The organism is Bacillota bacterium (assembly GCA_023511485.1).
Taxonomy (GTDB): Bacteria; Actinomycetota; Aquicultoria; order Aquicultorales; family Aquicultoraceae; genus CADDYS01.
This window is the reverse complement of the sequence record JAIMBH010000020.1, coordinates 1-41,737: the sequence shown is the minus strand read 5'-3', so window position 1 is coordinate 41,737 and position 41,737 is coordinate 1. Positions and strand designations below refer to the sequence as shown.

The following is a 41,737-nucleotide window of genomic DNA, read 5'->3' as shown; positions in this document are numbered from 1 at the left end:
GTATAGTCCTCGTTGACACAATTTTTCCACAACCATATAATTGAAACAACCACTTGTCAAGGAAAGCAGCAGGAGGTACCCCATGAAATCCACTGGTATAGTGAGACGAGTAGACGAATTAGGAAGAATTGTAATACCCATGGAACTTAGACGTACTTTTGGCATTGAAATTAAAGACCCTCTGGAAATTTTTGTGGATGGAGACTCCATCGTTCTCTCAAAATACCAGTCGGTCTGTGTGTTCTGCGGAAGCGGAACTCAAATCGAGAGTTTCAAGGGTAAAAACGTCTGTCAGGATTGCAAAAAAGAATTGCTAGGCGACAGAAGAGTTTAGACAAGATTAAAAAACTTAAGTTGTTACTTAAGTTTTTTAATTTATACGGTTTATACGGTTGGTTTCTAGATCGCCGGTTAGATCAAGCTTATGAATGCCCTTTGATATCTTTTTCGTGGATGTCAATGACGGCTTCGTAAACCAGGTGTTTGCTAATGCCGTATTTTTTGGCAACCTCAGAGATAGCCTGTTTTTTTCGGGTGCCTTTTTTGATTAAATCAACAACGGCTTCTCTAAGATCATCCGGCTTAAGTGCTTGTGCCATCTTTTTCGTGGGGCCAAAGAGCAAGACAATCTCGCCCTTAATTTCGGTGTCTCTTAATTTGTCCAGTAATTCTGAAACTGTCCCCCTGATTACTTCTTCAAATTTTTTTGTCAACTCCCGTGCAACCACCGCATCAACTGATGGATCGATTCCTGAAGCTTCTTCAAGCGTCCGTTTGAGTCTCTTTGGGGACTCAAATAGTACAACCGTGCGCCCGCTATTTAAGAGCTCATTTAAAAGTGCTATGCGCTCTCCTTTTTTCTTTGGTAAGAATCCCTGAAAGATAAAGCTATCGGTCGGTAGTCCAGATATAACTATCGCTGTGATTAAAGCTGAAGGGCCGGGAACCGGCTCAACGGGTATCCCCTCTTCTATGCACGCTTTAATTAAACGGTGGCCAGGGTCGGATATTCCCGGCATTCCGGCATCTGAGACCAGAGCAATTTTTTTACCAGCCTTCAACTCCCCAACCAGTTCTCTGCCTCTGGTCACCTCGTTATGCTCATGATAACTCGTCATTGGAGTAGATATCCCATAATGCGAGAGAAGTTTTATTGTCACGCGGGTATCCTCTGCAGCTATAAGGTCTACTTCCTTTAGCACCCGCAGGGCTCGAAGGGTAATGTCTTCAAGATTTCCAATTGGTGTTGCGCAGACGTAGAGTCTGCCTCTATTTTTAGACACGCCAACCCCTCATCTACTTGGTAGGCATCTTTTCCTGATTTTGCCTCCAGTGCTTCTCCGTGCTCTTCTTTGTTCTTAAGAGTTAAAAATAAATATGTCCAAAACACATTAAAGAACGCTTTAATAAATCCAGCGAACGCAAAGAGAGCCAATGAAGCCGCCAGGGCAACTAGCAAAGCCGCGGTTAAATTCACAGCGGTGATGCGCATCACTAAAATGCTTAACACAGCGATTATTACAAAATAAGCTATCAAAATCAAAATTCCTGCGGCGACCAGTAAAAGACATGCCGGTAAAACAAATTTGAGGTTCCTTCTGAACATTATAGTAGCCTTTTTAATGGAAGCTATGGCGCCAACGTCGTCAAGTATTATAAAGCGATGGGCAAAACTGTTTGTGATGACAGCAGTTATCCCACCCACAATAAGTATAATGCCCGCTAAAAGTGTAAATACAATCGCTAATATTAACCCTCTCTGTGTAAGCGGAGACATGGTTAAAAACTTCAGCGTAAGCATAATGATACTGGTTGTAGATATAACACATACTATAACAAAATAAGGAACGCCGATGGTAAGGGATTGGGTAATCATCGGCAAAGTTTTGTGCAGACCTGTATAAAGGCTGGTTCTCGCCCTGGGTTTGTTGTTCCCGCTAATTGCTTTAATATGGGCAATTATAGAGCCGGAGAACAGAAAATAAAAAACAACACTTACCAACACATAAGAGATGACGGCCATTGCCACAACAACCATATACTGTAAATTCCGCTGCCCGCTTCCTGAAATCATGGAGAGGAATCGCTCGGTGTACAAAGCTACACCCCAGAGCTGCTTATCAACGGCGTACGGAAGGTTAAGCATAATGCTAGCCGGGCCACTAGAAACAACAAGAAGGATTCCAAAAAGCCAGATTACTTTAAAATCCCATACCGTCTGAAGCGATTTACCTAAAAGCTCAGTATACCTCAAGATAATCGGCCCCTCCAGGATTAAAGGTTAGCTTTCCTTTAAAACTTTTGCTCATTAAAAGTATCGGGTGCTTTTTAGGAAAGTTAATACGGCACGGAGAACCGTGCCGCAATTTTTAAGATTTTTCGTGCAATTTACGGCTTTTAAGCCATCTATTTGCTCCGCAGGGTTATAAAAAAGTACGTCCAGTATGCACTTATAAACGCCTTAACAAAGCCAATTAGCGCCAGCATGCCAAACATCAAGGGAACTGCCATAACAAGAGCCAGGACCAGGTTATGCGTGCCAATTAAAACCAGAGGTATGCCTGCTGCAAGAAACAAAACGGCGATTAATAGATCAGCTGCTATACCTACCCCGAAAGCAATTAACCCCGCCAGGAAGACCTGCCCTAGGTTCTGCCTAAAAGTCAATGCGGCCGTTTTAATGGAGTCGACAATCCCCTTGCCTTCAATTACAATAAACCTTGCCGCAAGGGTGCCGATGAAGTCGACTAAAACTCCGATGACAAGCAACACTGGTAGCGAGATCAAAAAAATAACCACCGATAAAGCCACCCTTTCACCTGGTGGGTCCGACCCCTGCACTAACGGCAACACAACCAGTAAAGCAATAATTAATATGACAACTAAAGCCACGATTGAGAGAGGCAAGCTCACGAGTATAGACTGCCCAAGGATCTTATACATGTTTTGCCTACCGGTAGTTAAACCATCTTTAAATCCGGCACTCCTTCCTTGATAGGCATTACTAACCAGACCAATGAGAGTACCATTAAACAGGGGCCTTAAAAAAATGCCGGCGATTAAGTATACAACCAGAAGAGCTATACCGGCGATTATATAAGGTATAAGGTGATATCGATCGATAAAATATGCAACCTGTGCAGCCAATTCGTTAGGCGACATAGCCGCAGGCTCTTCCGGCCCTCCCAGAGGTATTATATTATAGTTGGCAAAATTAAATCCCGAGCCGCTGAAAAAGACCAGCAGCATACCAAACAACCAGATGACTTTGTTGCTCCAGACTGTTTTTAAGGAATTCTTTAATAATTTGCCGTACGGCACTGTAATCCCCTTTATATGCTTGATAATACAATAGGACAATCTTGCAATACTGCAATTAGATTTAAGTATTACTATTTTATTTAACTACTACTAATTCATAGTTACGACTGCCAAGTCCTATTTCTTCGCCATATGATAGTTGTGTGCGCCAATCCACTCCGGAGAGTGCCATAAACTTGTCTTTGTCGGGCACATTCCCAAGCCTGCCTCGATGCAGAGGCTGGGCTTTGTTTACTAAATCAACGCTTGCCTGGTCAATTGCAATAGGATCTATCGATGCCAGGATGCCTAGATCGGGAACAATCGGGGCTTCGTTCCAGCCCCAGCAATCACAATCCGGGCTTACATTTAAAACAAAGTTAAAGAATCCAACTTTTCCCGGTTTGTCTTTAATGACGGCCCACGCATATTCGACTATTTTTTCTTGCGTCACGGCGGGGTCGGTCTTCCAATTAACAGCTATGGCTTGAAACGTGCAAGTCACTGTGCACTCACCGCACCCGATACATCTTGAGTGATCAATAGAGGAACCGGCTTTGGTTACGGTTATTGCCTTTTCTGGACACCACCGGACGCACTTTGCGCAATTAGTACAAATATCCTGATCAATCTGCGGAAGCACATCCGAATGCATAACCTGCTTTGCACTGCGGCTGCCCAACCCCATCCCAATGTTCTTTAGCGCACCGCCAAAGCCCGTGAGCTCATGGCCCTTAAAATGGGTAAGGACTATCATTGCATCTGCATGGTAGGCAGTACTTCCGATCTTCGCCTCTTTTATGTGCTTGCCGTCGATATCGACGGTGATATAGTCCTTGCCGTTTAAACCATCAGCTATGATAAGCGGAGCACCTACGGTAGCGTAGCCAAACCCGTTTTCGACTGCGGCTATCAAATGGTCGACAGCATTGGAGCGTGAGCCAACATAAAGAGTATTTGCGTCCGTTAAAAACGGTTTTCCCCCTGCCTGTTTTACTTTGTCTACAATACGCCTCACAAAAATCGGCGAAAGGAAAGCCGTGTTGCCGGGCTCTCCAAAGTGGACCTTTATCGCAACTAAGTCTCCTGGCTCAATCAGTGATTTAAAGCCAGCTCTATCGAAAAGTTTGCCTGTCTTATCAAGCCAACTTTTTTTTCCATGAAAATCGCTGAAATATACTTTCGACATGAAAAACACCTCTGGGTTGTCAATTGTACGCTCATGATTGGCGAGCAATTAATTTGTGGCTCAAGCCTAGATTATAGCAAATTCCAGAAGTGCTATGCCAAAGTACCAAGGTTCCAAAGTGCCAAAGCCAAGAAATAACATTGCTATTTTGGCACATCAAGATATCCTGACCTTACCCAACCATCGTGATTTTTCTCTTAGCGTGGGTAGTAAAAAGAGAGATAAATTTTCTCTAAAAAGAAAGGAGTACCGATGGCTAGCGACCAGGAGATATTGTCAGATGTTCAGGATGCACTCACCTGGGATGTCAGGGTCAACTCAGCCAATATAGATGTAAGCGTCGTAAACGGAGTAGTAACATTAACCGGCACTGTTGATACCTACACGCAAAAGCTCGATGCATCTCAGATTGCAAGCCGGATCAAAGGGGTCGTCGATGTGGTAAATGAACTAGTTGTAAAACCGGTTTTTGTTAGGTCAGACCAGGAAATCGAAGACGACATATACGCCGCAATGCGAAGGGATGTTCTGGTTGATGAGACAAACATAATAGTGCGAGTTGCAAACGGCATTGTTGTGCTGAGTGGCTCAGTTGCGACTATGGCGGAAAAGAACGCTGCCGAAAGCGATGCCTGGCTAACGCCCGGCGTGACCGATGTTATCAATAATATTGTTGTTACGCCGGCTGTTGAGCGTATGGACCAGGACATACAGGAGGATGTCATTGCAAGCCTTGCAAGGGATACCAGAATCGACATTAAAAACATCGACATAGAGGTAACTGATGCGGTCGTTTATATAAGAGGAACAGTCAGTGATTTTACGCAAAAGTGGATCGCATCCGATGTCGCCTGGTGGACCCCAGGAGTCCGCGATGTTATCAACGAGCTAACGGTAAAAGCTACCGCATAAAGGAGTCTGCAGGCTCCTTTATGCGGCCTCTTCTTCAGGAAATTCATACTCCCTTAGTAAATCGGCCATCTCCTTTAGCCTCTGGTCGACCAAATAGTGTATAGTGCCTTCCGGGAAGGTGCCGTCCTCACGGCGGACTCCAGCTTCGACTCCAGTAAGTATTTCAATACCCTCATCAACTGTCTTTACGGGGTATATATGGAACATACCCTGCCTTACAGCATCTATTACTTCTTGCTTCAGCATTAGGTTTGTGACATTTTGGTGGGGAATCAGGACTCCCTGATCTCCGGTTAGACCTCTTGCTTTACATACATCAAAGAACCCCTCTATCTTACGGTTTACTCCACCAATCGGCTGTATTTCACCGCGTTGGTTGACGGAGCCGGTTACTGCAAAGCTCTGTTTAATCGGAACCCCAGATAGCGCTGAGAGAAGAACATAAAGCTCTGTACTCGAGGCGCTATCGCCTTCAACTCCTGAATAATTTTGCTCAAATGTAATGCTTGCCGAAACAGATAGCGGCTTATCCTGTGCATACATCCCAGCAAGATAATTAGCAAGTATAAGGACACCCTTGCTATGTGTTGGTCCGCTGAGCTTGATTTCGCGCTCGATGTTGATTACGCCTTTTCGGCCAAGATGAATTTTAGCGGTTATTCTTGACGGCTGTCCGAAATAATAATCGCCGAGACTTACGATCGATAAAGCGTTTATCTGCCCAACAACCGCACCCTCAGTTTGAAGCAAAATCATACCCCGATTGATCATTTCCTGGATCTTAGCCTCAATCATATTTGAACGATACTTCTTATGTTCTTCCGCCTGGTCGACATGCTTTGCCGATACCAGATCAGACGCATCGGTACTTGCCCAGTAACTGGCCTCACTTACCATGTCTCCAATATCCATAAATCTGGTCGAAAGCTTCTTCTGGTCCCCAGCTAACCAGGAGCCATACTCAACAATTCTCGCCACACCAGATGGGTCGAAGTGTTTAAGGTTAGATTCCCTAACCTGCTCGCTAACAAAGCTTGCATACCTCTGGACGTGCTCATCATCCCTATCCATCTCCGTGTTAAAATCAGCCTTAACCTTAAAGAGCTCCCGAAAATCTTCATCCAGATTATAAAGAAGCATGTAGATGTAAGGATTACCGATTAAAACGATTTTGACGTTAAGCGGTATCGGCTCTGGCCTGATGGCTGTCGCAGGTATCACTCTGTACTGCTCGCCCATTAACTCGATTCTAATCTCTTCGCTTCGAATCGCTCTCTTTAACGCATCCCATGCCAGTGGACTGGTTAGTATATCAAGCGCATGGATGATAAGATATCCGCCGTTTGCCCGGTGAAGAGCCCCAGCCTTTATCATAGTAAAGTCAGTACTCATCGCACCAAACTGGGCCCTATACTCTGTCTTACCGATCAGGTTATAGTAAGAAGGATTAAGTTCAATTACAACCGGTGCCCCTTTTAATTCGCTATTGTTAACGATCACGTTAACTTTATAGCGGTCGAAAGTCACCGGTCTCTGCAGCGCCTCCAGCCCGGGTATTGGAGATGCCGGCTTCTCAGTTACCCTAAAGTCTTCTAGATTTTCAATGATATCTTTTTCAACCTGATTAAGGTAATCCAATACCTTCGGAATATCACTGTATTTATCCCGTAAATCTTGCAAAAGGTGCCCAATAGCAAACAGGGCTACCTCTCTATCCAGCTGCTGCAGCTTCTCCTTCAACTCCTTTTCAAGCTTTCTAATCCGGGTGAGAACTTCGTTTATCTCCGATTGCAACTCCTCGCCCGCAGCTTGTATCTGCGCCTTTTGTTCTTCGGGGAGAAGATTGAACTCTTCTCTGCGTAGCGGCCTTCCCTTTATTAAAGGAATAGTTATTATGCCTGCAGTCGTAATCTCAACCGCAAATCCACGCTCATCGGCCTTCTTCTCGATCTCCGCAAAACCCTTCTCGCGAGCCTGCTCAAACTCGTTAGTAATCCGAGCTTTCCTCTCTTCATACTCCTTGCTCTCAAATGCACCTGGTATTTCCTCGCGCGTGTGCGCAATAAGCTCGTCCATATCTTTTGCAAAGACCCTGCCGCGCCCCGGTGGAAGCGATATTGCAAGAGGCTTATCCGGGTCATAGAAGTTATTTACATAACACCAGTCGTTCGGAACAGGTTCCTTTTCGGCCTTCATCTGGATATAAGCCTTAACCGTCGAAGTCTTCCCCGTTCCTGAGGGTCCTGCCGCATAGATATTAAATCCTTTGGTTTTTATCCCAAGGCCGAATTCAATTGCCTGCACGGCCCTCTCCTGCCCAATAGTACCTTTAAGCGGCTCAACCTCTTCTGTTGACTTAAACTGAAATATCGACTGGTCGCATTCACGGCGCAAATCCTCGATTGCAACCTCGGCGAAGTTATTGGTGCTTTTCCTTAAATTTACCAGTTCGCCCATTTGCGTCCTCCTTAAGCAAATTAATTCATTTGAGATGTACCCCCTTTTGACAAATTAAAAACAGGAGAACCATCTGTAAGCTGAACAAGTAAATCGGTCAATGAACAAATCAAATACAGCTTGAACAGGAGAAGGGAAGATAATCAGGCAAGAACTCTAATGCAGTGAGAGCCCATTGAATACTAGTGCTGCCGCACCAAGCATACCGGCTCGGTTCCCTAATTTGGATAGCACTATCCTGGCAACATCTTGATTTGGATGAAGCGTCCGTTCGGCAACAACATCTCTTGCAGGAGCAAGAAGAAGTTCGCCCGCCTCAGCCGCGCCTCCACCAATAACAACCAGCTCCGGATTGAATATGTTGATTATATTATTTAAACCGATACCCAGCCAAAAACCGGCTTCGCAAAAAACCTCTAGCGCAACTTTATCTTGCTTTTGCGCCGCCTCGGTGATCATAGGCCCAGTTATATTTTCAACTTTGCCTTTTGCTGACTCCAAAATGATGCTTTGTTTGTTTTGTTCTATTTTCTCTTTGGCTAACCTAACCAGAGCTCTTCCAGAGGCCATCTCTTCAAAACACCCGTAAGAGCCACAAGTACACCTGGGACCCGTTGCCTCAATAACCATATGGCCAATCTCGGCTGCACTCCCAGTTGCACCTCTATACAGGCAGCCGCCAATAACTATACCGCCGCCGATGCCAGTACCGATAGTCAGGCCAACAAAGTCCTGCGCATCCTTTGCTACCCCATAATATTTCTCGCCCCAAGCTGCAAGGTTTCCATCGTTATCCATAAAAGCTGTAAGCCCAAACCGTGCTTCGATGATATCTTTTAAGTGTAGTTCGCTAAAGGGTAGATTTGGGGATTGCACCACTATTCCATGTTTCCAGTCAATGGTGCCTGCAACTGCAAGACCGATTCCTGCTACCTCTCCTGCCTCTGCAGATAGCTCTATTAACCTTTCTATTTGATTGTTTATGGCGGCAATTACATTGTCGGCTGTTCCGTCCGGGGTATCTGTTTTGAGCATAGACAGAATATGGCCCTCGGCATCCACGATGGCGCCCGATAACTTAGTTCCACCAACATCTAAAGCAATCGCTATTTGCCTTGCCTTCATTTTCCACCTCGAAACCAGAGTTCTAAAACCAAGCTCAGGTAATAATATTTATCGGTCATTTTTTTTAGCACCATAGCTTGATTTACCCAACACTTATATTTTGACACCTTGGAACTCTTGCAACTTAAAAGATTGGCTTGCGTGCGAAAGAAAACTCCTCGGCAAAATCTACGCCAGGAGTCTTAGTAATCACGGTAATCTCTTCTGGCCTGATTTCTACAAGATTATATGACGGCGGAGTATAGCCACGGGTGCGCAGAGTTGCAACAGTCCCACTGTTTATTATAAGAGTGTTTGAAATACTCCAGGTGTATGGAACGTGCTTGTGACCGCACAGAACAAGATTTACTCCGGAACCGCGAAGAAGCGCGAGCACATCCCCTGCATCAAACACAATATTTCTCTCCCTACCGGTTCCCGGGACGCTCACCAGATGGTGGTGAAGCACAAAGACTTTAAAAGCATGCGGCGCGCTGAATTCTTCTCTCAGCCAATCGTAATGTTCACGTCCAATCTCGCCGTCGTTTAGATCCGGCTTGGTGGAATCGACTGCGACAAATTTTATGCGCTCCTCAAAGTTTTCTCTTGTGTGCATCCCAAACTGCAAATCTAGAGTGCTGTAGCGCGAACCAAAGATACCCTCAAAATAAAGGTAGCCAAGATTGCGGCTGTCATGGTTGCCTGGCAAGATAATCTTTAGCGGGCACTCAATCATATCCAGATATTCTTTGGCTTGCTCGAATTGATCTAAGTAACCGGCAGCTGTCAGATCGCCACAGACTACAACGACATGAGGCTCCAAAGAATTTATCTCCTGAATCGCATTCGACAGAAGCTCGTCGCTAAAACGCGGGTCTCCGCAATGAATGTCAGACATCTGCGCGATCTTATATAGATCTATCGCCATACAATCCTCCGGTTGACTTAGATAGGTTTTATTTTTCCTATTAGAGGTGGGTTTATGCACACCTGCAACCGATAGACAATAAAAAGGACGGAAACAAACTCCGTCCTTAAATATTTATTCAACCGGAAATCATAAATTGATAACCGAAAATTACTGTACTTGCGGCGCCTTAAAGCGTCTAAGCCTCAGCGAGTTCGAGACAACCGATACCGAGCTAAACGCCATCGCCGCTGCGGCATACATCGGGTCAAGCCGGATGCCCCAAATTGGATAGAGCACGCCGGCGGCAACTGGAATAAGTATGACGTTGTAGAAAAACGCCCAGAAGAGATTCTGGTATATCGTCTTTAAAGTCTTTCGCGATAGCGCGATTGCAGTCACCAGACCCTGTAAATCGCCACCCACTAGCGTGATATCAGATGCTTCGATAGCAACGTCGGTTCCTGTACCAATAGCGATACCGATATCAGCCTGAGCAAGAGCTGGCGCGTCATTTATTCCGTCGCCAACCATAGCTACAGTTTTACCTTCTTCCCGAAGCCGCTTCACTTCAATAGCCTTATCGGCCGGAAGCACTTCAGCCAAAACTCGATTTACGCCAGTTTGACTGGCTATTGCTATGGCTGTTCGCTTATTGTCGCCAGTTAACATAATGACCTCAAGTCCCAATTCTTGCAATCTCTTAACTGCAGAGGCTGAATTTGGCTTTAGCACATCAGCTACTGCAACAATGCCGGCAACCTGTGAGTCGACCGAGATAAACATCGGCGTTTTGCCTTCCTCAGACAGTTTTATTGCCTGGTCGGATAATCCATCCAGTGAAACGTTGTGCTCTTGCATAAGACGAAGATTTCCAAGCATTACCCGGCGCCCGTCGATTTTGGCACTGATTCCACGCCCAGTAAAAGACTCGAAATCATCAGGGCTTACAAGCACAACCCCTGCTTCTTTTGCTTTTGCAACAATTGCCTCACCTAACGGGTGCTCGGAAGCCCGTTCGGCAGATGCCGCAAAACGCAGGATGTCTGACTCGGAAAAACCATTTCTTGCCAGGATGTCGGTCACCACGGGTTTGCCTTGAGTAAGCGTGCCCGTCTTATCTAAGACAATGGTGTCTATCTTATGTGCGTTTTCCAACGCTTGCGCATCTTTAATCAAGATACCATTTTGTGCCCCCTGGCCGGTCCCAACCATGATCGCAGTCGGAGTCGCCAGACCAAGCGAGCACGGGCAGGCTATAATAAGAACTGCAATAAAGTTGAGTAAAGCTGTCGTAAAGGCTGGCTTAGGACCAAACAGGTACCAGACAGCAAAAGTAATGAGTGCGATTGCAATAACCGTTGGGACAAAATAACTCGCAACAACATCGGCAAGCCTCTGTATGGGGGCCTTTGAACCTTGCGCTTCCTCAACAAGGCGTATAATCTGAGCTAGAGCTGTCTCCGAGCCGACTTTTGTTGCCCTAAACTTAAAAGTGCCATTCTTATTAATCGTGGCGCCGATGACTGTATCGCCTTCGCGCTTCTCAAGCGGGATGCTCTCGCCGGTAATCATCGACTCGTCAACAGATGAATGGCCCTCGATAAGCGTGCCATCAACCGGCACCTTCTCACCCGGGCGAACAATAACAATGTCGCCCACCTGAATATCCTCAATCGGGATATCAATCTCATGCCCGTCTCGCACAACGCGACCTGTCTTAGCCTGCAAGCCTAAAAGTTTCTTTATGGCATCTGAGGCTCGACCCTTGGCCTTAGCCTCAAGATATCTCCCAAACAGAATTAAGGTGATAATAGTTGCCGCTGTGTCGTAGTAGACTCCATGCTGCAATCCCTGTGCAGCAAAAAACTTTGGAAAGAAAGTAACTGCAACACTGTATAGATATGCAACCGATGTACCCACAGCGACAAGCGTATTCATATCGGTGCTGCCATGTTTTGCGGTCAAATACGCCCCGCGATAGAACCGCCAACCTGCCCAGAATTGAACTGGGGTTGTAAGGACAAGTAATGCAATAAACCGGACCTGCATTGGGATAAGCTCAAGCGCCGGGATAAGCTCGTGCATACTTCCGACCATGATTACAGCGGTCAGTGCTGCGGCCACTACAAGCCGTTTTCTAAGACCCGCAATCTCGATCTGCTTCGGGTCTTTAATTTCTTCCTTATTTGGGGCACCTGCTTGATTCTCTTCCTTGACCTCGTAGCCTGCATCCTTTACCGCCTGCTTTAAATCGCGCGGGCCCGCCATCTCGGCAATATACCTTACGGTACCCTTCTCGGTTGCAAGGTTTACGTTGGCCTCGATAACACCGTCTATCTTTAACAAAGCCTGCTCTACTCTTCTTACGCAAGAGGCGCAAGTCATGCCGCCGATTGAAATAGTTATCTCATCAACCGGCACGTGATACCCAGAATCCTCAACAGCCCTGATCAAATCAGCAACATTGACATTAGGGCCATCGGCTTCGATAACCGCCTTTTGGTTCGCGAGGCTTACATTTACACTTTTTATGCCTTCAAGTCGACCGAGTGCCGTTTCCACACGACGTACGCATGATGCTCAGGTCATCCCTGTAATCGGTAAAATATATTTTTTTGTCACCGTTATACTACTACTCCTTCACGCACTATTGTCCTGCAGGTTTTAAGACTCGGTGTTTGGGGAAACAACCGGACTAAAAATACTTTTTTAAATTTTCCATCACTTTTCAAGCTTTGCCAATAATAATCCAACCGATTTTCTATTCGGCTGTTTTTATTCTTGAGTAAAGCTATACTCTTTTCAATTGATAAGCATTCTTTTCTGATAGCACCCTGAGCGGCGAACCCCCAATGTAGCTGTGATATACCCCTACCCCCTATCAATATAATTATACCACACGCCAATAATGTTGAAATTACAAGCTAATGATATGATACGCGTGTGAATATTGACACAATCGCTGTATTTCATAATAATAGGGGTATACGTATACAGGGGGATTTTATGGCGTCGTACTCGGCCGATAAAGAAAAAATCTTATCACGGCTAAAACGCATTGAAGGGCAGCTTCGCGGCATCCAGCGAATGGTTAAGGATGACAAGTATTGCGTCGATATCCTGGTGCAAATCTCTTCCGTATTAGGTGCCACACAAAGAGTCGGTTTCATTATCCTCGATGATCATATTAAGGGCTGTATTAGAAACGCCCTTGTAAATGGAGGCGAGGATGCTACCATCCAGGAGCTTATCGATGTAATCGAGCGTTTTGTAAAAGCTTAGACATCGGTAAAGATCGCACACTCGGTTAGCCGCATACCGTCAATATCGTTTGCCTTTATATCTTCCACTATGCGTCCGTCCCTTAGCGTAATAAGGCGGCCGGCATCGCGGATTGACTCTGGATTATGTGTGACCATAATTATCGTCTGGCCCTCTTCATGGAGTTTCTTAAAAAGCTCAAGGACTTCGTTCCCTGTTTTGGTGTCAAGACTCCCCACCGGTTCGTCGGCAAGAAGTATTGGAGGGTTGTTTACTACCGCACGGGCGATCGCAACCCTGCTCTGCTCGCCACCGGATAGCTCTGACGGAAGACGATTTACCTTATTTGCAAGTCCAACCTTTGCAAGCGTGTTTAGTGCAAGCTCTTTCTTATCTTTGTCTTTATGATTTGTGATAACCAGGGGAAGCATAACGTTCTCAAGCGCAGAAAGATACGGGATAAGCTGAAGCTGCTGGAAGACAAATCCCAGATACTCACGCCTAAAGTCTGCCCTCTTCTCCTGCGGAAGACCGTAGACTTCTATCTCATCTATGGTTAAGGCTCCGCTGCTTGGTGGGCTCATCGCCCCAAGTATCGCAAGCAGCGTGCTCTTTCCGCTGCCCGACGGACCCATAACCGCAACGTACTCGCCCTCCTCTATAGCAAAGCTGACGCCATCCAGTGCACAAACCCTCGTGCCCCCACCGCCCCCATAATATTTGCTTAAACTCTCTGCCAAAACCAAAGGCATTTACTCTCCTCCTTATAAACTTTTAAGCGCATCGGCCGGATCCATATTTGCAGCCCTTCTTGCCGGTATCAAGCTAGCCACTATGCCTATAAAGACTGCAAGACCAACAGCCATGGCCAAAACAAACAGATTAAGGTTGACGGAAAGGTCGATCTTTTTCAGGACAACCGGCAGTATATAAATCGGGGTAAATCCGGCAATGTATCCGGTAACGCCTCCAATAAGACTTAAAATAAAGGCTTCCGTAAATATAATTCTGGCGACGGTAGATTGCCGGTACCCTATCGCTCTAAATATACCGATCTCACGTTTGCGGTCACTTACCGAAGAGGCCATGGTAGTAAAAACTATCAAACCGCTGATCATGATGATTACCGCACTCACTGCCAAACCAAAATTAGCCAGCGAACCAACTGCTTTTTCTTTATACTGGACTGCCTGCTTTATAGAAGATACCGACGCCTCTGGAATCGCTCTCTCAAGGTCCTCTACAACCGTATCAATATCCCCGCCGCCCCTTGCAGAGACCTCGATTAGGCTCAAACTGCCAGCCTTATTAGCGATTGACTGGACCTGGTTTAAATCGGCAAAGATAAGACTGTCATCCTGGCTTCCTGTGCTATCCAGTATCGAAGAGACCTTAAATACCCTGCCACCATATTCAAACCTATCCCCTACAGAGAGCTTAAGCTCTCTGGCAGCATCAGCCCCGATGATGACTTCATCATCACTTCCCGGCTTTTCTCCGTTTAAGTGCCACCACCTCTTGACCGACAGTTCCTGGTTAAAATCTGTCCCGACAAGAAGTGCTCTTTTACCTTTAACTTCGGCGACTTCTAAAAGCTTAGGCGATACGGCAGCGATTTTGTCTGCGCTGGGTATTTTTTTGATCCGCTCGACATCTTCTAAACTAAGTGACTTTACGCTGTATGTATCAACGCCGGATATGTTCATGCCGCCGTAGGATAGGGACAGGTTTGAGAATGAAGGATAGATGATGATGTTAAATCCAAAGGCATCGAACTTTTTATCGATACTTCTCTGGAACCCAAGCATAGCCGTAACAATTGCAACCAGCGTGGCTACACCGACCGCCAGCCCAATCACGGTAAGGGCCATCTTTCCCTTGCGCCTTATTATATTTTTGATTGCTATGGTTTGTATGTTCATCCTTTACCTCCTTCGGAGGATTGAAAATCACAGCGCATTTATGGCCTCGGCCGGGTTAAGACGTGAGGCAAGTATTGCCGGGTACAGGCTTGCCAGAAGCGCGATGAGAACCGCTCCACCGACTGAGGCACCTGCAAGTACAGGGTCGAATTTAATTCCAACATCGATTCCGACCGCCAGCGGTGCGATTGCACTGGCACCGAAAAATCCAGCGAGGTAGCCAACCAATCCCGCCAATATACCTGCAACGCCGGTCTCTAGCAAAACAACCTTAAGGATATGGGATTTGCGATAACCAACCGCTCTGAATATCCCGATTTCCCGGCGCCTTTCTCTGACCGAGCTTAATACGTTCGTAAAAACTATTAATATAGCAACTGCGACCATCGTAGCTGATAGAATTGCCGAAAAGAGAATGAAATGGTTAATAACCAAATCCCTAGCTTCTGCGGCCTGTCTTACCGCAGATACATTAGCATTGGGCAATTTAGCACTGATTTGCTCTACGATGTCTGCTATCGGGCAATTCTTACACCAGGCGGAAACCTCAACCAGGCTTACCTCACCGGGTCTATTTAAAATTGTCTGAGCCTGTTTGAGATCAAGATAGATAAGCTCGTCCTCCTGCGTTCCAACCCGAGAGAGTACTCCGGCTACCTTAAAACTCTCACCCTGGATGTCTACACTATCTCCAACACCTAAACCTAATACCTGAGCAGCCTTTCCTCCCAACAGTAGCTCACGGTTACCACCCGGGCGGATGCCGGATTTTATATTCCACCACTTTTTAATCTTCAACTCATCGGCAAAATGTACACCGGCAATAACGCTCTTGTGTCCTTTGATGGAAACGATACCTAAAAGCTTTGGTGCAACCACGTTTATATTGGCCCGGTTCTCAATTGTGCGGATTTTAGCCACATCCGCTTCAGTAAGCGTCGCCGACTCGTATTGCAGGCCACCAACTGTAACCCCAGCATAGGTAAGCGGCAGGGTTTTGGAGTTTGGCACGACCACCATATTGGCGCCGTACTCGTCGATTTTGTCCTGCAAATCGATAAACATCGCTCTTGATATACTAAACAGGATTACGACTGTTGCCACCCCAATTGCCAACGAGACGATCAAAAGGGCGACCTTCGACGGGTGCTCTTTTATGTTCTTCCAGGTTATATGGCGCAATTTCATTTATAGCTCCTAGCTGACAGCTTTTACATCTCATGCTGATGGCTGATAGCTGACAGCTTCTATTAATTAATCGGCCTTAGTTGTCCGTTTCGGTATTCAAGTTCTTTTATAACCTTGCCATCCTTTAGGATATTTACCTGCTGGTGGCAGCCAAAGTCCTTGACTTCTGCCGTTACGTTTGAGTCGCCATAGGTTTTTGTATACCAGTCGATTGCAACCTTCTCAAGCTGTTTAAAATTGGTCTTTTCGCCGGTGGCCTGTGAGCTTGTACCACAGCAAGCCCCTCCGGCTCCGCAACTGCCAAATCCAGCCCCTGGAGCCAGATCTGCCTGAACTGCATAGTTGTTTGATGCCGGGATACTGCTTGTGTAATAGCCACCCTGGTTCTGGACATTTCCCGTGGCCACCACAGATTTTATGACCATGTTAACGATGAAAAAGGCGGCAACGAGTGCAACCCATACCGCTGCATACTTAATGATTTGCTGTTTCTTGCTGGAGGCGGTTTTGGCCGAGCTTTCCATGCTCTCCACCTCCGTGGCCCCAGTGGTAGGTCCATTAGTCTTACTTTTCTCCATTGACTTCCTCCTTAACGCTAAAAAATGCCTGACTTACTTTATTCTGAACCGACAGGCCGGTCGAGCGGCTGCGGTGTCCACTTTGCAAGGTCGGCTTCCGCGATCTCAATTTTGTCCCCAACCAGCTTATGCGGCATCTCATCAAGCGGATAGAGCTTGCAGGCACCCGAGATGCCTGCCTGGGTTTCCGGATCCCTCTTTGTGCCGCATGAATTGCACGTAAGCAGATTATCGGATTCAAAGTGCTGTTTCTTTGCCTGGCAGGGCGGGCACAGGCTTACCCCGGTAAAAAGCCTACCCGACGGCTTTATGTAAGCCAGCATGGGTATGACTTGATTATCGGAAGGTCTTGTATACTCGAAGTAGACCATCCTGCTGCTTATAACATCGCCAACGTTGATTAGAACCTTGCCATCTTTGACCTCTGGCTTGATATCAAGCGGCTCAATTGTTTTATCATACTTGATTGGCTCGGTTAGCTTGGCCGGCGCAAAGCCTTGGGTTAAGTACCGGCCTATATATTTAGCTTCCCTGGGATCTACCTGCCCAGTAGCAGCCTTATTCTTTGACCCAGCATAAAGAAAACCAGCTACTATAACCAAAAGAACAGCAGCTGCTACTGCTATATACATGGATTTGGAGCTTCCCCTTGAGCCTACAAACTGCTCTCTTTTATTCCTGGATCGGTCGTTTTTGAATTGGTCCTTTTTATCCATCCTTTTACCCACCTTCTTTGGTTTATCTTTTTAATCTCCCATACAGTGACACTAATAGGTGCCGCTGTGCTACTACAGCCAATAGTAGTTTAATTTAAAAATTTTTACTTTAAATTGCAACAGCTATAATTCTGCTCTACGCAAGCACTATCCATTCTGCACTGACTATAACTTCCAGCCTCACCAGATGGCTGGGCGTAAGCTATACCAAGCATACCGGCTACTATGACCAAGCTAAGCAGGGCACTTACTGCCAACTTATAAAAGGACGGCCTTACCTGGTCGCCAAATTCTAGAAGCCTCTGCACCCTGTGCTTGGCTGTGGCTTTATCAGAGAAAAAAGTCGCATAAGCAGGCAAAAGGTATCGCCTGCTATGAGCAGCTTTGGCCACACTTACTATTGCACTTGCCAACTCAACCGGTTTTCCAGTGACCTTTACTGCGAAATCGTCCGCCGCGTACTCCTTCTCATAAACAAAGACCCGGAACAGGTAGTGGCTAATTGGAAGCAACCACAGAAAATCCCGGATGAAGATAGCTAAGAGTATTGCCAAATTGTCACGTCGTTTGACATGTCCCACCTCATGGGCTATGAGCGATGACAACTCCGCATCGCCTAAGCTATCAATCAGTCCACTTGACAAACAGATTGTCGGCTTAAGCACACCATAGGTAAAAGCAATAGGATTTGGATTATTAGCTATCCTTACTCGTATATCTTCAAACCCCAGGTCTTTAAGAGCTGCTTGAACACGCGGGGATACAAAGTCAGAGTTTTTGAAACCTGCAGCTGCTCGCCGTGCGGAAATAATGACCGCAGCTGCTTTTAGCAAAGCAAAGGCAAGTGTTGCAAGAGCAGCACTTAAGAAAAGCTGCTGCGGATTGCCAACAACGTCGAAAATCGAGGATATTGCTCCGGTGCAGCCGCTACCCACAATATCGCAAGCCTGAGTAATCTTTTTTACCGCTATTCCTCCGGCAAACCACTTATCCATGTTGTAAGCAACCGCCAGAAGTGCAAATATACCAAGTGCACCCAGGCTTATTAAACTTATTTTTGTGTTTCTTGACGCAGTTTTAGTCATCTTAAGAGCGTTTCCTTTTTTCTTGTATCAGTCTCTCAAGCTCGTTTAACGTATCTTCGTCTTCGGTAAAATTATCAACAAAGAAGGCAAGTGCCTGCGCACCCAAATCAGATTTAAGCCCTCTTAGGACGGAGGAAAACATCGTCCGGCTGAACTCTTCCTTACTTGTTGCGGGTCTATACAGGTAGTGCTTGCCATCGCGCTCTTTATTAAGAATACCCTTATCAGCCAGGCGGCTCATTACTGTCATAACTGTCGTGTAGGCGATCTCGCGATTTCTTGCAAGCAATTCGTATATCTCGCGCACGCTAGATACACCTTTCTGCCACATAAGTTCCATTATGTCGGCTTCAAGGTCTCCAAGCACCTTTCTAATCCCCGATTCGCTTGGTCTGAAGCTACTTACCTTGAACCTTCTCACAGTTTACCCCTAGTGAACTGAATCCGGAGTTCGAAAGCCTAAAGCAGGAATACATATTAAAATCCGCCTGCGCTATCTTTTCCGGATAGCAACTAATTACTATGCTATGTAGTATATCACTTTATCTAGCAATCTGGCAAGGATATCCAGAAACTAACCGTCAAAACGTTTAAAAAATGTAAATTAAAAATCGAAAAGTAGTGCAAGCGGTAGTGCAGGGCAAGTCAGTATATGAATTTTCTGCTTCCTCCTTGGGATGGCCGCTTTAAAATGGCTAAAAGCGCCAAATGGAAAAGCTTGAAAATTGTCGTTAATTTCAAGTTTTTCAGAAAAACATCTTTTAATAAAGTAATCTTGTGATAGAATGAATCAAGAGCACATATACCGGTAGGGGGTATATATGAACGGTAGTCCAGACATTAGTATATATATGGCATTTTTCGTTGGGATTGCATCCTTTGCCTCACCATGCGTGCTGCCGCTCATTCCCGGCTACCTCTCCTTTATATCGGGCATCTCGGTCAATGACCTGGGTAGAACATCCACCCAGAACAGAGTAAGAGTCATTGCCGCAACGCTTCTTTTTGTCCTCGGGTTTACAATTATTTTTGTAGCGCTTGGAGCATCCGCTGGTTTCCTCGGTTCCTGGCTTATTTCCTACCGCGCGATTTTCATGAAAATCGCGGGTATCGTCATTATAATCTTTGCGCTGTTTTCGATGGAGCTAATAAAAATACCGAAACTCTACGAGACAAAGCGGCTAAACATGGGCAACCTTAAAATTGGCATTTGGGGAGCCCTCCCGCTGGGTGCTGCCTTTGGGTTTGCCTGGACGCCCTGTGTCGGGCCTTATTTAGGTACAATTCTTTCGATGGCGGCAACTACCAGCACCGTAAACCAAGGTACACTGCTTCTCAGCGTTTATGCGCTGGGGCTTGGAATTCCATTCATAGCAACAGCATTGTTTTTCAATACTGCTCTTGGGGCCTTCCAGTGGATTAAGAAAAACTTTAGAACAATAAACATTATAAGCGGCATACTTTTGCTTATAATGGGCATCCTTATCCTTACCGGATATTTAAATATAATTAACAACTATATCCAGGGAGTCGGAAGTTAAAGTAAACAAAGGTAAATTTTACTAAACTAAATAAAAAATACTTAAAATACCGCTAAATTACCCCATATTGGTAAAATTTGCTTGACAACTACCCTAGCATGCCAATTATAATATTCATGGCTTTGTAACTTTGTAATCGAACCATTTGCAGATTATTTTAAAATCTGCAAAATCCGGTTTGGATAATCGGTTAATACGGTTTAGTTTAAAGATTCATCCTGCAAAGCCATCCTGGTATACGAAGATACCTATTAGCATACACTTAGCAATACCTTTATGTGCACTTAAATATCCATTAAAGATCGTTCGCTTTAAAAAAAGTTAATGAATGCTAAAGTTGGCAAATGATTAGCCGATGACTTATAAAGGTATAAAGACCTTAAGAATACCTTAAATCAGTATTTAACATTCAGGACGGTTACTTAATGCAATTACCAAACTTAAAAGACATGGACCCTAAAAAGAAAAGACTGCTGTTGTATCAACTTGGAGCACTGGTTGTTCTAATCATCGCCGGTCTTTTCTTGGGTAACTCCATAGCCGCCCGATATCAAACCTGTGCGACCTGCCATGAGATGGGTGAAGCCATCAAATCTTGGCAGGGTTCATCCCATGAAAAGATTGGCTGCCCAAACTGCCACAATCCAGCTCCGGGCATAAAGGGCTTTATCCTGGGAATACCGCACAAGATTGAAAGTGTAGTGGCTCATGTTAGCGGTAATTACACCGAGCCAATTAAAGCCAAGACGCATATCAAGACCGAGGTCTGCCAGAACTGTCATGTTAGCTGGCGTGATGTTTCTCCCTCTGGTGATTTAATTATCCCACACCAGAAACACCTTGACAAAGGAATCCCTTGCGTGAAATGTCACTTTGCCGTAGTTCATGGAGCCAACCTTGAGGGCAAATTTATCAGAAGGCCGGCCATGGAGCTTTGCTTAAGCTGCCACGGCGGCGGTAACAAAAACGTTAGTGAGACATTTAATGCGCCTGTTTTAACATGTAAGAATTGCCATACTGAAAAGGCAATTCCAGAAAGTCACAAAGATGCAAAGTGGTTTGAGATACACAGCCTTGTGGCTAAAGACCCATCACATGAGGACAGTAACTGCAAGAGATGCCATGGTTGGACCCCATTCTTCTGCAGCCAGTGCCATCAGAGCAAACGCCCGTCCACCCATTATGGCGGCACTGAGTGGCGTACATACCATAGCATAAGAGCCCGTGTTAATTATAACGGTTGCCTTGTATGCCATAATAAAGAGACATTCTGCTTCAGGTGTCATGACGAAGGAACTTTCTCTGAGAAAAAGTAGGAAGGATATAAGAAGCGGTGAGCAGCTTGTTGGATAAAATAAAGGAATTCTATCAAAACCACACAAGAGTAGTAAACATAGCGGTAATAGCTGTAATCGCCCTCGTGGTTGTCAGTTACGCGGGGTTGGTCTTTACATCAACGCCAGGCTTCTGCTCTAACTGCCATGAGATGAAGCCGATGTATAAGACCTGGCAATCCTCTGTCCATGAAGAGGTAAATTGCATCCAGTGCCACGTACACCCAAGCTTGACAGCGCAGATGATTCACAAGATCGAGGCGATGAAAGAGCTCTACCTGCACTTTACTGTGTATAACAAGCCAAACCCGCCGAAGATTATCGCAAAGGATATGGAGCCAATCAATGAGGCGTGCCTGCAGTGTCACTCACTTAACAGGATGTATTCCTTCTCAGGCGACCTTAGGGTTCCACACGAGCTTCATATTAAGAAAGGGCTCACCTGCCCAACCTGCCATTCCAGAGTAGCGCACGGTGAAGCCGATCAGAGAAAGCCAAAGATGGAAACGTGCTTGACTTGCCACGATGGCAAGAAGGCTCCAAATAAATGTGGTGTTTGCCATACCAAAAAAGCGGTTCCGGAAAGCCATAAGCAAGCCAACTGGTTCCAGGTGCACGGGCAAATGTCAAAGATCGTAAACTGCGGTAAGTGCCATAACTGGAGGCCGGACTGGTGTATGCAATGCCATAAGCAAAAACCGCAGTCTCACCTAACGCTTTGGAGAAGCAAGCACGGTGACCGTGCCAAGACAGACCGTGCAGGATGCAACGCCTGCCACAAGAACGAGTTCTGTATGAGGTGCCACGGCGTACAGCCCTAGTTTAAAGACCCATCCCTGCTGGATAAATATAAATCATAAAGGCAGGAAATAAAAAGATCTAAAAAGGTAAAATGGGCTAAAATGGGCAAATCGGTTAAAACGGGCGATAAAAGAGCAAAAAGAGCGGTCAAATATTTAGTGGCCGCTTTTGTATTTCTGCTGGCCTTCTATGCGATTCCCTACATATATACGTCCAATGCTCAAAGCTGCACTAGCTGCCATTCCATGAAGCCTTATTACGACTCATGGAAAAAGTCTTCCCATGCAACTGCTGCAAACAACTGCTTCCACTGCCATGTGAAGCAAGGTACTCTGAATCTTTTCATATACAGGATAAGTTTTTACCGTGAGATATATGCAAGCATGGTAGGAGCAGATTTAAAGCCAATTGGTGCAAGCCTGCCGGGTGTAGCTTCTTGCCAGAGGAAGGGTTGCCATAGTTTAAATAGAGTTACATCAGAGTCTGGTGATATCAAGATTAACCATAAGCTTCATGTCTTAAAAGCAAATATTTCCTGCACAACGTGCCATCCAGGGGCAGCCCATCCGCGTGTTGGAAGCATAGGTGATCTGATCCCTAAAAGAAAACTTTGCTTTAAATGCCATGCCGAGCGCAGAAACGAATGCTCTTTCTGCCATAATAAGCGTTTTGCATTCTCTAGTCAGTTCTCCCACTAAACCTCTAAATGCTCATTAGAATCTCCCCTGCTTACCAACTCAGAGTTCTGTTATTTATATAATACAGGGTTCTTTTATTTACTGGTTTAAGTTATAATTGTGTTATGCATATAAGCGTAAATGCAGGAGGTAGTGTCCTGTTGCATGATTCAATAAATTTAAAGTCAGTTCCGGCCGAGTCACTGCACAGGCTGGCCCTGTATCATTGCAAATTAACCGATATGCTGCTGGCTAGGAAGAACGATACGATTACCTCCAAGGAGCTAGCCAATGCATTGGGTTTAAATGAATCGACCATACGGCGTGACCTCATGTTTATGGGAGAGACGCCGGGGAAACGCGGAAGCGGTTATAATATCAGTAGCTTAAGGCGCATGATTGGAGATTTTCTGTCGCTGCCGCAATTTGCTCCGGTTGCTTTTGTAGGCTCAACTTCCGTTGTAAGATCATTTTTCGACTACTTCCCAATTGAAAAGTTTGGCTTTACCCCTGCCGCGTTTTTTTCCGAAGACCCACGAGACCACGGCGCATGGATTTACGGTCATGAGGTTCAGGCGATTGAAGCAATATCCAAGACAATAGTCGACCTGGGAGTAAGAGTAGCTGTAGTTGCAACCCATCCTACCTGGTTGAACCACAGCATTGGCCTTCTTGTCCAGGCCGGGATCAAAAGTATCCTGGTGCTAACCCAATCGGAGGTTACAAACACGCCGCCTGGAGTCCATATCATGCAGCTTGGCATTGCTTGCGGACTGAAATCACTCTTCTATTACGCTAATTTACTGGAGCATCAGGAGCCCCCCGCAACAACCGTTGTGGACGATTAGAGCAGGATGCCTGCTGCAGCGCCCTCAGTTGACATCTTGGTTGATTCCGCTTGTTAATATAGTTATCAGGTGCTAAAATTTAGCAAAATGTTTAAATTTAATTTTCGATGGCTAAAACCTAAATCTAAGCCCCCGAAGTTCAAGCTAAAAGTCCCGGGACAAAAAACAAAACTCCCACGCTTTAGGCTAAATTTGCCCTGGCAAAAACCTAGAAAGACAGGCCCGAGCCCAAGCACATCAGAAGCGCTTGATAGCAAATACGGTGAAGCTGCAACGGAGTCGCAGGTACTTGGCCTCAAGCCGGAACCTAAATGGCCGGGATTTGGCCTTAGATCTAAGGCTCGCAGGTTTGGCGCAAAATCCGCAATGTCAGGCCCAAGACTGCCCGGCATAAAAGAGCTGCTCGGCAAATACCCGAAGGCACCCCTAATCCTGGGCGCAGTTGTGGCAATACTGGTTCTTATCGTGCTGGGATTTGCATCATCATACATCGCGCAACCAGATTTCTGTAAAAGCTGCCACGAGATGGAGCCCGCCTATGAGGCGTGGAAGGAGTCGATTCACGAGGAGGTAGATTGCAATACCTGCCATTATCCGGGATTCGTTGGCTTCTTTAAGCAAAAGGCGGCTTTGGTATCGCACATTTATTACCACTTTACCAAATCCTATGGGCAGACAGGCGGCAGCCCAACAATCAACGCTGATAGTTCGCTAAGTAAAGCAATAGATAACAATAGCTGTCTTAAATGCCATACCCCTAAAAGGGTGATCACGCCAAGAAGAACCCTGGTTATGAACCACAACATCCATATTGAAAAAGGGATCAACTGTACTACATGCCACAACCGGGCCGGGCATCCGGGAAGCGCCGGCTACAAGACTTTTATCAGCATGCAGGGCTGCTTCCGCTGCCACGGGCTTTCGAAATCGGCCATCGCACCGGGAAGGTGCACTGCCTGCCATCCAAAGAGCTTCAATATAATCCCATCAAGTGGCGAGCTGGACCATCAAACCGGAACCTGGCTGCATGGGGACCACGGCAAGAACGCTCTTAAAGATATCGGCCCGTGCATGATGTGTCATCAGAAATCGTTTTGCACAGGGTGCCATGGCGTTGAAGTTCCCCACCCGGAGAAATTTAAGAAAGAGAACCATGGCGAGATCGGCACAAAAAATCCAGAGGTTTGCCGGAAATGCCACAGGCAATCGGATTTTTGCAATTCATGTCATCACAAAGGGTATACGGGCCCTCCCGGGTCCTGGATACCAATGCATCAGCATGTCGTCAACAGAGTCGGACCTGCATACTGCTTTGACTGTCACGGACCGACATTTTGCGCTAAGTGCCATACAACTGGCCAGGTGCAGCCAAAGAACGGACCAGCAAAAAATACTTTGTCTCAGCCCAGCTGGCAACCCGATTGGGATTCCGGCAACGTAGAAATACCAAAGTGGCAAGGGCAGAATTTAATTTCACCTCCAACTAAGCCATCAGATAATCCTGAGGATGAATTACCGCTAGAAGAGTGAGAATGAATTACCGCTAGAAGAGTCGGGATATATATTAGCAAACTTACATCCAATTGTGATATTATTTACAAGTCAACGGTTGCTCGAATCTCACCTGCAAACACTGCAACTTTGTATCTGTAAATGGAGGTATTTCAGGACTTTGAGTACAGCATACTTCCACTTGCACTCTCTTGGTCCGGGCGAACCCAGGCCTAGGCAAAGTTGCGCCAGCCAAGAAAGCATGTGGGGGTGGTTGGGGAATTAAATAATGCCGATATTATAAATAAAGTCGATTGCATATCAGTTTTGGTATTGCATTCTGAGTTTTGTAAGGTAAGATATGGTTGGTAATGTTGTCAATTACTGACAGTAAATACTTGCAATCGGTGAGATTAGAGAATATTCCTTAAGGAGAGATTGCTTATATGAGCAGATGGACACCCTTTATATTAAAAGCATTAATAGTTGTCTTAGTACTAGCAGTTCTGGGTACAGGCATAGCCATAGCTCGCTACATGCTTCTCAGTGATGACTTAAACGCACCGCGCACAGAAGCCGAGCGGGCGCTCTTTTTAGCCGTTCAATCCGTAAAAGCCAACCCCAATGATGCGCAGGCAAGGATCAAGCTAGCCGCAGCCTATCTCGAGCTTGGCCGGGTAAATAATGCAGTAAAAGAGGCTAAAGTCGCAGCTCGTCTTGCACCGGATAATGGCCAGGCCCACTTTGTCTTAGGTTTGGCGCAAAAAGAGCAAAATAATCTTAAAGAGGCCGCCAAAAGTTTCGAGAAAGCAGCAAATTCAAAAGGCCAGCTCGCACCATTTTACCAGAACTGCTGGCTGGAGGCTGCCCAGGTCGACATGAATTTGAAGGACTATAAAAAGGCTGTTAAGGCTTATGAGAAAGCCCTGAGCTTTGGCCCAGAGTCATCTCCAATTCTTTACAGCCTTGGAGTGGCCTACGAAAAAAGCGGCGACAAAGTCACGGCTCTTGCATATTACAAAGAGGCGCTGGAGTATACGCCGGACTATAAGGAAGCGATAGATGCAGCTAAACGCCTAATCAAACAGGGCGTAACAACCGATAGTAAAAATACCGCCAATAATGCCGAGGGAAACAATACTCCGGCAAAAAATACGAATAAGTAGATTTCTAAGAAATAAATTGGAGGTTTGAGCATTGGCACAACTTGTAGCGACCGATGATACCTACAAAAAATACATAATGTTTATTGCCGTTCTACTGGCGGCATTAATAGCATTGCTATTTCTCTATTTTATGCTGACCAAGCCGCCGGTAGCCAAAGATGCCAGAAAGCAAGAAGATTTTACACCCCTGTTCTCCATATACGGCTTTGAGGGCGACCTTTTAAGAAGACCTTCTGGTGTTGCTATGGATGAACAGGGACGTATATATGTTGCCGATACTGGCAAGCAAAGGGTTGTTATCTTTGATGCAAACGGCAACTATGTAAACCAGTTTACTGATTACGGTGACGGAAAGTTTAAGTACAGAGACCCGATCGGTATCGCCGTTGCGCCAGACGGCCGCACGTTTGTCCTGTCCAAGACATCAAAGAAAATCGTTGTTTATAACGGGCAGTTTAAACCAATCCACGAGATAGTCTTCCCCGACCCTCCGCTGGCCCTGACAATCCACGATAGAAAATTGTATGTAACAACCGCACGGGGCATAATGATCGGTGACCTTGAAGGCAACTTGATAACCTCTTTCGGCAAAAGAGGAAAAGGTAAGGGTGAGTTCGACATGCCCGGCGGTATAACCGTCGGTCCAAACGGCGATATCTATGTCGCCGATAGCCTAAATTACCGCGTGCAGGCCTTTAATAAAAACGGAGATCCCCTATGGCAATACGGCTCCCCTATTCCGGCAGATCAAGCAGTTATGTACAGGGGCAGTGATCGCAAGTTCGGGCTTCCTTCCAGTATCACACTTGATGGTAACGGGCACCTTTACGTAGTAGATGGCTTAAGCAGTGAACTTATTGTCCTTGATACCAAGGGTAAGTTTCTGCAAAAAATCGGCGATGTAGGTCACGACGACGGTTTCTTCTATTACCCCGATGGAATCGCCTATGCCGGCCAGGGCAAGATTGTTCTGGCAGACAAATTCAATGACCGCGTACAGGTATTCCAGGTGCCTATCTCAACACCGGTAAGCGCCAAAATCTTTGACATGCTGCCATACCTGTTGCTGCTACTGCTGCCACTTGGCCTGCTATTGTTAAGAAGGTCAGGTCTGCAGGTCATCGCTTCGGAGGGTTTTATAAGTACAGCAGTCGACTCTGGCGATGGCGAGGCGCTCTCCAGAGCGTTTAAGAAACTAACAATTGTGCCAGAGGCTTTTGAAAATCTCAAACATAAGTTGCCTGAAGGGCTTAAGCTAATGGTAAAGCCGGCAAGCGAGGAGGCTCTGGCAAGCCTTTCTTCAATCAAAGGCCTCTCCAAAACCGACCTAGCAGCCTTAGCATTGGCTAGTAGCACAAAAGGCAAGAGAGTGCTTCTAACATCGTCTCAAAACCTTAAGGCCGAAGCCGAGCGGCTCAATCTAGCTACCATGAGCTACGACGAATTTAAAGAGGCCTACCATAAATCTAAGGCTGAAACCGAGGGGTCCAAGCCCAAACCGGCCAGTGAGGATGAGTAAAATATGAAGAAAATATTGCTTTTAATATCAGCGGCAGTTATGCTGGCCGCTGCCGTGATGGGATGCCAGGGGCAAACCGACGTGCCCGACCCAACGATCTCAATGCCGGAAAAAACCAGAACGGTATTAGTCTACTTTTCAACCGGCAACACGCTCGTTCAGGAAAAACACGTCGTAGCAGACAACAAGGACATCATAAAAACTGCGGTAGACGAAGTGCTTGCGGCCAAGCCGCAAGAAAACAAAGATATTGCAATTGTGCAGCCCGAGTGCAAGGTGCTTGATGTTAAAGTCGATAAGGCAGGCGTCGCAACGATTAATTTCAGTAAAGAAGTATTGGATTTCGAAGCCACGCCAAAAGAAAAGCTGTTGGCATTTGGTGCCGTGCAGGAGACCCTGAAGCAGTTTAAAGAACTTAAAGCGTTTAAGTTCCAGGTTCAAGGTAAAGAGAACGGAATAGTAAACGGCAAGGACGTAAAGAGGTTCTGGGAAGCCGTTTCTCTTAACGGGCAACCCTGGCCGCTTAAAAAATAAATCTATCACAAATGCAAGAGCTTGCTAAAAACCCCGCCAGCTTAATTGGCGGGGTTTTTCTTTATCAGCTTATCCCTCCATTAACCGCTTGCAATATCTGGCATACCGTTATAAAATAGTAGCGTAGGCTATGATGTTTAACAACAAAATATACAAAGTTATAAAATTTTTTCCCATAAAGTCTTTACCGTTATAGCGTTAACATGGTATCCTTAAGTTGACCCTTAATCGAGGCATAGATTATAGATTGAAATAGCCACACTACCTCTATCCAATAATTGGATCTTGAAAAGCCCATAAGAAACTAATCTTTCGATTATGACGTGCATGTGCGCACGTTCACGTACACATTTATTTCTTAAAAAGGAGGTGAAACAGGATAATGAAAACAAGTTCATCAATGACTTTACATAAAGGAGGTGAAAGAATGAAAAAGGCGTTAATTATTGCGGTAGCTACTCTGTTTGTTATTGCGTTAGCTGCTGGTACAGCACTTGCTGCTACCCCATCTGTCATCGGTAGTGACGGTGCTTCTGTTTGGACTTACAAAGACCTGCAGGATTCTACGGCCAAGACCGAGGGTGCATATAGGGCATTCGATGATCCGATCACCCAGAAGTACAGCAAAGACACCGGCGATGGTACTCCCGGCCAGACCGACACAAGCGGCCCGCACGGCGGATACGACACCACGACCAACAAGTGCAAAGTTTGCCACGCTGTCCACCGTGCTGAGGGTTCATACTACCTATTAAGAGCAGATTCACAGGATGATGCCTGCGATTACTGCCACATCGGGGGTTCCGCCCACTCAAACAACACTGTCTACGACCTGAACCCGAATGGCAAGCAGACCACCAACGGTCATACCATTGGTGCAAGCTCAACCATCCCAGATAGCTCGATCGATCAGTGGCTGGTAGACGTAACGCTTACTGCTTCTGATGCAGACGGCAACCCGGTTACAGAGACCGTTCAGGTCCGTGCTTACGATGCGAACAAAAACCAGATGTATCGTTTCGCTAGGCACCACGGCCAGGGAATTGCTGGAACCGGTAGAAGCGGCTACATGAGGATTGGCCCACTTGCACTTCGCTGCATGAACTGCCACCAGCCGCACAACGCGATCAACATGACCTGGAGACCTACCGACAAGAACAACATGACGCAAAAGGTCGGCTACAAACTCCTGAGGAAGTTCCCATCCGGCTCCGTCAAGCCGGGCTCGGCACCAAACACGTATGGCATGTATAATGCTCAGGACATCATTCAGGTACCAGAAGAGACCATGACTGCTGACAACACAGGTTACGATGCAGAGGGCGGTTCAACCAATCCAGCTGTTCCGAACACAATTTACACCGCCTTTGTTGGTGAGCCGAATAATACCGATCCACACCAGGCACCGCAGACTGTCAACCAGTTCACACTCTCGCCATGGTGCGCTGACTGCCACAACCTAAACATCGGTTACTGGAAACACCTGACAAACGAGGAGCTCGGCTACAAGAGCCACTCTGACAGGACCCACCCGGCACCATACACCGGTGCACACAACGGTCCGTCACAGTGCTACTCCTGCCACAGGAACGACCTGCCGACCAGAAGCACGGTTGATAGTGGATGCTCACGTTGCCACTTTGGTACTGATGCATACGAGGCAACTAACGACAACGTTAATGGCCTGTATCCAATTGGTACAAGTGCACCGGACGGCAAGTCAGACTTCCCGCACTCCGGTCAACCAAACGCGATCAAGCTGCTTGGTCCATGGCTTGCACAGTACAGTGCTAACAAGAGCGCAAGCGCAGTCCTCAATATGCCGATTTCGGCTGGAGGTGTAGATGCAACCGGTTCAGCTGTAACCGTTTCCGAGAACACCATCGACGGCGTTTGCTTGAGATGCCACATCGGTATCGGTACTAACCACTAATAGTGGTCCCTTTATAAGGGAAACATTCGTAAAACAAATAAGAGACCCGTTTTTAACGGGTCTCTTTCTTTTGCGCCAAAGCTACTATATTTTGCTTTCTACCTGCGTCTTGACTAGATTTCCATACGTGTTAGACTTATTAATAGCTAAATAATTTAGCAGGTAAGTTGGTAAATTAATGCTTAAACCAAGCGTAACAAACCAGAGTAGCACAGGTAGGTCAGATAATATTATCCCCGAGCGGCGAATCTTCCAATACGCACTAATTTTAGCGGTTGTGACAACGCTGCTTTCTTTGGGCAGCATTTGGATTGAAATCAACAAAACTCTAAGCCCAAAACAGAGTAAGACTAGTGGCCTTGAGCAAATCCTGCCAAAGAGATTAAAACCGCCGGTACCGGTTATTAATATGCTGCCCGATTTTATCCTGCAGTATGAAACCAAAGCCCGCCAGGATGTTGCCGGCTCCGAGTACCCTGCATCAGAGGCAATATATGAGAATTTGGACCCTAATTTAATGCTGAGGGCGCCCTGCAATTCTTACGCAAAGGTTACCTATTTCGCTTCTGAAGAGGATGCAAAAAAAGATGTCGCTGATACCTTGGCAAAGCGCTTCCCAAATGGCCATGAGAACTTGTTAATCGGAACAACTATTGTAAAAACGGGCTATACCGAGCGCGAGGACAGCTTTTTTATGGGCTGGACCAAACAGAACTATAGCATAAGAATAATTACTTCCTTTTTGGAACATGCCCCTGTGGAAAAAGGCAACATTCTCAAAAACCATGCTATGCCTATTGCCCAGGCTATAATAACAGGCGCCGGAACGAGCAATAAACCTCAGGCGAATAAACAACCGTCCGGAGGCCAACCGGAAGAAGGTAAGTCTAAATAAATGGGCGGTAGATTTAAAGAACGGATAACCGAAGAAAGGCTAAGCCTGATACTGCAAAGAACTTATTTTGCTGTGCTTTCCCTTGTACTTTTAGCAATCGTTTACTTTAACGTAGTTGGATTGCTGGGCACTTTGCCTGTCTCCTGTTCGCCCTGCCATAAGCAGTCTTACGATGCCTGGAAGGCATCGAGCCATAGCGGTACCGGGTGCAGCAGCTGCCATGGCGGAGCCGATGTGTTTAGCGCTGTGTCGAGCCGTCTTAGCCTTGCCCGGATGGTTCCAGCCCAGCTTACCATGATTTATAAGCGCCCTGTAACTGCAAAAGTACCAAGCATTAAGTGCCTTCAGTGCCATAGCGACGTAGCAATTAAAACAGTGCAAAACGGCCTGATGCGTGTCAGCCACAAGGAGATTATAAGCGCAGGATATGAATGCGACTACTGCCACAGCACGGTGGCCCACGGCAAAAGCACGGTTAGAAAAAACGTACCCGAGATGGAAAAATGCCTGGGCTGCCACAACGGCTCTGCGGCCTCTGGTGCTTGCGAAAAATGCCATATTAAAATCGACGTTGTTGGGCAAACCGACAGAATAGCCGGCAACTGGCAGACTACCCACGGGCCAAACTGGCGCAAACTTCACGGTATGGGCAATCTTGCCACCTGCCAGAGCTGCCATAGCAAACTTTTCTGCAACCGCTGCCATAAAACCGAGCTGCCGCACAGTGCCGGCTGGCTTGCTACCCATGGCAAGGAGATTGATGGTTCGGCAGAGGCACAAAAGAGCTGCCTGCAATGCCATAAAGGTGCGCTATGTAAAAACTGCCACACAATGGAGATGCCGCATCCAAAAACCTTCCTTTCGCAGCACAGTAAGATAGTCAAAAAAGAAGGCACTAAGGCCTGTTACGCATGCCACTTTAAGGAAGCTTGCATTAAATGTCACAGCTTTCATATCCATCCGGGAATACCGCAGGATAAACTAAAGCTTCTCAGGGAGTCGGTGAACCTTGACTAAGACAGTAAATATCTTTGGTTTCCTCCGCGGAATCTTAGAAAACATAAGACTGGTTTTAGACGACCCCTCGGCCGATGCCACGCTCACCCTGGTGGTTATCGCTATGCTACTCTTATCGCTGGTTTTATTGGGTATGATAGGCTACCTTATCTATTCCTATGCCACACGCGACCGGCTGCGTCTTAAGTTAAAAGTCCCAGTTTCCGAGAGCGCATACGATGTCTGGCTTCAGCGGCTGATTGTAGTAGCTGTAATTCTGATTATCTTATTCGCTGGAAGCTACTATACAGGCCAACCGAAATTTTGCGCAAATTGCCACAGCCTGAAAAAAGAAGCCAAGGCTTTGGAAAAGTCCGCCCACGCTGGAATTAAGTGTTTGAGCTGTCACCAGCCGCCCGGAATAACAGGTGCCATTGCACAAAAGGTAGATTATGCGCGCTGGTTTTGGGTCTATGCGATTACAAACAAAGCCAACCCAGGGAAAGCCCGTATTGAAGATGCAGCTTGTTTGAAATGCCATTCTGAAGTAAGGCAAAAAACATTAAGCCGCTATGGCATAAGGGTTAGCCACAAGGAATTTCTGGATGCTGGAGCAGACTGTATGGACTGCCACAACAGCGTTGCGCACGCAGGCCTTATTAAGCCTGAAACGGTGCCTAGTATGAGTGCCTGTGTTAAATGCCATAACGATAAAACAGCCAAAGCCGATTGCTCCCTCTGCCACGAAAAAGACATTGGAGAGAAGATTCGCACGCCAAAACGCGATCTTATCAAAACCGGCATATTTGTCAATTGGGATTTTTGCTACCGGTGCCATCAGCCGCAGAAATGCACTAATTGCCATGGACTGCAGATGCCGCATCCACCAAACTGGGTAAGCGAAGTTAAACATGCCTTACCGGCATTTACTAATCCAAATGTATGTTTTAGATGCCACGACATGCCGTACGCCCCGCTTCAAGCTTCCAGGCTGCAGGGCTGCACCTGCCATGGAACAATGGAGTACCACGGTACATTTGATGAGTGGCGCAAGCAGCACGGGCCGATTGCTACAGGCAAGATACCTGGAAACGGTGAAAACGAGAACTGCTATAGCTGCCATAGCGAAAAGCTATGCGACTACTGCCATCCAGTGGGCAAGTATAAGGTTGTGCCGCGGCAGCAGGATGGCAACATCACCGGTAGTCAAGGCTCGCCACATAGCGAAGAATAAGCAGCAAAAAGCGGCCCTGAAATCCTAGATAGACCTAGCTAGGGCCGCTTTCTAATTTCTGTTTATCTTAAGAGTCTTAAAGGGTTGCCTCGCCCGCACCAATCATAGCGTCAATCTTCCAGCGCCCGTCTTCTTTTACAACAACAATTTCAAACTGGCTTTGCCCACCCTGCGGAGCTTTCTCAACAAATTTAGTAATCTTTTTTGTTTTGATATCTACAAAATACGATTTTTCATCGAAGTAGTATTTTACGGCACCTGCCGTTGGGCTATCCAGCTCGACCACTTCCATATGGGCGTTCTCATGGACTCGTACCTTGTCCTGCCCACTCTGGTGAAGTTTATCCAGCTGTTCCCTGTAGATTTTAACAAGCTTTTTGGTAAAAGCCTTATCGTAGTTTTGCGTATCGCCCTTAAGCCAGATATCCATGTTTTCCTGCATATCGTTTAGGATCTGGCGCCTTACCTTGCCTCGCTCAAGCGGCGTTAAGCCATCTTTGCCCACCTCGCTATTGCTTTGGGCAGGTTGCTGTATTTGCATATCAACATTATCGTTGGTACATCCTGCAGCTATTGCAACGGCAATCATTAAAAAAGCCACTGCCAGCAAAACAGTAATCCGTTTAAACAATTCTCATATCACCTCTTCTGAAACCCGACTTCGGTGATCTTGCTTACAAGCTGCAGGCCTTCGATCTCTTCACCCGAGTTTACATCGTAAGTTTTAACCCCGCCAGGTGCAATATCCTTAACCGTTATGTTAAGGGTTTTAATTAACTTCTGCTCTTTGTTTCGAATCTCGATCTGAAACTTTACATAAGCACACGGGTCGGTGGATAAGTTTTTGACCGAACCGTAAACACGGGTAATGCCGTAGTCATCCTCGTAGAAATTTGGTTCTATCGCCTCCACCCTCTCGTAGATTTTTTTCTGATCTTTTATAACTAGATCGGCTTTGGCGCTCGAATTCTTTGCCTGGCTCGCTAAAGCCATCCAGCCAATAATAACCACCGCCACAATTACGACGAAGACCAAAAATTTTTTCAATACTTTTCTCCCCTTTTATTAAGGTTTCCTCAGTATTTAAATAAGCAGGTTCCTACTTAGAGTATAAAGATTCTCCTTCTTAATTTGTAGCAGGATATAATACCTAATTCAACAACTCGCGTGGGCTAGCTGCGGCTTAAATTCTATAAATCCTGGTAGCATACTATATTATACCACCGCTAATATCTAAACTAAAGACCTTTTTCACAAATGACAGTTCGCTTTTCACAAACTATGGCCGACTCTGTTTAGAGCTTAGAGCTTTATATCAAAAATATAAAAGCGCAAATAACCTTACCTGTAAAAACAGTCCGCTGTCGCCAGGAAGCCTCAGGATAAATTTGATTATATTGCAAATGGACCTGTAGCCTGTTAGAAGCAAAACAAGCATACGCCAACAAAAATTTATTTATCTTAGGGCCGCTGACCGAATCCGCAGATAACAGAGGCAAAGACGCTGTTGAGCGCTTGTAAAAAGCTTCACTTTGCTATATTTTTTTGTTAAGGTGCTTAGTATGACGTCAGAAATGGATTCGGGAATCACTAATAGTGATTCCATCGATTATGAAGCTGAAAAGCCTGCTGAAGAAATTAGTCTCTGGCTAGTTGGTGGAGTCGTACTCTTTCTAATCCTCATGTTTTTAATCACCGCTTTGATTGTGCAGAGGGTTTATTTTCAGCCGCCCGTTGCCCGCACAGCAATAGAGAAAGACCTTTTAAAGTATAAAGCGGCGATAAAAAAGAACCCCCGCAATGCCGAAGCCTATATCGGCCTTGCCGATGTTTATCTTGAAATGCAGGATCCGCAAAGTGCGCTTAAAAATCTGGAAAGGGCCGTCCGTCTGAAGCCCAACTCATGGAACGCACATTTCGAGATGGGCCGGGCTTACGATGCACTTGGCAAAGAAGGTGAAGCTATAAAGCACTTTACAAAAGCGGCAAACATTGACCCATACAACGAGCTTGGATTTTACCAATTAGGCAGGGTATACCAAAACCAGAAAAATTTTGGCCGGGCCATCGAAGCTTATAAAAAAACACTAAAAGTAAACCCAACGCTGGCCGATGCGCATTATTATTTAGGAAATTGCTACGAGAGGACCAATCAGATAGACCTTGCTAAGAAGGAGTATCAGGAAGCGTTAAAATACGTAACCGATTACACGGAAGCGAAAAAAGCTTTAGAAAGGTTAAAATAGGTTTTTTAGAAATGGCTATACGCAATATAAGTTTAAGAAGTTTTCTCGTGATACTTTTAGTAATACTAATAGCGATGACGCTTATCCTGCTCTACCTCTATTACATCATCTCCCGCCCGCCGGCCGTACCTGCTTATCAAACCCCGCAGTTCAGGCACATTCTCAGCATTTATGGTTATGGGACTAAAGAAGATGAGATGCTCTACCGCCCATCCGATGTCGCATTTGACGGGGATGGCAACATTTATGTCGCCGACACGGGGCACTCCAGGGTGTTGGTATTTCGCCCTGGCGGCCAGTACTTTAGGACACTCGGCAAGAAAGGCTTTGGTCCAGGCGAGCTTATGGAGCCTTTTGGTGTGGCCTCAACTATGGAAGGCCAGGTTTATGTGGCCGATAAAGCATTAAACAAGGTCGTGATATATGATAGAGACGGCAAGTTCGATAGCGAGTTTAAAGTTATGATGCCGATTAAGCCACAGGTAGCTGCCGGCAAGCTCTACGTCACCACCTACGGCCATATAATGGTCTATGACCTTAAAGGCCATGAGCTTGCCAAATGGGCGAAGAAGGGACGCCAAAAGGGTGACCTCGATACTCCTGCCGGAATTGCTGTCGATAGCGACGGCAAAGTGTATGTAGCCGACACCTTTAATTTAAGGCTGCAGGCTTTCTCAAGAAATGGCGAGGTGCTGTGGGCTAGAGGCAAACCGGCCCAGGATGTCATGGCGCGAGATAGAGAATTCAGCCTTCCCTGCGGGATTGCCATAGATGAAAAACACCTTCTTTACCTGGTGGATGCTTTTGCTAATTCGGTCAAGGTTCTGGACACAGAGGGTAATCTGAAGGCCGAGCTCAGTAAAAAGGGGTCCAGAGAGGGAGAGCTGAACCAGCCATCCGGCATTGCCTACGACCAAAACGGGCGTTTTGCAATTGCCGATAAGTATAATGACCGCGTGCAGGTTGTAAAAATCACGGTCAAATAAAGTGCCAAAGTCCTGGTACCATTTCGGCTCACGCTTCAACGGCAGTGCGGAGCAGCTTTACAGGTGATTATGAATATAAAAGATGTTGGAAAGCAATTAAAAAACTTGGGTGACTCAATAAAGGTCAGCAGGCGGCAATTTACCGTTATAATTTTGAGCGTGTTTTTGGTTGGTTTTATAACGCTGGGCTTATATACGTATTTTCTCCTGGGTTATGAGTATGCCGGCAACCGCTCAACGACGATTAACGGTCTTCCGAAGTATTACCATCCAATTGCCGGAGAAGGCGACGCAAAGCTTGCAAAGCCGCTCTCGGTTGTAGCTTTCGGTAAATACGTCTACGTTACCGACTCAGGGCATGGCAAACTTACGATTTTTACAAAACGCGGTGCACTCGTAAGGTCAGTTAAGCTTTTAAAAGACTCGGATTGCTACCCCTTAGGCATCACAATCGATGACCAGAACCGTATCTATATAAGCATCGAGGTAAGAGGATTTTACCATATTATGGTCGTCGATGCTTTTGGGAAGTTCCAATACCTGTTTCCGGGGAATTCTAAATCGGCAGCTCAGGATAACCAGCCAGTCCTTAACCGCCCGGTCGGCCTTTTTTACCGCGACGGCAGGATTTATGTGACAGACATCGGTGACCAGGATGTTAAAGTCTTTTCTACCGAAGGAAAACTCTTAGTAAAGTTTGGCCGTGCAGGAACCAGGGAGGGAGAATTCATGTATCCCCATGGAATCACAGCTGACGAGAACGGCGATATTTACGTCGCCGACGCCAATAACAGCCGGGTGCAGGTCTTTGATAGAAATGGCAAGTTCAAGTATTTTTTTAAGCCCAACCCAAAGGAGCCTTTTATTATACCGAGGGGCATTGCTATCGATAGCCTAGGGCGGGTACATGTAGTCGACCTTGCCAGACAGAAAGTATTCGTCTTTACAAAGCAGGGCAAATATATCTTAAGCTACGGCTCCGGCAAAGGAGATTCTGCTCTTCTTTATCCAAACGGTATAGCAACCGACCCGGATGCCGGCCTAATCTATATCGCAGACCGGCAAAAGGACAGAATTGCCGTTTTTAGCGAGTAGATTAATGGCGATACCGAAGGCTATTTTTTGGCGCTTTAAAAGCTATAAATAGGCCGATATAATGTGTATACTGGCAAAAGCCGTAAAGTAAAACTGCTGATTTCTAACTGATTGGAGAGATATTTTTGCGCTTCATAAACAAATTAAATGACAAACAACCACTTATAATAGCAATCTTTATTGTGGTTATCCTTCTCCTAACTGTGTTTATCGTCGGCATAACGGCACACAATAAAGAAATCAGTGCCAAGAAAAAAGCTCAAGCGGAAATGGCAAAGAATGCACGCAAACTCTATGCAGAAGGCAACTATGAAAAAATGATCAAAGACCTCAACGTCTACTTAAAGAAAAACCCCGAGGATTATGAAGCTCACGCCTTGCTGTCCTCGGCCTATATTGTGACTGGCAAAGTACCGGAAGCTTACGAAGAAACAAAAAAGCTCTACGAGCATAAGACAAACCCGGATATTGCCTACCAACTTGGTATTCTTGCGGATAAAATGGGCAAAAAAGATGAAGCTATCGGCTATCTTAGGGCCTGTGTTAAAGCCAAACCGAATAGCCTGCCCTTTCATACCGCGCTTGGTGACCTGTACTTTAAGTACAAAAAGTACAATGAAGCCATCCATGAGTGGGATACCTTGCTAAAAATTCTGCCTAAAGACTCGCCCTTAAAGCCGGAGGTCTATAATAAACTTGCGAACGCCTACAACGCACTTGGCAATCCAGCCAGGGCAAACGAGTTGCTCAAGGAGGCTGCCAGCCGTTAAGGTTTATACCGGCGGCATAAGCAAGAGTCATGGTAGTAAAAATGGACTCGACCTATGAAGTCTTACTCACGCACCATTTTTTGCCAGCTATGCCTTTTACCTGCTGTTTTAACTCAAGATAACAGTTGAAAAAAAGCCGTACTCTTGCTAAGTTTAGATAGAGGAAATTTGCTTAGTTATTCACAATTTTTATAGTGTTTAAATTGCTAACAAATAGCGTTCATTGACGGCGGATTGTACTGATATCGATTGGTGTTATAAGCCGAATCTACCCCTAGATTATTCCTGATATAAACATCGAAAACGCTGTAAAAAGAAATTATTTTACAAAGTAGCTACCGCCGCAGATGCCGGAGCTGGCGGACTTGGTATTTTTTCGGCAATCAACAGACAAAAATTTCATCAATGCCTTTGACCTCTAGCTTTTGCTAAAGGAGTCGATACTATTTAGTATGAATAGAAATCATATCAGGAAAACGGATGCAAAAATTTTTCTTAAATTCTTATTGCTTCCGCTAAGCCTGCTATTTATATTTACATTGCCTATAGCATTGGTTATTGCAGCTCAGGCAATAACCGTCTCAGACGTTGGGACCAACCAGACAAAGCCGGCATCAAGAGTCGTGGGGCCAGGCTTTGCCAATCAATCTGTAGATGCATTTTCTTTAAAGACAGACGCAGATATCGATACAGTGACAGCAATATCAATCGATGCCAGCGGTTCAACCAACACTGCTGACATCTCATCTGTTAAGATATACCAGGATACCGGCTCGATTAGCGGATACTACGATACATTAGATACGCTTGTAGGCCAAGGTTCCTTCTCTGGAACCACTGCAATTATTGCCGTCTCCATACCCGTAACAACAACCGAGACTAGCTACATCATAACTTATGACACCAGCTTAACCGCCGGCAACGGCGATATCCTTGTTGGCAAGGTAGGTTCATTAACCTCAGTGACAAACCAAGTAACAAACAACGATACGGCAGATGCCACTTTAACTGTTGACTCTGCCCCTCCGGCAACAGTTGCAGACTTTAATGCAACCGATGGAGATAACGCTCAAAGTGTTCTTTCCTGGACCAACCCGACAGATACTGCTTTGGCGGAGGTTACAGTCCTAAGAAAGACAGATAGCTACCCAGCTAACCACACAGATGGGACAGTGGTCTATGACAACACTGCCCCAGAATCTGGAGCATCCATCTCAACTACGGATACCGCCCTTTCCAACGGGACAACTTACTACTATGCGGTCTTTACCAAAGATGCCTACGGCAATTGGAACGATATGGTAGATCCCCCACCTGCCCCGCAGAATGCTGATACGGCTCAGCCGCTGGAGCAGCAAATACAATTTTCGAATTGCATCCCGCTGGGTGGAACAGTTGCTTACCAAGGACAAACAAACAAGGTAATGATGCGCTTTACAGTTAGGGCAAGCAGTGGCAGTTCTACATGGGATAGCTTTACACTCGATGAATATGGAAGCGGCCTGGCTTTCAACAACATCCAGTCCGTAAAGCTTTATCGAGACAATGGGGACGGTAATTTTGATCCAAGGACGGATATACGGATTACACTCGATCTACCGGCAACTTTTGGCCCGTCTTCCGATAGCTCGACATTCATTATTACTGGAGGCGAAACTATTACAACTACGCCAACAGATTATTTTATCGCCTATGACATAAAAGATTCGGCCATGGTCGGCGCAACCGTTGGCGCAATGCTCACTGCAGCGAACTCGCCAATCCCTGTAACCGGCATAGACAGCACCTTCATATCTAATACGCCGGTCATAAGCGGTGATATTGTTAACGTCGTTCCTACGGATTATGCGCCTAGGTATGCAACAGCAGGGCAAACTGATGTATGTATGCTGGGTGTAGCCCTGGCGACTAATTACGGTACTGCCCAAGTGGCAGGTATAAGAGTACTCGGATATGGCACAGAAGCAGCAGGTGATTTTGTCACTAAAGTCTATCTCTATAAAGACGATGGGAACGGCTCGTTTAACAAAGCAAGTGACCAGTTGCTTGCTTCAGGGACATTTGCGAGTGATAACACCGTTGATTTAACGTTTAGCCAGCAGGTTGTAGATACGAAAGCGTTAAAATACTTCATAGTTTACGATCTGTCACCCACAGCGCCAAACAACCCGACGGTCGGCGCCGAATTGACCGATGCAAGCTTTATCAGTGTAGCACCGCCCGATACGGTTAACCTGAACGGTCCAATACAATCCGGACTGATCCAAATACCGCCTAGCGTAATGGTATCGGCTCAACCTGTATCCAGGGGATCGGTAACTGTAGGCCAGAACTATGTGGTTATGCAATCACTAAACATTAAAACAGATTTGGGCGTTGCTAATTGGACCGGTTTCCGGCTTGAAGATTACGGCTCCGGATCAGCACCTGCCAATGTCAGCAGCATATACCTAGCTAAGGAAACTAATGGCAAATCTGGCTATCAAGGGTCAAATACACCGGTAGGCCCTGCTGACACGATAATAACGTTATCCCAGCAAAACTATTCAGCCAATCCGCAACTGTTTATGCTAGCATCTCCTGAGACTATAGCAAGCTCTGGCAGCACGTATTATATTATTTACTCAATAAGTGATACAGCAACGGTTGGTTCGACAGTTGGCACAAGAATCGCTGATGAGAGCGCGATTCTTGTAGAATCCCCCGCGAAGGTAAAACCGTTTAGCGCTCTACAATCAAACCTTTTATCGATAGTCCAAAACGTGCATGAATTCTCAGGCAGCACAAATCTCTGCGGAACCTGTCACTTTGTGCACCTGGCACCCGATTTTTCAAGCGAAACGACTATCCCTGCGAATAGTCAGTATTCAACCAATGTTATCTTAAATAAGGCATATTTGGACAACCCGGATGTCGTAAATAACTACTCGCACGACACTTATAACCTACTCTGTGAGGCTTGCCACGACGGTACCGGCGCGAGCACAAACATCAAAGCCGATTATGATAGCGATTCCCCATACGCCGGCCACCAAACCTCAAGCGAGGG

37 protein-coding genes and 1 pseudogene are annotated in these 41,737 nt (G+C 46.1%); 21 read left to right on the top strand and 17 right to left on the bottom strand.

The features are described 5' to 3' along the window. Positions 1-82: 82 nt before the first annotated feature. On the top strand, positions 83-334 hold the full coding sequence (locus K6T91_07885; GenBank protein MCL6472713.1) for an AbrB/MazE/SpoVT family DNA-binding domain-containing protein: 252 nt from the start codon (positions 83-85) through the stop codon (positions 332-334). Positions 335-422: 88 nt separating this feature from the next. Here K6T91_07885 and rsmI read toward each other — a convergent pair whose 3' ends face one another. From rsmI to K6T91_07865, 4 genes are all read right to left on the bottom strand, one after another. Then, a complete protein-coding gene (gene rsmI, locus K6T91_07880) occupies positions 423-1,283 on the bottom strand; it encodes a 16S rRNA (cytidine(1402)-2'-O)-methyltransferase (protein MCL6472712.1) in 861 nt (286 codons plus the stop codon). Further along, a complete protein-coding gene (locus tag K6T91_07875; protein MCL6472711.1) occupies positions 1,196-2,254 on the bottom strand; it encodes a hypothetical protein in 1,059 nt (352 codons plus the stop codon). Before K6T91_07875 ends, rsmI begins: the two co-directional genes overlap by 88 nt. A gap of 152 nt (positions 2,255-2,406) precedes the next feature. After that, positions 2,407-3,321 carry a hypothetical protein gene (locus K6T91_07870; protein MCL6472710.1) on the bottom strand — a complete coding sequence of 305 codons (915 nt, stop codon included), beginning with the start codon at positions 3,319-3,321 and terminating at the stop codon, positions 2,407-2,409. 76 nt (positions 3,322-3,397) lie between these two features. Then, on the bottom strand, positions 3,398-4,489 hold the full coding sequence (locus K6T91_07865) for a DUF362 domain-containing protein (protein ID MCL6472709.1): 1,092 nt from the start codon (positions 4,487-4,489) through the stop codon (positions 3,398-3,400). A gap of 252 nt (positions 4,490-4,741) precedes the next feature. Here K6T91_07865 and K6T91_07860 point away from each other — a divergent pair, with 252 nt between their 5' ends. After that, entirely contained in the window at positions 4,742-5,401 is a 660-nt protein-coding gene (locus K6T91_07860) for a BON domain-containing protein (GenBank protein MCL6472708.1), read from the top strand. A gap of 18 nt (positions 5,402-5,419) precedes the next feature. On the opposite strand, the gene K6T91_07855 is transcribed toward K6T91_07860, so the two are convergent. From K6T91_07855 to K6T91_07840, 4 genes and pseudogenes are all read right to left on the bottom strand, one after another. Continuing rightward, on the bottom strand, positions 5,420-7,858 hold the full coding sequence (locus K6T91_07855; protein ID MCL6472707.1) for an AAA family ATPase: 2,439 nt from the start codon (positions 7,856-7,858) through the stop codon (positions 5,420-5,422). Between the two features lie 156 nt (positions 7,859-8,014). Then, positions 8,015-8,983, bottom strand: a complete 969-nt coding sequence (locus tag K6T91_07850; GenBank protein MCL6472706.1) for an ROK family protein — start codon at positions 8,981-8,983, stop codon at positions 8,015-8,017. A gap of 124 nt (positions 8,984-9,107) precedes the next feature. Continuing rightward, positions 9,108-9,890: a metallophosphoesterase gene (locus tag K6T91_07845; protein MCL6472705.1), complete on the bottom strand. Its 783-nt coding sequence runs from the start codon at positions 9,888-9,890 to the stop codon at positions 9,108-9,110. Positions 9,891-10,040: 150 nt separating this feature from the next. Next, positions 10,041-12,500 (bottom strand): annotated as a pseudogene (locus K6T91_07840) (heavy metal translocating P-type ATPase). Positions 12,501-12,878: 378 nt separating this feature from the next. Between K6T91_07840 and K6T91_07835 the strand changes: the two are divergent. Further along, positions 12,879-13,154, top strand: coding sequence for a metal-sensitive transcriptional regulator (locus tag K6T91_07835; GenBank protein ID MCL6472704.1), 276 nt, complete (start codon positions 12,879-12,881; stop codon positions 13,152-13,154). Here K6T91_07835 and K6T91_07830 read toward each other — a convergent pair. The 7 genes from K6T91_07830 to K6T91_07800 form a co-directional block, all read right to left on the bottom strand. After that, positions 13,151-13,885 carry an ABC transporter ATP-binding protein gene (locus K6T91_07830; GenBank protein MCL6472703.1) on the bottom strand — a complete coding sequence of 245 codons (735 nt, stop codon included), beginning with the start codon at positions 13,883-13,885 and terminating at the stop codon, positions 13,151-13,153. The two genes, K6T91_07835 and K6T91_07830, sit on opposite strands and share 4 nt — an antisense overlap. Before the next feature lie 12 nt (positions 13,886-13,897). Then, complete coding sequence (locus K6T91_07825; GenBank protein MCL6472702.1) at positions 13,898-15,055, bottom strand: ABC transporter permease; 1,158 nt, start codon at positions 15,053-15,055, stop codon at positions 13,898-13,900. Between the two features lie 27 nt (positions 15,056-15,082). Next, the gene (locus tag K6T91_07820) at positions 15,083-16,243 is read right to left on the bottom strand and encodes an ABC transporter permease (protein MCL6472701.1); all 1,161 of its coding nucleotides are present in this window, start codon (positions 16,241-16,243) and stop codon (positions 15,083-15,085) included. 62 nt (positions 16,244-16,305) lie between these two features. Next, complete coding sequence (locus tag K6T91_07815) at positions 16,306-16,821, bottom strand: hypothetical protein (protein MCL6472700.1); 516 nt, start codon at positions 16,819-16,821, stop codon at positions 16,306-16,308. A 38-nt stretch (positions 16,822-16,859) separates the two neighbouring features. Then, the gene (locus tag K6T91_07810) at positions 16,860-17,537 is read right to left on the bottom strand and encodes a DUF2318 domain-containing protein (GenBank protein ID MCL6472699.1); all 678 of its coding nucleotides are present in this window, start codon (positions 17,535-17,537) and stop codon (positions 16,860-16,862) included. A 104-nt stretch (positions 17,538-17,641) separates the two neighbouring features. Continuing rightward, positions 17,642-18,622, bottom strand: coding sequence for a M56 family metallopeptidase (locus tag K6T91_07805; protein MCL6472698.1), 981 nt, complete (start codon positions 18,620-18,622; stop codon positions 17,642-17,644). 1 nt (position 18,623) lies between these two features. Then, positions 18,624-19,043: a BlaI/MecI/CopY family transcriptional regulator gene (locus tag K6T91_07800; GenBank protein ID MCL6472697.1), complete on the bottom strand. Its 420-nt coding sequence runs from the start codon at positions 19,041-19,043 to the stop codon at positions 18,624-18,626. Between the two features lie 400 nt (positions 19,044-19,443). On the opposite strand from K6T91_07800, the gene K6T91_07795 reads away from it, so the two are divergent. The 13 genes from K6T91_07795 (at position 19,444) to K6T91_07735 (ending at position 33,591) form a co-directional block, all read left to right on the top strand. Next, complete coding sequence (locus tag K6T91_07795) at positions 19,444-20,163, top strand: cytochrome c biogenesis protein CcdA (GenBank protein MCL6472696.1); 720 nt, start codon at positions 19,444-19,446, stop codon at positions 20,161-20,163. 425 nt (positions 20,164-20,588) lie between these two features. Continuing rightward, entirely contained in the window at positions 20,589-21,479 is an 891-nt protein-coding gene (locus tag K6T91_07790) for a NapC/NirT family cytochrome c (GenBank protein ID MCL6472695.1), read from the top strand. 29 nt (positions 21,480-21,508) lie between these two features. After that, complete coding sequence (locus tag K6T91_07785; GenBank protein ID MCL6472694.1) at positions 21,509-22,318, top strand: NapC/NirT family cytochrome c; 810 nt, start codon at positions 21,509-21,511, stop codon at positions 22,316-22,318. Between the two features lie 81 nt (positions 22,319-22,399). Beyond that, the gene (locus K6T91_07780) at positions 22,400-22,996 is read left to right on the top strand and encodes a NapC/NirT family cytochrome c (protein ID MCL6472693.1); all 597 of its coding nucleotides are present in this window, start codon (positions 22,400-22,402) and stop codon (positions 22,994-22,996) included. 140 nt (positions 22,997-23,136) lie between these two features. Next, positions 23,137-23,823: an HTH domain-containing protein gene (locus tag K6T91_07775; protein ID MCL6472692.1), complete on the top strand. Its 687-nt coding sequence runs from the start codon at positions 23,137-23,139 to the stop codon at positions 23,821-23,823. Between the two features lie 192 nt (positions 23,824-24,015). Next, positions 24,016-25,353, top strand: a complete 1,338-nt coding sequence (locus K6T91_07770) for a NapC/NirT family cytochrome c (GenBank protein ID MCL6472691.1) — start codon at positions 24,016-24,018, stop codon at positions 25,351-25,353. A gap of 407 nt (positions 25,354-25,760) precedes the next feature. Next, positions 25,761-26,480, top strand: a complete 720-nt coding sequence (locus K6T91_07765) for a tetratricopeptide repeat protein (protein MCL6472690.1) — start codon at positions 25,761-25,763, stop codon at positions 26,478-26,480. A 31-nt stretch (positions 26,481-26,511) separates the two neighbouring features. Beyond that, complete coding sequence (locus K6T91_07760) at positions 26,512-27,999, top strand: 6-bladed beta-propeller (protein MCL6472689.1); 1,488 nt, start codon at positions 26,512-26,514, stop codon at positions 27,997-27,999. 3 nt (positions 28,000-28,002) lie between these two features. Continuing rightward, entirely contained in the window at positions 28,003-28,533 is a 531-nt protein-coding gene (locus tag K6T91_07755; GenBank protein ID MCL6472688.1) for a GerMN domain-containing protein, read from the top strand. A 427-nt stretch (positions 28,534-28,960) separates the two neighbouring features. Continuing rightward, a complete protein-coding gene (locus tag K6T91_07750) occupies positions 28,961-30,466 on the top strand; it encodes a hypothetical protein (protein ID MCL6472687.1) in 1,506 nt (501 codons plus the stop codon). Positions 30,467-30,644: 178 nt separating this feature from the next. Continuing rightward, positions 30,645-31,361 (top strand): hypothetical protein, encoded by a 717-nt coding sequence (locus K6T91_07745; protein ID MCL6472686.1) that lies wholly within the window; start codon positions 30,645-30,647, stop codon positions 31,359-31,361. Further along, complete coding sequence (locus tag K6T91_07740) at positions 31,362-32,378, top strand: cytochrome c3 family protein (protein ID MCL6472685.1); 1,017 nt, start codon at positions 31,362-31,364, stop codon at positions 32,376-32,378. Beyond that, complete coding sequence (locus K6T91_07735; protein ID MCL6472684.1) at positions 32,371-33,591, top strand: NapC/NirT family cytochrome c; 1,221 nt, start codon at positions 32,371-32,373, stop codon at positions 33,589-33,591. The genes K6T91_07740 and K6T91_07735 overlap by 8 nt, the downstream gene beginning before the upstream one ends. Before the next feature lie 76 nt (positions 33,592-33,667). Here K6T91_07735 and K6T91_07730 read toward each other — a convergent pair whose 3' ends face one another. Both K6T91_07730 and K6T91_07725 read right to left on the bottom strand, forming a co-directional pair. Beyond that, positions 33,668-34,222 (bottom strand): hypothetical protein, encoded by a 555-nt coding sequence (locus tag K6T91_07730; protein ID MCL6472683.1) that lies wholly within the window; start codon positions 34,220-34,222, stop codon positions 33,668-33,670. 8 nt (positions 34,223-34,230) lie between these two features. Then, positions 34,231-34,638: a hypothetical protein gene (locus tag K6T91_07725; GenBank protein ID MCL6472682.1), complete on the bottom strand. Its 408-nt coding sequence runs from the start codon at positions 34,636-34,638 to the stop codon at positions 34,231-34,233. 515 nt (positions 34,639-35,153) lie between these two features. Here K6T91_07725 and K6T91_07720 point away from each other — a divergent pair. The 5 genes from K6T91_07720 to K6T91_07700 form a co-directional block, all read left to right on the top strand. Further along, positions 35,154-35,837, top strand: a complete 684-nt coding sequence (locus K6T91_07720; GenBank protein MCL6472681.1) for a tetratricopeptide repeat protein — start codon at positions 35,154-35,156, stop codon at positions 35,835-35,837. An 11-nt stretch (positions 35,838-35,848) separates the two neighbouring features. Beyond that, positions 35,849-36,823 carry a 6-bladed beta-propeller gene (locus tag K6T91_07715; protein ID MCL6472680.1) on the top strand — a complete coding sequence of 325 codons (975 nt, stop codon included), beginning with the start codon at positions 35,849-35,851 and terminating at the stop codon, positions 36,821-36,823. A gap of 69 nt (positions 36,824-36,892) precedes the next feature. Then, on the top strand, positions 36,893-37,918 hold the full coding sequence (locus K6T91_07710) for a 6-bladed beta-propeller (GenBank protein MCL6472679.1): 1,026 nt from the start codon (positions 36,893-36,895) through the stop codon (positions 37,916-37,918). Positions 37,919-38,043: 125 nt separating this feature from the next. Further along, on the top strand, positions 38,044-38,688 hold the full coding sequence (locus K6T91_07705; GenBank protein ID MCL6472678.1) for a tetratricopeptide repeat protein: 645 nt from the start codon (positions 38,044-38,046) through the stop codon (positions 38,686-38,688). Between the two features lie 452 nt (positions 38,689-39,140). After that, positions 39,141-41,737, top strand: a 2,597-nt coding sequence (locus K6T91_07700; protein MCL6472677.1) for a hypothetical protein, incomplete at its 3' end; no start/stop codon positions are given.

What these genes read in the sequence shown, in the direction of transcription:
- K6T91_07885 (MCL6472713.1), top strand. Translation starts at nt 83, where the DNA reads ATGAAATCCACTGGTATAGTGAGACGAGTAGACGAATTAGGAAGAATT.
- K6T91_07865 (MCL6472709.1), bottom strand. Translation starts at nt 4,489, where the DNA reads ATGTCGAAAGTATATTTCAGCGATTTTCATGGAAAAAAAAGTTGGCTT.
- K6T91_07860 (MCL6472708.1), top strand. Translation starts at nt 4,742, where the DNA reads ATGGCTAGCGACCAGGAGATATTGTCAGATGTTCAGGATGCACTCACC.
- K6T91_07855 (MCL6472707.1), bottom strand. Translation starts at nt 7,858, where the DNA reads ATGGGCGAACTGGTAAATTTAAGGAAAAGCACCAATAACTTCGCCGAG.
- K6T91_07850 (MCL6472706.1), bottom strand. Translation starts at nt 8,983, where the DNA reads ATGAAGGCAAGGCAAATAGCGATTGCTTTAGATGTTGGTGGAACTAAG.
- K6T91_07845 (MCL6472705.1), bottom strand. Translation starts at nt 9,890, where the DNA reads ATGGCGATAGATCTATATAAGATCGCGCAGATGTCTGACATTCATTGC.
- K6T91_07835 (MCL6472704.1), top strand. Translation starts at nt 12,879, where the DNA reads ATGGCGTCGTACTCGGCCGATAAAGAAAAAATCTTATCACGGCTAAAA.
- K6T91_07830 (MCL6472703.1), bottom strand. Translation starts at nt 13,885, where the DNA reads ATGCCTTTGGTTTTGGCAGAGAGTTTAAGCAAATATTATGGGGGCGGT.
- K6T91_07825 (MCL6472702.1), bottom strand. Translation starts at nt 15,055, where the DNA reads ATGAACATACAAACCATAGCAATCAAAAATATAATAAGGCGCAAGGGA.
- K6T91_07820 (MCL6472701.1), bottom strand. Translation starts at nt 16,243, where the DNA reads ATGAAATTGCGCCATATAACCTGGAAGAACATAAAAGAGCACCCGTCG.
- K6T91_07815 (MCL6472700.1), bottom strand. Translation starts at nt 16,821, where the DNA reads ATGGAGAAAAGTAAGACTAATGGACCTACCACTGGGGCCACGGAGGTG.
- K6T91_07810 (MCL6472699.1), bottom strand. Translation starts at nt 17,537, where the DNA reads ATGGATAAAAAGGACCAATTCAAAAACGACCGATCCAGGAATAAAAGA.
- K6T91_07805 (MCL6472698.1), bottom strand. Translation starts at nt 18,622, where the DNA reads ATGACTAAAACTGCGTCAAGAAACACAAAAATAAGTTTAATAAGCCTG.
- K6T91_07795 (MCL6472696.1), top strand. Translation starts at nt 19,444, where the DNA reads ATGAACGGTAGTCCAGACATTAGTATATATATGGCATTTTTCGTTGGG.
- K6T91_07790 (MCL6472695.1), top strand. Translation starts at nt 20,589, where the DNA reads ATGCAATTACCAAACTTAAAAGACATGGACCCTAAAAAGAAAAGACTG.
- K6T91_07780 (MCL6472693.1), top strand. Translation starts at nt 22,400, where the DNA reads ATGGGCAAATCGGTTAAAACGGGCGATAAAAGAGCAAAAAGAGCGGTC.
- K6T91_07765 (MCL6472690.1), top strand. Translation starts at nt 25,761, where the DNA reads ATGAGCAGATGGACACCCTTTATATTAAAAGCATTAATAGTTGTCTTA.
- K6T91_07755 (MCL6472688.1), top strand. Translation starts at nt 28,003, where the DNA reads ATGAAGAAAATATTGCTTTTAATATCAGCGGCAGTTATGCTGGCCGCT.
- K6T91_07750 (MCL6472687.1), top strand. Translation starts at nt 28,961, where the DNA reads ATGAAAAAGGCGTTAATTATTGCGGTAGCTACTCTGTTTGTTATTGCG.
- K6T91_07745 (MCL6472686.1), top strand. Translation starts at nt 30,645, where the DNA reads ATGCTTAAACCAAGCGTAACAAACCAGAGTAGCACAGGTAGGTCAGAT.
- K6T91_07740 (MCL6472685.1), top strand. Translation starts at nt 31,362, where the DNA reads ATGGGCGGTAGATTTAAAGAACGGATAACCGAAGAAAGGCTAAGCCTG.
- K6T91_07720 (MCL6472681.1), top strand. Translation starts at nt 35,154, where the DNA reads ATGACGTCAGAAATGGATTCGGGAATCACTAATAGTGATTCCATCGAT.
- K6T91_07715 (MCL6472680.1), top strand. Translation starts at nt 35,849, where the DNA reads ATGGCTATACGCAATATAAGTTTAAGAAGTTTTCTCGTGATACTTTTA.
- K6T91_07710 (MCL6472679.1), top strand. Translation starts at nt 36,893, where the DNA reads ATGAATATAAAAGATGTTGGAAAGCAATTAAAAAACTTGGGTGACTCA.